The sequence below is a fragment of the Achromobacter sp. MYb9 genome, assembly GCF_002975275.1.
Lineage (GTDB): Bacteria > Pseudomonadota > Gammaproteobacteria > Burkholderiales > Burkholderiaceae_B > Achromobacter.
Window position 1 is genome coordinate 224,902 of record NZ_PCOQ01000003.1, and the last position, 56,336, is coordinate 281,237.

A 56,336-nucleotide genomic window follows, 5' to 3' on the forward strand; every position below is an offset into this window, starting at 1 on the left:
GAAGGCCAGGTCTTTGATGCCGTGGCATTGCTCAAGCGTGGGCGGCGAGGCCAACGCCGAAGCGGAGACAACAAGGGCGGCTGCGCAGAATAGCGCCCGGCAAACGGGGCGCATAAAGGCCATCAAAGCTGGCATAAATAGGCGTCGCTTAAAAGGCGCGGCGCGGCAATGTGTTTTTGGTTTGGCGAGTATAGCGGGCAGGTGTCGCGTGCCGTCTAGCGAACCGGAACAGAGTGTTGGATACGGTGTCAGACTGCAATTGGGGGACGTGGCGGGGTGGCGGCGGGGGGGGGTGGCCCATCGGTCCGTCACTTTTATTTTCGCCCTATGTGGCTAGTCCGCCGGCGCCCACTGCCCGGATGCCGGCTTCACCCGCGCCCGGGCGCCGTCTTGCCACACTTGCTCTTCCTTCAGATGCGCGGCCCCGTCCGGGTCCACATCGAACCCCACTCCCAGCGCCTGCGCCACGCATGGCGCCTCGATCGGCAATTCCCATGTCAGGAACAGTTGCCAGAGATCTTCGCTGGATGCGAAATCGGTGGCATCGAACCCGCTTGCGTCGCGGCGGATCACGGCATGTGGCTGGCAGGTGTCGAAGACGATGGCGGTGCCCCGCGTAAGCGGGATGCGGTGGCCGGAACCGGGGAAGTGCACATCCAGCCCTTTGTCTTCGCTCAGGAACAGGTTGCAGAAGGCCGCGCCGCCGTACTGTTCGCCGTCGTGGTGGTACCGGGCGCCGCGGCACGCCATCAGGGCGATGTCGCTGTTGGCCAGCACGTCGCCCAGTCCCCGTGCGCGCGTCCAGTCGGCCATGGCTTGCACGCAGCGCTTGTAGTCGGGCCAGCGCACTTGGGTCCGCGCCAGCGGCATCTGTTCGACGTCGCCGGGCTCCAGCAGCAATCGCGTGGTGATCTCGCGGTGCCAGTCGGCGATCAGGCGTGGCGACGGCGCAGGCACATCGACATTGCCCGACAGCACGTTGCCGCCCACGCTACGGCTGCGCAGGGTGTCGCCGCTCCAGAAATACGAGGTCAGAAACGTGTCGGTCATTTCGCGGCCCTGGCCGGATTCAGCGACGCGAACGCGGCTTGCACGCATTCCGTCATTTTCCTGGCCAGCGTGCCGATCGGAAAGTGGTCGGAGGTGACGGCATAGCTTGGGAACTCAATCTTCTCCGAGAAGGGAATCTCGCGCAATTCAGGCATCTTCAGCGCCCGCGACACGACCGGATTGACGATCGAGATGCCCAGCCCCTTGCTGACCATCGAGCAGATGGTCGTGGCGTAGGGCGTTTCAATGGACAGGATTCGGGTGTCGTCGGGAAAGTGCCGGTCCACCGCCGCGCGGTTGAAACTGCCCGCCGGCAGCGAGATGAAATTCTCGTCATTGAAGTCGGCGGGCTTCAGCATTTTCTTGCGGGCCAACTTGTGCCCCGCCGGCACGATTCCCACGCCGTGCGCCGCATTGATCCGTGCGAAATTCAAGCCGGGAATATCGGCTTGGATGGATGAGAATCCGATGTCGCAAAAGCCGGTGGCCATCCACTTCGCCACCACGTCCGACCCGCCCGTGCTGGCCACGACGGGGATGTCCGACACCGTTTCCCGGAACAGCCGGATGGCGTCGGGCAGCACGCATTGCATGATGGAGCCCACCGCGCCCACGCGCAGCAGGCCTGTGCCGCGACGGCGAATGGAGCTGGCGCTGTCGTTCAACGATTCCAGGCCGATGAACGCGCGTTCGACGTCGGCGTAGAACGCATCGGCTTCGGGCGTCGGGATCAGCCGGGTGCCGACGCGTTTGAACAGCACGAAGCCCAGCGTGCCTTCAAGCAGCGCGATCCAGCGGCTGATGTTCGGCTGCGACGTATGCAGCAGACCGGCCGCCGTGGTCATGGATCGCGTCATCATCACGGCGCGAAAGGCTTCGACTTGCTTGAAGTTCATCGGTCAATCCAAAAACGTCGCAGGAATAATCATATCAATTTTGTATTCGATGCCGTAAATATCTGATTTGACGCATAAGTTGGCGCGGACGGAGACTACCGTTTCCCTGTTCCCCACCCGGACTGAAATGGAATCCAAAGTCAGCAGCCGCCTGAAGCAACCGCTTGCCGCGGAAGTGCTTCAGCACATTTTCCTTCCGCGCCTGAATCGCGAGTTCTTCGCCAATTTCGAGATGCTGAATCAGATCAACCTTGCGCATCTGGTGATGCTGCACGAGCAGGGCATCCTGGATCGCGATGCGTCGATCCGGCTGGCCGAGGGCTTGCGCAAGATGCAGGCGGACGGGCCGGACACCGTGGAACTGGACCCGGCGCGCGAAGAGGCCTACTTCAACTACGAAGCGCATTTGATCAAGCTGGTTGGGCAAGAGCTGGGCGGGCGCCTGCATACCGCCCGCAGCCGCAATGACATCGGCGCCACCATCGACCGCATCCGCGCTCGGGATTTCATCGCCCGGATCGCGACGGCTCTGATGGACGTTGCCGATGCGGCGCTAACGCAGGCAGGCAGGTACGCCGACTGCGTGATGCCCGGCTACACGCACATGCAGGCCGCCCAGCCGATCACCTACGGCTATTACCTGTCGGCCCTGGTCGATGCCTGGTTGCGCGACGCCGATCGCCTGCTGCATGCTCTGGACACCACGGACGCATCTCCGCTGGGCGCCTGCGCGCTGGCGGGCACGTCGTTCCCCATCGACCGCGAGGCCACCAGCGCGATGCTGGGGTTCAGTGGGCCGTTGCCCAGTGCGCTGGACAGCGTCGCCTCGCGGGATTTTGCGCTGGAATTGAGCGCCGCGCTGTCGATCATGATGATCACCAGCAGCCGGATGGTGCAGGACTTCTATATCTGGTCGACGCCTGAATTCGGCTTGTTGTCTTTTCCGGACAGCATCGCCAGCACCTCCAGCATCATGCCGCAGAAGAAGAACCCGGCGGTGTTGGAATACTTGCGGGGCAAGACCGGCCACCTGATCGGGCTGACGTCGGCAGCCTTCGCAACCGTGAAGTCCACGCACTTCACGCACTCGGGCGACAGCAGCCGAGAAAGCACGCGCACGTGCTGGGAAGCCTGCGAAGAAGCGCTGAGATCGCTGGCGCTGATCCAGCTGCTGGTTGAACGCGTCGAGCCGAACCGCGCGCGCATGGCGGCGCGCGCGGCAGAGGATTTTTCAACGGTCACGGACCTGGCCGACCTGTTGGTGCGCAAGGCGGACGCGTCGTTCCGGGATGCGCACCACATCATTGGCGCCGTGGTCCGGCAGGCACTGGAAGCAGGCATCCCCGCCAAGGACATCACGCCAGAGATGGTCAACGCCGCAGCGGCCCAGCAGCTTGGCCGACAGGTCGCCCTGTGCGAAACCGATATCCGCGCTTGCCTGGATCCGGTTCGCAATGTGGCGGCGCGCCAATCTTTCGGCGGCCCCGCGCCCGACCTCGTGCTAGGCCGGATCGACCAGCAGAAAGCACAGCTGACCGGAAAGCGCAGCGTGATCGCCAGAACGGTGCAGCGCGTGGCCGATGCGCAGGATCTGCTGCGGCAACGCGTGCAAACGCTTGTGTCATCCGAGCCGGGGCCTGCCGTCCGGCAAGCCTGACCGGCCATATCCAACCAAGGGGAATTCAATCATGCTGAAATTTGCCGCGGCGGCTGCTGTCGCCATTGGAATAGGCGCCGGCGCGCCGGCCCGGGCACAGACCCCGGTGCAGCCTTATCCCTCCAAGCCGATCACGATGGTTGTACCGTTTGCCCCGGGCGGGACGGTGAACCTGATGGGACGCCTGCTGGCCAACCGAATGTCGGAAGTGCTGGGCCAGCCCGTCATCGTGGAAAACAAGCCGGGCGGCGGCGGAAGCATCGGTGCGAACTTCGTCGCCAAGGCGCCGGCCGACGGCTATACCCTGCTGCTGGCGACGATGGGGCAGCAGTCGATCCAGCCGTTGCTGACCCAGAACCTGCCGTACGACGCCATCAAGGACTTTGCGCCGGTCGCGCTGTTTTCCACGGTGCCGAACGTGCTGGCGGTATCGGCCGACCTGCCGGCGAAGACCGTGGCGGAATTGGTGGCCTACGCCAAACAGCATCCCGGGAAACTGAACATGGCATCGGCGGGCATGGGGTCCGTCAACCACCTGACGGGCGAATTGTTCATGTATCGCTCGGGCGCCAGGTTCGAGCATGTGCCGTACCGCGGTGCGGGTCCGGCCACGGCGGACCTGCTGTCAGGCCAGGTGCAGGTACTGTTCGCGAATCTGCCGAACGTGCTGGCGTACATCAAGCCGGGAAAAGTACGCGTCCTGGCCGTGGCCAGCGAGCAACGCAGCGCCGCGATTCCTGATGTGCCGACGTTGGCGGAGGCGGGCGTGAAGGATGCCGTTGTCGAATCCTGGTACGGCGTCATGGCGCCCGCCGGCACGCCTGCCGACGTGATCCGCAAGCTGCAGGACACGGTCGTCGATCTGGCCAGGGACCCGGTCATGATCGCCCATCTGGCCGAGCAGGGCGCGGTGCCGTTCCCCGGCACCAGCGCTGACTTGGCCAAGCTGTCCGGTGAAGAGACCGAACGCTGGAAGCGCATCATCGAAAGCGCCGACGTCCAGACGAACTGATCAGCCGCCGCGGTGGTCGTTCGCGGCTTTCTCGCCGTCGCCGTCGCCCATCGACGCGCGCATGCGTTCAATCAGATGCCGTTTCAGGGCGGCCAGGGCCTCGTCCGTCCAACCCTCTGCGCCCGTCACGGCCAGCCAGGCATCCGCGTAATGCTGCGGTGCGTACACATGGCCGTAGCCGATCGGCGTGTGGGTGCTGACGGACATGTCCAGCGCCAGTTGCAGCATGGTCACCACCGGCACCCAGCGCAGGTCGGGCGAGACGTCGGGGCCGTAAGGCGGGTCCATCCAGGCGGGGCGCCGGTACAGATCGCGATAGTCGAAGAACGTGACGGCATCGCTGGCGTATTGCAGGTAGACGATGCGCATCGGACCCCACGGCGCATCGGCGGGCACGGGCGATCCGTTCTGGTTCATGAAGCGCACGAAAGCCCCATCGCGTAGTTCGGGCAGCCAGGCAGGCGAGCCCGGATTGCGGGCATCGGTGACCGCGCGCCAGACCCGGCTTTCAAACGGCGGGCCACTCCAGAGCGCGCCGTGAATAGGGTCCCCGATCATTTCGAAGAGTTCGGCGGACCGGGCGGAGTTCATGGCGCCCAGGCTCAGGCCATGCAGATACAGCCTGGGCCGGTTGTGCCTGGGCAGGGCAGTCCAATAGTTGTAGATTTCGGCGAACAGCGCGCGTGCGGCTTCCGCGCCATACTCGGGCTGGGCCAGCAGAGACAGGGGGCTGGACAGGTAGGAATACTGAATGGCGACGCTGGCTACGTCGCCGTGCAACAGGTATTCGACGGTGTCCATGGCCGCGGGATCGATCCATCCGGTGCCCGTCGGCGTCACCACCACCAGCGCGGACCGCTGGAACGCACCCACGCGCTTCATCTCGTCCAACGCCAGCCTGGCCCGGGCCCGTGCCGTGTCGGCGCCAGGCAAGCCCACGTATACGCGGATGGGGTCTTGTGCGTCGCGCCCCGTCTGGGCGCGGATGTCGGCGGCGCTGGGGCCCGACGCGATGTACTCGCGGCCCGCGCGGCCCAACTGCTTCCACGCAATCAGCGAAGCCGGGCTGCCTGTCTTGGCGGCGTCGGCGGGTTGCGGGCGCTCTGGCTCCATCAGCGCGTCGTACTCGCGGAACGAGGCGTCCAGCACATGCAGCGCCGCGCGAAAGAACACGTTGTTGGCCAACGACCAGAAAAGCAGGATCGCGATTGCCGCGCCCGTCACATTGGCGACTCGCCGCGGCACCACGCGGCGCACTTGCGCCGACACGGCGCGCGCCACCCGCTTGAATAGCCGGCCCAGCGCCAGCAGTGCGAAAAATGTGACCAGCGCCGTCGCGCTGACCTTGAAGGGGTGCGCGCTGGTCACGGGCTCCATCTTCATCAGGGCCCGGATCGTGTTCTGCCAATCGGCGGCACGCCAAAGAAACAGGATCAGCACGGACAGGCACAGCACGGTGATCAGCGCGTTGGTGATGCGTGCCGCGCGGGCCCGGGGTTCCGGCAGTTCCAGGTAGGCCCATAGCCAGTGCCACAGCACGCCCAGCCCGTAACCGGTGGCCAGGCAGGCGCCAGCCAGTACGCCTTGAGTCACATACGTGCGGGGCACCAGGGTAGGCGTAAGCGACGCCGCGAAAAACAGTGTGCCCAGCAGCAGGCCGACGCCGGACAGCGATTCCAGGTGCGATCGGAAAAAATCGGGCAGGCGGCGCGCGGGGCCGTGTGGCGAAGGCATCGTCCGGTCAGTCCCGATCCGGCGCGCCAAGCGGGAACAGGGGGCGGAACGGCCGCGCTTCTTCAACCGCCCGGGCGAACGAGGGCCGGGCAAGCAGCCGGGCGCGGTAGGCGCGCAGGACCCCATGGGTTTCTGAAATGGGATGCGTCCAGTCCGCGTAAAACAGCGCCGGCGCGGCGGCACAGTCCGCCATCGAAAAATCCGGGCCGGCCGCCCAGGCCCGCCCGCCCAACTGCCCGTCCAGCCAGGCATAGGCCAGTTCCAGTTTTTCCGTGGCAAGCGCCAGGCCTTCCCGGCGCTTGGCATCGTCGCCCGTCAGCGCGCCGTTGACCGCGTGCTGTACCCAGTTCATGACGTGCAGGTCAAAGAACCGGTCCAGAAAGCGCACGTCGAGCGCCGCAACCGGATCGGTGGGCAGCAGGCGGACGGGGCCGGGATGGGCCAGTTGCAGGTATTCGATGATGATGCTGGTTTCGGCGACGTTGCGCGCGCCGTCCACCAGCAGCGGGAACTTGCGCAGCGGCCAGCGCTGCAGCCATTCGGCGGCGTGTTGCGGCGTGTCGGGCCCGATACTGCGGAATTCGAAGGGAGTGCCGTTCTCGTACAGCGCGATCAGCACTTTTTGCGTGTAAGAGGAAAACGGATGGCCGTAGAGCGCAAGCGACATGACGGGGTCTCTCCTGATTCGGTCGGCCTTTATTATGCAAGCGGAAGTCGGCTACCGGGCAAAGCAGGCGGCCGGATAATTGTTTCCACCAGACGGACGGCCGCCGTTTCCGCGGTGCCGGATCGGCGCAAAACTAATACAGTGTTCGATAAGCCGAAGGCAAGGTCGCCTTGGGACAACATGAAGTCTGGATACCAAGACGGGAGACGGGATGGATACGATAAGCAAGCAGGGCGCCAGCGTGCGCGAGCAAGTCAGCGCAACGGAATGGCAAGTCCGCACCGATTTGGCCGCCTTGTACCGGCTGGTGGCGCTGTTCGGGTGGGACGACCTGATTTTCACGCACATCACGGCCAAGGTGCCGGGCACCGAGCATTTCCTGATCAACCCCTACGGGATGATGTTTGACGAAATCACGGCGTCCAGCCTGGTGAAGATCGATCTGGACGGCAACAAAGTCATGGCGTCGGACTACGACATCAACCCGGCCGGCTTCACCATCCATAGCTGTATCCACGCCGCCCGCAAAGACGCGATGTGCGTGTTGCACACGCATTCCATCAACGGGGTGGCCGTATCGGCGCAGAAGGCGGGGTTGCTGCCGCTGTCGCAGTTCGCGTTCATCGCATTGCGTTCGCTCAGTTATCACGACTACGAAGGCCTGGCGTTGAATCCCGAAGAGCAGCCCCGTCTGGTGCATGACCTGGGCAGCAACAACTACCTGATCCTGCGCAACCACGGCTTGCTGACGGTGGGGCAGACGATGGCCGAAGCGTTCCAGGCCATGCATCGCCTGGAAGCCGCCTGCATGGCCCAGGTGCGCGCGCAGGCGGGCGGCGGTGAACTGATGTTCATCCCGCCGGAGGTCCTGGAGCGGGCGGCCGTGGAATCCCCGGCTGACCGGGCGCACAAGGCGGCGCTGGCCTGGCCGGGCTTGCTGCGCCGGCTGGACAGGAAGAACCCGGGCTACGCGGATTAAGCCGCGCAGACGGCGCCCGTGGGGCGCCGTCTGTCGTGGGCGGGCCTTGGCGCTGGCGTTATGGCTTCGCCTCGGGCGAGGCTTGCAGGAATTCGGCGCAATCGGGCAGCGGCGACGCCGGCGCATACACCGAGCCATCGGCATTCCATTTGTAGGTCACCGTATAGCTGCATTGTTTGTCGACGGCGGGCCTGGCCTGCGCCTTCGTCGGCGTCGGCTTCGCGCCGGAATCGGCGTAGCGGCTGGCGTTCGCGGGCGCGCGGGTGGCCTGCGTGGTTACCTGCAAGTCGGGATACTCGACCCCGGCGGCCGTCTTCGTGCCGGCCAGGGGCTTCAAGTCGGCCTTGAACTGGTAGGCATCGATGCAATGGCCATCGCGTTTTTTCTGGTCCGCTTCATTGAAGCAGGATCGGATGCTCGCTTCGGTGGAAAGCGGCATGATGAACACCAGATTGCTGGCGGTCTGTTCGCCAAGGCTCACTTCAAACAGGTAAAGATCCTTGCGGCTGAAGCTGCCGCCCGAAAATGACGTTTCCGGTTCGTATTCGGGTTCGGCGGGGCCCACCACGCCGACCAGCGCGCGGTCTTCGCTCATGCGGATCAACTGTGGCCAGACGGTGAACCCGGAAAAGTCCGGGACGTCGGGCAAGTCCCAGAACGCGCGGTCCGCGCGCAGCGTGCGGCTGGTGGCGAAGGGGCCGTTCGTCTCGAACGACCCGTCGGTCTTGATGCCGACGCACCAATCGGCCTGCGCATTGCAGAGAAGCTTGTTGTCCGAATTCAGCGTCAACGGCTCGACGTCGGGTTGCGCATTGGCCGCAACCGGCAACGCGATGGATATCAGCAAAGCCAATACGCTTTTCATTGTCATTCCTGTGATTGCGGAAAATGCCCGGCGCATTATTGCGTGAATAGGAATATTCCTATATTTAATGAGTGAGGAAGGCTGACAGGCTGTTTCAAGCAGATTGGAAAGACTGACGCGGAACTGAATGATATGGTCTGGGTTCCAACTTGTGCCAGTGCGCCCTGGGCGCGCGGGCATCTCCCCTGTCATAAGGAACTCTGATGAAGTCGATTCCGTCTTTGCTGGGCGCCGCCGCGCTGATGTTGACCCTGCCGGCCGCCGCCGCGCCGGTGACCTACGACCTGGATCCCGCGCACACCTATCCCAGTTTCGAGGCCGATCACATGGGCGGCCTGTCCACCTGGCGCGGCAAGTTCAACAAGTCCAAGGGCGTGGTGGTGTTGGACCGCGAAGCGCGCACTGGCACGGTGGAAGTCACGGTGGACATCAATTCCGTGGACTTCGGCCATGACGAAATGAACCAGCACGCCGTTGCGCCCGACATCTTCGACGCCGCCCGCTATCCCACCGCCACCTTCAAGGGCACATTCACCAAATTCGATGGCGACCGCCCTGAAGAGGCCACGGGCGACCTGACCCTGCGCGGCGTCACCCGGCCCGTCAAGATGGAGATCGACGACTTCAAGTGCATCCAGCACCCCATGGAAAAGCGCGAAGTGTGCGGCGCCGACGTGTCCACGAAGTTCAGCCGCAAGGACTTTGGGCTGAACTTCGGCCTGGACATGGGGTTCAAGCCGGAAGTGGAGTTGAATATCCAGGTGGAAGCGGGCCGGCGTCCTTGAGCCGATACGTACCATTCATCCCACATTTTTAGGCGCGGCGGCCGGTGATTGTTCAGGGGCCGCCCCGCGCATAGGCGCTTACCGTCGGGCGACGTCCAGCACCGCCTCGGCGAATGCCTGCGGCGCTTCTTGCGGCAGGTTGTGCCCGATGCCACCCGTGATCTCGCGGTGTTGGTATTTGCCGGTGAACTGCTTGGCGTAGCTGGCGGGGGGCGGATGTGGCGCGCCGTTGGCGTCGCCTTCCAGGGTGATCGTCGGCACCGTGATCTTCGGCGCCGTGGCCAGGCGCTTTTCCAGTTCGTCGTACTGCGGTTCGCCGTCAGCCAGCGCCAGGCGCCAGCGGTAGTTGTGCACCACGACGGCCACATGGTCCGGGTTGTCGAATGACTGCGCCGAACGCTGATACGTGGCGTCGTCGAACTTCCACTGAGGCGACGCCAGCTGCCAGATCAGCTTGTTGAAGCCGTCGCGGTTGGCGGCGTAGCCCGCCGCGCCGCGTTCGGTGGCGAAGTAGAACTGATACCACCATTGAAATTCCGCCTGTGGCGGCAACGGCTTGCGGTTGGCTTCCTGGCTGCCGACGAGATAGCCGCTGACCGACACCAGGGCTTGGCACCGCTCGGGCCACAGCGCGGCCATGATGTTGGCGGTGCGCGCGCCCCAATCGAAGCCGGCGATAACGGCGCGGTCGATCTTCAACGCGTCCATCAGCGCGATGATATCGACGGCCACAACCGCCTGTTGGCCGTTGCGGGGCGTGTCCGCCGACAGGAAGCGCGTCGTGCCATAGCCGCGCAGGTAGGGAATGATCACGCGGTAGCCGGTGGCCGTCAGCCGCGGCGCCACCTCGGCGAACGCGTGGATATCGTAGGGCCAGCCGTGCAGCAGGATGGCGACGGGGCCGGCGCTTGGGCCGCGGTCCACATAGCCCATGTCCAGGTTCCCGGCACGGATCTGGCGGATGTCGCCAAATGGTGCCGCGCCACTGCCGGCTGCGGGGGGCGAAGCGGAGGTCGAGGTGGCTTTGGCCAGTGCCGTGCCGCTTACGCCAAGGTTCAGCAGGCTGGCGGCCGCCAGCGCCGAAGTGCTGGCAAGCAGACGGCGGCGTTGCGGATCGATTGGGTGCTTCATCGTGGAGACTCCATGAAAGGTTCGCGGGTGGGGGCTTGCTGCGAACGATTTATAGAGGCTCCGCAAAGGCGTTGGGTGTCGGAATGTACGAGCCCCGGACGTGGATACAGTGCGATTCAAATCCCCCGGGCCGATCCGATCAGTCGGGAATGTCGGGTTCCACAAGCGGCGCCAACTGCGCCAGCGATTCCTGCCAGCCCAGGTAGCACATTTCGGGCGGAATGACGGCCGGGATGCCTTCTTGCTTGATGCTGATGTCGGTGCCGCACGCGACCTTGCGCAAGGTGATCGTGGTCTGCATCTGGCCCGGCAGGTTCGCGTCGTCGAACTGGTCCGTGTAGCGGATCTTTTCGGACGGGACCAGTTCCAGGTATTCGCCGCCGAAATTGATGACGGTGCCAGTGGAAAAGTTGCGGAACGACATCTTGTGGCGGCCGCCTACCTTGGCGTCCAACTGGTGGACCTGGCAGGTGAACCCGTAGGGGGGCAGCCATTTCGCGATGGCGTCGGCTTCAAGGAAGGCGCGGTAGACGCGTTCGGGGGAGGCGCGCAGGACGCGATGGAGGGTAACGGTTCCGGTAGTCATGGTGTGTCCGCCTTGGAATGAGAGGGTCGTACTCATACGACGTTCAGAGGACAACGAAATCGACATGGCCGGTGTTAGTGAAAACCCCTAATTCTGTAACCGACCGATGTACGCCGCCAACGCTGCGGCATGCCCCTGTTCGGCACGCAGGCCGACGTGGCCATCGGCTCGGACAACCACCAGCACAATGCCGCGCACGCCCAGTGCGTGGGCGATGTCGGGCGCCAGGTAGGCGTGCGCCCCGGGCACCCCGGTATTCGCGGTCAGGACGGTCACCTGTTCGATGATGGCTCCGTCGGCCAGTGCTTCCATGTCGCGGCGCACCTGTTCCAGGGCGTCCTCGGGCGTCGCGGCGCAGCCGATCAGCAGGGCGGTGTGACCGTGGCGGCCGGTGCAGGCATGCAGGTGGCCGATGCCGCCCGACGCGAACGCCAGGGGAATCTGATCAGGCAGGCGCTGGCCCGGCCAAAGGGCGTCGTGCGCATCGCCCATGACGATGGGGGATCCTGCGTAGTCGATATCAAGCTCGGCCTCCGCGACCGCTTCGTGGTGCCGCGAGGCAGGATCGGCAAAGATCGTCCGGATCGCCGCATCCCGTTCGCGGCGGGCGCGTTCCCCTTTGAGCATCTGTGCGCGTTCGGCGGCATCGCCCGAGGCCATTACCTGGTCGGCCACCGGGCGCCGTTCGGCGTGATAGCTGTCCAGCAGCGCGTCGGAACAATGCCCCTGGCAAACCAGCGCAAGCTTCCAGCCCAGGTTGTAGGCATCTTGCAGGCCGGTGTTCATGCCATGCCCTTGCGCCGGGCTACAAGTGTGCGCAGCGTCACCGGCCAGCAGCACGCGACCGGACCGGAAAGTCCGGGCAACCTTGGTGTGGCAATCGAAGCGCGTGGGATGCGAAATCTGGTCAAAGCGCGCCTCGGGCAGGTAGCGTTGCAAGGTGGCCAGCGCGTCGGCGACCAGATCGGATTGCGCCGAGCGGGGCCGAAGGTAGACGCGCCAGCGGCGGTCCGGCAGGGCCGTCAGGATGACCGGCGTGGGATCCAGATAGGCGTAGTTGGCTTCAAAGGACTCCGGCCATGCCGGGATGGCTGCATCGAACACGGCCCATGGCTGGTGGATGTCGTGGCCGTCTTGTTCGATACCCATCAACGTGCGGACGGTGCTGTGGTGCCCGTCGCATCCGACGACCCATTGCGCGTGGACCTCTGCCCGCGCGCCCCGCTGATCGATCGTGGCCGTCACGCCATCGGGTTGTGCCGCCAAGCCCACCAGCGTGGTGGCGCGCGTGACCGCGCCGCCGTGTGCGACGAGATAGTCGTGGAGGATGGATTCGGTGACTTCTTCCGAGATGCCGATATTGAAGGGATACCGGCTGCCGCACAGCGACAGGTCAATGTCGCCCAGCACGGCCCCATCGGCGTGAATACGGGCATGGCGCTGTTTGACGCCCAGGCGCAAGAGCGGGTCGGCGATGCCCAGTGCGTCCAGTATTTCGATTGATCGCGGATGCACGACGGTGGCGCGGTCCCAATCCATGGGCTGCTCGTGCGCGTCGATCAGCAAGCACTGGACGCCTCGCCGAACCAGCTCCACGGCGGTGAGCAGGCCGGCAGGGCCCGCGCCTACGACCAGAACGGTTGTCGCGATCATCATGGATCTCCCTGAGCGGGGTGGTCATCGGCGGGGGGGCGTGCGTTACGCGATTCGCGTCCGGCGAAATTAGAGCAAGCGCGATGCCGCCGTCAACGGTTCCGAACTGCGCCGAATGGCTGAGGGACCGGAAGACCGGTGCGGGCATACCAGACGCTGGCGCCATGAACAAGGCCGCGGGATCAACGCCGCGGCCTTGTTCAATGGTGCGGCGTCAGGCCCGCACGCACTTCGGTGACATCAATACGCGCCCATGTAGTCGCGCTTGCCGACTTCGATGCCGTTATGGCGCAGGATCGCGTAGGACGTCGTGACGTGGAAGAAGAACTGCGGCAGGCCGTAATGCAGCAGGTAGGCGCTGCCCGACAATTTCTTTTCTTTCGGGGTGCCCGGGCGCAGCACGATTTCCAGGGACGCGCTTTGCTCGAACTGTTCCGGCTTGAAGGAGCCGACATGCGCCAGGGTCTTGGCGATCAGGGCCTGCAGCTCGGCGAACGAGGGTTCGCCATCGGGCCACGACGGGACTTCCGCGCCGGCCAGGCGGGACGCGATGCCCTTGGCGAAGTCAGCGGCAATCTGCACCTGGCGCGACAGCGGAAACATGTCCGGGAACAGACGCGCGCCCAGGTAGGCGGACGGGTCGATGTTCTTTTCGGTGGCGTGGGCTTCGGCCTTCTTCAGCACGTCCGACAGGGCGGACAGCATTTGCTTGATGACGGGGACGGAAGCGTCGTACATAGGACTGGTCATGAGGGGGCTCGCAGAATGGGTGAAGCGGGCGCGGGGCAACCCGCGCGGCAGGCCCAAGACTACCAGCAATCGGCGACAGGATGGCGGCTTGCAGGATCCCTGCGGTCAGGGCCTTCAATGTGGCGGCGACGCGGGTCGAGCAATCCAGTTTGCGGAACACGCTTTCGACGTGGGCGCGCACTGTGCTGGTCGCGCGGCCTCGTGCAAGGGGGATTCCTGCGCTGCCGGGCCCATGCCCGGCAGCGCGCCGTGCCGGCGGTTTGCTGCTACCACTCAAATGTACTTTTTATGTTCCGTATTTCTTTGAAATAGCCGGGTTATCCCTAGTAATAGGGCTCCTTTCTGGCGCGTTATAACCATGTCTGTATTTTTTTTGTATTTATGAACATGAAAATAGCTCTGATTGGATGTGGGGAAGTGGGCGACTGCTATGCGCAGGCGTGGGTGGCCGGCGGGCATTCCATCGTCGGCATCTGCGAACTGCGGCAGGACGCCGCGATGCAGGCGCGCGCGGCCTCGCACGGCAGCGTGTTGCACGCCGAACCCGGCCCCTGGCTGGCGCAAGCCGACATCGTGGTGTCGGCGGTCTTCGGTCACGCGGCGCTGCACGTTGCCGCGCAGGCGCTGCCGCATCTGCGCGGCGACGCGTCGTATGCCGATTTCACGACCGCAAGCGCGGCCGACATGCGCGCTGCCGCCGACATCGCCGCGCAACGCGGCGTGCCCTTTACCGACGTGGCGATCATGGGCGCCATTGCGCTGCTGGGCGCGCGCACGCCGCTGTTGTGCGCCGGCACGGGCGCACCGGCCGTGGCCGCCTTCACGCTGGCTTGCGGCGCGCCCGCGCAGGCGATCGAGGGCCAGGCGGGCGATGCCGTCCGCCTCAAGCTGTTGCGCAGCATCCTGACCAAAGGCATGGAAAGCCTGGCCGTCGAATGTCTGGTCGCGGCCGAAAGCATGGGCCTGCGGGCGTCGCTGTACGAAGTGCTGTCCGATATGGATCGGACGCCCCTGACGACATTCGTCGACTCGTTCGTGCGTTCGCATGTGCTGCATGCGCCGCGCCGTCTGGCCGAGGTGCGCGAAGCGCGCGAGCAATTGGTCGAGGCCGGCCTGCAGCCGCTGGTGCTGGATGGCGTCGAACGGCTCTTCGCCCGAACAGCCAAGGGTATCGAAGCGGCGCGCGACGCAGGCTCGTTCAACGTGCCCGATTCCGTCGCGGACCGGCTGGCATGGCTGACGCCCCTGGCGCGCCAATCCTGAATCCCGCAGAGCGGCCCCGAAGAGGGCCGCGACATTCCCGAATACAAGTGAGGAAGACAATGACATCCGTAAAGACTTTGCTGGCGTCGGCGCTGCTGGCGGCTTGCGCCGTGGCCAGCGCGGCCGATATGGGCTCGGCCCCCATCACGCTGATCTCTCCGTTTCCGCCGGGCGGGGGCACCGACACCTTGACCCGCATGATCGGCTCGGCCATCGCGCAGGACACGGGCTGGAACATCGTGGTCGAAAACAAGCCGGGCGCGGGCGGCAACCTGGCGCTTGACGCCACGGCGCGCGCCAAGCCCGACGGCCACACGCTGGTCATGGCGCAGACGGACAACATCGTGCTGAACCCGTGGCTCTATAACAAGCTCAGCTACGACACCTTCAAGGATTTCAAGCCGGTGGGCCTGGTGGCCTCGTCCCCCAGCGTGTTCGTGGTGGTGCCGGAATCCCCCTACAAGACGCTGGACGACGTGGTCAAGGCAGCGAAGGCGCGGCCGGGCCAGGTGTCGCTGGGCATCCCCGGCATCGGCGGCAGCGGCGACCTGATCGGCCATCTGTGGCGCAAGGCCGCGGGCATGGAGCTGATGCACGTGCCGTACCGTGGCTGGTCGCAGGCGTTCCCGGATCTGGCCAGCGGCCGCATCGACCTCTACACCGGATCCGTGGCGTCGCTGCTGCCTCAGATCCGCGGTGGCAAGGTGCGCGCGCTGGCCGTGGTGGCGGACGCGCGTTCGCCCGCCTTGCCCGATGTGCCGACCTTCGCGGAAAGCGGTTTCAAGACCATCAATCAAACGATCTGGTGGGGGCTGATGGCGCCCGGCAAGACGCCGGATGACGTGGTCGCGACGCTGAATCAGGCGCTGAACAAATCTCAGGCGCAACCGGACGTCGTGAAGAAGCTGGAAGACTCGGGCTACAGCGTCATGACGGGCACGCCGGCGGACCTGGGCAAACGCCATCGCGCCGACCACGACATCTTCGGCAAGGTCGTGCAGGAAGCCGGCATCCCGAAACAATGATCTTGCGAACCCCCCAGTTCAAGCACCAGGAGACCCCTAATGACCGGTTTTGATATCCATCCGCGCAAGCGCGCGGTCGCCAGCGAGTTTGTCGAGAAGTTCCGCCGCATCCCCGTCGCCAACATCAGCGACTGCATGTCGCGCATGACGGCCGGCGGCGCGCGCCTGCGGCCCATGCATGACGGCCATCCGCTGGCCGGTCCCGCGCTGACGGTGCGCACGCGCCCGGGCGACAACCTGCTGGTGCACAAGGCGCTGGAACTGGCGCAGCCGGGCGATGTGGTGGTGGTGGACGCCGGCGGCGACCTTACCAACGCCATCATCGGCGAGATCATGACCACCTATGCGCAGACGCGCGGTCTGGCCGGTATCGTGATCAATGGCGCGATCCGCGATAGCGGCACCATCCGGCGCGGCTCGTTCCCGGTGTACGCCGCCGGCGTGACGCACCGCGGGCCGTACAAGGATGGTCCGGGCGAGATCAACGCCGTCATCGCGCTGGACGGCATGACGATCGAGCCGGGCGACCTGATCCTGGGCGACGAAGACGGCTTGCTGTCCTTGCCGTATGACCTGGTACCCGCCCTGTATGAAGCCGCATCGGCCAAGCATGCGGTCGAAGAGCAGATGCTGGCGCAGATCGCCGCCGGTACGCTGGATACCTCGTGGATCGACGCCCGGATGAAGGCGCAGGGCTGGAAGCCCTGAGCCGGCAGCGCCAAGGCCCGCCGTCAGGCCTTGGCGATTCCCAGGCGGCGCAGGAGCCGGTCTTTGATTGCGCCGCCATAGGCCCACGACAGCACCGCCAGCACCAGCATCGCCACCGTGAAATAGGCGCGCGCGGCCATCGGTACCGGATTCAGTTCCGCGATGGTCCGCATCGGCTCATAAGACGTGAAGTCACTGGCCGCCAGCACGCTGAACAGCAGGGCCAGCACGGGCCCCGTGAAATGCGGACGTTCGCCCCGTGTCGCCGGGTCGGCGTGGAACGACCAGCGCAACAGCTGCACCAGATGGACGGCGACCGTGACCAGTGGAATGGCTACCGCTAGCAGCAGGACGAAAAGGGCGACGAGGATTTGGGGCGAATACATGAAAGCGAATAGTGGGAAAGGCGGAAAACCGCGGCCGGGATCACGCGCCTGACGTGTCGGCTGGCGGCTTGCGCTGGCTGCGGAAAAGCAGGTGCGTCGTGGTCAGGTGAAAGCGCATGGCGATGTCCGCGCATCCCGGATCGCGTGCCCGCAGCGCGGCGATGATCTGGCGATGGTGTTCCACGCTGCGCAGCATGTCGTCGTGCGTGTAGAAGTAGAACGAGCCGATGATGATCGGCATGTCCAGCAGGTTTTCCACCATTGTTCGCACCCGCGCGGATTGCGCTGCATCCAGCAAGGCGTGGTGAAAGAGGTTGTTGCAGTGTTGGACGCGCGCCACGCGGTCGGTGTCATCGGAGACGATGGCGGCCAGCATGCGCTCGTTGATCTGCTCAAGGTGGTCGATCTGTTCGGGCGTGGCGCGCTCGGCAGCGGTACGCGCGGCATAAGGTTCAAGCAGCAGGCGCAGTTCGAACGCCTCGTTGATGTCGCGGTCCACCCAGCCCAGCACCACCGCGCCGCGCCGGCCCTCACGCTTGACTAGGCCATCGGTAATCAGCCGTTCGATCGCGCTGCGCACCGGCGTGCGGCTGACGGAAAGCTCGGCCGCGATGTGCTCTTCGCGCAGCCGCTCGCCAGGCAGGAACACACCGGACATCAGCCGTCGGCGGAGTTCCCCGTAGACAAGGTCGCGGGCGCTGGTCATGGTGGCGCGGAATTCCTGAGGGCGCGAAGAGATCCAGACTATACCCGAAGGGGGGCGCGATTTTGCGCGAAAACCGGCCCTTGCGCGACGGTGGCGCGGGCGCGTTTACCCATGCATCCGGACGTCGCGGGGCGACACGCCGAACAGACGCTTGAAGGCCGTGGCGAAATTGGCGGCGCTGGAATAGCCGGCCATGGCCGCGGCCTGGGCGACGCTGACGCCTTGATTCAACAATGCGCGCTGGGCCGCCCGTAGCCGTTGCTCTCGCAGATATTCAACGGCGGACGACCCCGTCAGCGCGTAAAAGCCCTGTTGCAGCGCCCGCACGCCCAAGCCGGTTTGCGCGGTCAGGTCGGCCAGACGGCCCGGGCCAGTGACTTTTCCGGCATCGATGCGGGCACGCAGGTCCAGCAGACGCGCGGCGTGACGCGGGTTGATGCGACTGGCCAGCGTACCGGCGCTTTGTCCGCCGGCGGCCGCAGCCAGGGCCACGTGCCGAAGCCCTTCTCCCAGCAAGGCCAGACACCGGGATTCCAGCATCAACCGGTCCACGCCGTCCTCGTGGGCGGGAGGTCGCGCGATGCGTTGCGCCAGCGTGACGCCGCGTGGCGTGAGCGTCCACGCATGCAGCGCCAGATGCGTCTGTAGAAAGGACTGGATGGCCCAGGTGTCGACGGCGCCCGGCGAGGACCCGCCGGGAATCAGCCCGCCGTCCTGTAGCCATTGCGGCGCCACTGTCAGCGTGATCGACCGTTCGCGGTGGTTGCGCGCCGCCCGGCGCATGAAGCTGGCGGGTCCGGTCAGCATCAGCAGGCGCGCTTGCAGGCCTTCGCCCGGCGCGGGACCCTTGAGGCGCAGGTGGTGATGGCCGAACTCCAGCTCGACGTCGCCTTGTTCCAGCACGATCAATTTCAAGCCCGGCGTGAGCGTGGAGCGTACGAGGTTGTCACCGCAATCGCGGACGTCGGCACGCCGCAGCATCAGGCCGGGCCGCATCGCCAATACCTCGAAGCTGCCTTCCAGCGGGGTCTTGGCGCCCGCGCCATGGCGGGATTCGATATCGTGCGATCCCCCCATGTGCGTCCCCGCCGCCCGCAATTGGTCGGATGAGATCCCGCCCGCCATTTCCGCCCGTTTTCGCGGCCCCGCCATGCTTGCTCCAAAAAAAGTGAATACCCCCACGCTTCGCGCGCTTGCCGTGCGCCGCCGCAAAGCATCTGGTGCTTTGCGCAAACATGCGGGCCTGATTTCCGTGGAATCATGGGCGGGCTTTCAAATGACCATGAGAATCAGTACCATTATGACCCAAAGTCCCGCCGTCTTGGTCCTCCGCCGGCCCCGGACGATAATGGCCCTGGCCTTCGCCGGGATGACCGGCGCCGCCCAGGCGCAGACGGTTCCGCCCTCGGGCGACGCCGCCGCAAGCCCCGTGCAGTCCCTGGCCCCCGTGGTGGTCACCGCCAGCGGCTATGACCAATCCATCGCCGACGCGCCCGCCAGCATCACGGTGCTGACGCACGAAGACCTGGCCAGGCAGCCTTTCAATACCCTGCAGGACGCGTTGCGCAATGTCGAAGGCGTCAGCGTCGTGGGTGCCAACGCCAACAAGCAGGACATCTCCATCCGCGGCATGCCGGGCAAATACACCCTGATCCTGGTGGACGGCAAGCGGCAGGGCACGCGTGAAATGCTGAACCGCGAAGAGCTGGGCATGGTGCAGGCCAGCCAGATTCCGCCGCTGGCCGCCATCGAGCGGATTGAAGTCGTGCGCGGGCCAATGTCGTCGTTGTACGGCTCCGATGCGATTGGCGGCGTGGTCAACATCATCACGCGCAAGGTGCCGCAGGCGTGGACCGGTTCGATCAACCTGGGCGCGATCTTGCAGCAGCACAGCGAACTGGGTAACAGCCGGCAGGCGGATTTCTACCTGGCGGGCCCGATCAAGGACGAGAAGCTGGGCCTGCAGCTGTTCGGAAAATCCAATCAGCGAACGGAAGCCGACGTGGTGGACGGCTCGTATGGCATCCGGGACCGCGGATTGACCGCCCGGCTGACGCTGACGCCCACGAAAGACCAGGACATCCAGCTGGAAGCGGGTCAGGACGAATACAACCGCTACGGCACCGTGGGCAAATCGCTGGCCGCGACCGAGACAGGCGACTACCGATTGAAGAACCGGCACACGCACTATTCGGTCTCGCACGAGGGCCGCTGGAATTTCGGCACGACCAATGTGTCGCTGCAGCGCGAAGAAGGCAAGGCCAGCAACACGATCGGGGACAAGGACGCCACGTCGTATCCGGACACGCGGCTGGTCAATACGACGCTGGACGCGACGTTGACGCTGCCGTTGCCGAGCAACATGCTGAAGGTGGGCGGGCAGTACATCGACACTCGCCTGTACGGCACCGACAAGGAAGCCGCCTCCACCACGGCGCGCAACACCGTGTCGGGCCTCAGCACGCGGTCCTGGGCGTTGTTCGGCGAAGACGAATGGGCCGTCACCGACAACCTGTCGTTGACGGGCGGCATGCGCCTGGACGACCACGAGCGCTATGGCCAGCATTGGAGTCCGCGCGGGTATGCCGTCTATCACCTGTCGGACGCCTGGACACTCAAGGGCGGTGTCGCGCGCGCATTCCGCGCGCCTGAACTGCGCCAGAGTTCGGCGGACTACATCCAGGCCACGGGCGGCGCCGTGGGCGCGCCGCGCGGCAGCATCGCCGGCAACCCCGACCTGAAACCCGAAACCAGCACCAGCACCGAAATCGGCCTGCACTACCAGGACGACGACGGGGTGGCGGCCGGCGTGACGCTGTTCAACAACGAATTCAAGAACAAGATCTACAGCCAATGCGTGACCGGATGCGCGGGCACCTCGGGCGCCACCTACGAATGGGGCAATATCGGGCGCGCGACCCTGCGAGGCGTTGAAACCAGTCTGACCTGGCCGCTGTCGCGCACGGTCACGCTGACGGGTAACTACACCTATACGCAATCCAAGCGTAAATCCAATGACGAAGTCGCCTATGACGGCACGTCGTTGCAAGGGCAGCCGTTGGACCGGACGCCGCGCCATGTGCTGAACCTGCGCGCGGATTGGCGGGCGACGGACGCCTTGTCGCTGTACGCGTCGGCGAATGTGCAAAGCGAACAGTACTGGGCGAACTATCGCAATGTGTCGACGACGACGCGCCGGCGGCCCGGCGCCACCACGTTCGATCTGGGCGGCAGCTACGAATTGAATTCGCACGTCACCTTCCGATTGGCGGTGATGAACTTGACCGACAAGCGCGTCCCGGTGGACTATCGCACCCGCACAACCGGTCTGGATGGAAACTGGCAAGTCGATGAGGGGCGCCGTCTATGGCTGAATACATCCGTTTCGTTCTGACGGGGGCCACCTTGGCCCTGGGCCTGGCGACGGCCGCGAACGCGCAACCCGGGCACGCCCGGCCCATGGCGGCGCAACCGCCCGCGTTGGCGATCGGCGTGCCGGCCCAGCAGGTGCAGCGCTATGTGCTGGCCGCGCCGGACGGCGGTCCCGAGTACCGGGTGTCGGTCTGGGCGCCGCCGGAAGGGCAGCCGCCGGCCGCCGGTTATCCCGTGGTCTACATGCTGGACGGCAACGCCGTATTTGAAAGCCTGACGCGGACCACGCCCGCCTTGCCGCAGGGCGCGTCACTGCAAGCCGTGGTGGTGGGCATCGGCTATGACGATGCCGAACGCTTCAATGTGACGGCGAGGTCTTATGACTACACGCCGCCTTCCCCTGGCGCGGACGCCCCGCGCGGTTCGCCGCGAGATCCCGATGCGCGGGGTTGGGCGAAGCCGGGCGGCGGCGCCGATCGCTTTCTGGCGGTCCTGCAACAACGCATCCAGCCGCTGGTGGAACGGCGCTATCGCATCGATGCCGACAACCGCACGCTATACGGCCATTCGTACGGCGGCCTGTTCGCGCTGCATGTGGCGCTGAGCCGGCCCCAGGCGTTCCAGCACTACGTTGCGGCCAGTCCGTCGATCTGGTGGAACGGCCGATTCATCCTGCAATCGTTGGCGCGTCCGGCGCCTGTGCCGGAACCCGGCGTGGACGTGACCGTGATGGCGGGCGAAGAAGCACAGGGCCACGAAGATCGCCCGGATAGCCCGGAAAGCGTGGTGCGAGCGCTGGGCAATATCCCTAATGTGCAGGCCCGTCTACGGGTGTTCCCAGGCCTTGGCCATGGCGAGATGCTGCCGGCGTCGCTGGCGGCGACGCTGCGCGATTACGTGCGCTAGCGCGGGGGGATGGGTCGTCGCAGGCCGGCCGTCAGGCGCCGCTTGCGGGGAACGCGATGGTGATGCCCACGCCGTGGCCGTCCAGGCCCGGCCCCCACTCGATCTTCGCGTGGTGCTTGGCGGCGATCTGCGCCACCAGCGACAGGCCGATGCCGCTGCCGCGCTCGATGGTGCCGGCCTTGCGGTAGAAGCGGTCGAACACACGTTCGCGCTCGGGCGGCGCGATGCCCGGCCCGTTGTCGGCGACGGACAACTGCGCGCCGCCGTCGGGCAGCGGGCCGCAGGATACGGCCACGCGGCCGCCTTCTGGCGTGTAGCGCAAGGCGTTGTCCAGCAGATTGCGCAGCAGCACGCCCAACGCGTCGACGTTACCGTTCACCATCGCCGCGTGGGTGTCGAGGCTGATGCGCTGGTTCTTGCGTTTGGCGAGCGCCTCGCTGTCGCGCACAATCATTTCCGATAGTCGATCAAGCGCAACGGGTTCGGCACGGCCCTCGCTTTGCGCCTCGGTACGCGCCTGGTCCAACAACTGTTCGGCCAGACGGGTGGTGCGGGTGGCGACGTCGCGCAGCTTGTCGACCGCCTCGCCGCGTGCTCGCGGGGTGTCGCTACGCACCGCCAATTCGGCGTAGGTGCTCATCGCCGCCAATGGCGTGCGCAACTCGTGCGCGGCGTCGGCCAGAAAGCGGCGTTCCCGGTCGAGCGAGGCCGACAGGCGTTCCAGCAAGCTATTGATGGATTGGATGAAGGGCTGTAGTTCGCCGGGCATTCCCGATGTGGGCAGTGGCGTCAGGTCCATGGCCGGGCGGCTCAGGATGGCGTCGCGTGCGCGGTCCACGGGGCGGAAGGCTCGGCGCATGACCAGCCACGTGAGCCCGGTCAGTATCAGAAAGAGCACGCTCAGGAACGCCAGGCCGTTTCGCATGCGCGCGGCGGTTTCCGTGCGTAGTTGCGCTTCCGACTTGGCGAACTGGACTTGTATGCGGCCATCGGCATCCGCCACGGAATAGGCGCGCCAGCGTTCGCCGCGCAGCGTGACGTCTTCGAATCCGTTGTGGAAATCCTGTATCAGGGGGTAGTCGGGCGCCCACGGCGACTGCACAAGCAGCCGCTTGTCGGCCAGCGCCCACACCTGGAAATTGAACGATTCGCCATCGAAGCGATTGGAGTAGGGAAGTTCAAAGCGGTCTTCGCTGGACGGCCTGGCCTGCAGCAGGCTGGTGGGCAGCGACAGCAGCGCTTTCTGGGCGGCATCCCGCAAATCCCGGTCCGACAGGCCGGTCTCGGCGCGGGTCTGTTCCAGGTAGATCAAGGAAAAGACGGTTACCCAGGTGGCGATCATGGCCAGGAACAGCGTGACCGCCACTTGTCTGCGCAGGGTCTTCATGGCGACACATCCGGCACGATGCGGTAGCCCAACCCGTGCTGGGTCTCGATCAGCCCGTCGCCCAGCTTGCGTCGCAACTGATGGATATAGACCGCCACGGTGTTGCTTTCGATGGTGCCGCTGCTGCCGTAGACGGCAACTTCCAATTGATCGCGGCTGACGGTGCTGCCCATGCGTTGCATCAGCGCCAACAGCGTGTGGTACTCATGCGCGCTCAGGCTGACGTCGCTGCCGCCTTGCGTCACCGTGCGGCGCGCGGGCTCCAGCACCACGTCGCGGCAGCGCAGCGCCGACACCACGCTGTTGCTGCTGCGGCGAAGGACTGCGCGCATCCGGGCCAGCAGTTCGTCCAGCTGGAAAGGCTTCACCAGGTAATCGTCGGCGCCGGCGTCCAGGCCCTGGATGCGGTCGCTAAGGCGGTCGCGAGCGGTGATGATCAGGACGGGGGTCGTGTCGAAGCGGGCGCGCAGCGCCTTCAGCACCGCCAGGCCGCTGCCGTCGGGCAACCCCAGGTCCAGCAGCACGGCTTGATAGCCGTGGTCCACCAGCGCCAGGTGCGCTTGCGGCATGTCGCGCGCCCAGTCCACGGCGGCGCCATCTTGAATCAGGCCCGCGCGCAGGGCGTCGCCCAGCATGGGGTCGTCTTCTACCAGCAGGATACGCAAGCAAGCTCCAGGGCCGTCCGTGGCGGGTTGCGCCGGGGCCTTAAAGAATTATTAAAAGTTGCTCAGGACAATGCAGGCCAAGCCCGGGGGCGGTCGCCCACGGTCACTGTAATAACACTGAAGGAAGCCCTGATGCGGATGGGTATATTAGCAAGAGGCGCGCTTGCGGGCGCGATGTTCACCGGGGCTGGCGCGGTCTACGCGCAAAGCGGGAACTTCATCGGATTGGGGGTCGGAGCGATTCCCGTTTATGAGGGTTCCAGCGAGTATCGGGCGCTTCCGGTGCCGCTGATCAACTACCAATCCGGCAATTTCTTCATCACGCCCCGCATGGGGCTCCCCGCGATGGGGCTGAAGACTTCGCTGGCATCCGATCTGGATGCGGGCGTATTCGTGGGGATGTCGCTGGGGCGCAAGGCCGATGACGCCGACCTCACGAAGGGGCTGGACGACATCAAATTCCACGGCGCCTACGGCGCCTACGTGGAATGGACCCCCGGCCGGTATTCGCTGGGCGCGGGCTACAAGCAGGCGGCCCGCAGCGGCTACGGCGGCACGCTGGAACTGCGGGCGTCGTATGCGGCGCTGATGACCGAGAAGCACACCGTGCAGGTGGGCGTTCGCACCGAATGGGCCAGCAGCGATTACATGCAGACCTGGTTCGGCGTCACGTCCTCGCAAGCGGCCCGCAGCCGCGAGGGCCTGTCGACGTACTCGCCTTCGTCGGGGTTCAAGAACGTGGGTCTCTACTCCACCTGGATGTACCAGATCAATCCCAGCTGGAGCACGGTGTCCACGATTGGCGTCAACACCTTGCTGGGCGACGCCCGAGACAGCCCGCTGACCGACCGCAAGACCAACGTATTCGGCTCGGTGGGCGTGGCGTACCGCTTCTGATCGGTGGGCAGGGCGGACGCAAAAACGGATGACGGTTCTGCTGGGGGAACAGATACAATTTCCGCCAGAATCTCCGCCACCCGTTTTGATGATCCCATCCCATGCCCGCCTTCCCGCCCGAGCCCCAAGCTGTCCATAGCCCCACCACGCGCCACGCGATATTCATCGTCGCCACGCTGAACCCGGGGGCTGCCGCCGCCGAAACCGTCCGCGGCTGGTGCGCCGACGTGGCCACATTGACGCGTACCGTCGGGACGCGCGCGCCGCAGCAGAATCTATCCTGTGTCTGTGCGTTCGGGTCGGACGCCTGGGATGTGCTGTTCGGGCAGCCTCGGCCAGCGTCCCTGCATCCGTTCCGCGTGTTCGGCGACGGCGCGCGCGTTGCGGTGTCCACGCCTGGCGATCTGCTGCTGCACATCCGCGCGGAATCCATGGACGTTTGCTTTGAGCTTGCGACGCTGCTGGTCAACGGGCTGGGCGATGCCGTGACCGTGGTCGACGAAGTCCATGGCTTTCGCTACTTCGACCGGCGCGCCATCATCGGTTTCGTCGACGGCACCGAAAACCCCGAAGGGCGCGAGGCCGTCGATTTCACCGTGATCGGCGACGAAGACTCGGAATTCGCGGGTGGCAGCTACGTGCTGGTGCAGAAGTATCTGCACGACATGGCGGGGTGGAACGCCCTGACGGTCGAGAACCAGGAAGGCATCATTGGCCGCCACAAGCTATCGAATGTGGAACTGGACGACGATATCAAGCCGGCGTCTTCGCACAGCGCGCTGACGACGCTGGAAGAGAACGGCCAGGAAGTGAAAATCCTGCGCGACAACATGCCGTTCGGCCGTCCCGGCGTGGGTGAATTCGGCACGTATTTCATCGGCTACGCGCGTTCGCCCGCGCCGATCGAGCAAATGCTCGAGAACATGTTCGTCGGCCGTCCGGCCGGCAATTACGACCGCCTGCTGGACTACAGCCGTGCCGTGACGGGCAGCCTGTTCTTCGTGCCGTCCGCCGAACTGCTGGAATCCTTGGAAACGCGTGCGGCCGTTGCGCAAGCACCGCAGTTGGCGGCGACGCCGTCTCCTTCGGCCGCCTGACGGTTGCTGCCCGGCTCCACGTCACCGGTATTTCTGCTTCTACGACTAAAGACCGATGCGTCCGCACCGGTCCGCTGCTACCGTCCGCCAGGAGCAGTCCCGCAGCTCAGGCTCCGACCGTCCGGCTGCATGGCAGCGCGGCGGGAGCCGGGCGCGGGGGCTGCCTGGCCGGCGCTGGCGCGGCTTCCTTTTGTCAGCAAGCAGGAGAACATCATGCAGAAAATCAACAAACCGGAACCGTCGGATACGGCAGCGGACCTTCAGGTTCAGCCTTTGACCTCGGAAGAAATCGGCCAGGTCAGCGGCGGCGTAGGCACGGCCCGGATGCTCACGGCCGTTACGCCAGGCAAAGGCAACGGCGCTCGGGGGAACATGCTGAATACCGGCAAAGGGCTTTTCACCGGAAAGTAAGTCAACCCGCGACGCCATCAACGGCGCGCCAACGGGAGTCATCCATGGAAAAGACCGTGCCTATGGTGTCGATGGACGACACCTCGGAAAAGCAGGTCCAACCGCTCAGCGAGCGCGAAGTCCTGGAAGTGAGCGGGGGGGCGAATAGCCGGCAAATCTTCATCAAAAGCCCGACGGCCCCCACGGGCCCTGCCGCCAGGCCAAGCCGCCAGAGCAACTTCCGGTAAGCCCGGTTCCAGGCCGCAGTCATGACACGCGGCGGCTTGGCCGTCGCGTGCTTTTTTCCCTCTGCTTGTTTCAGGCCTTGCCCGATGTCGCTTTATCGCAAACAAGCGCTAGCCGCGCAACGTTCCGTCGGACTGGGCGATATCGTCCTGATCCGGCCGGTGTCGTTTGCCCTGGTCACGGCGGTGTTGGGCGGCTTCGTGCTGGCCGTGTGCCTGTTCCTGGCGTTCGGCACCTATACCAAGCGCGCGACGGTCAGCGGCCAGCTTGCCCCGGACGCCGGCTTGCTCAAACTCTATGTGCCACAGGCGGGCGTGGTGCTGGAACGTCCCGCCCGCGAGGGCCAGCATGTCCGGGCAGGCGACGTGCTGTACGTCGTGTCGGGCGACCAGCAAAGCGCGCTTGGCGACACCCAGCAGGCCATCAGCGGGCAGATACGGCAGCGCGAAGACAGCCTGCGCCAGGCCCGCCAGAAAACTCTGTTGCTGCAACGAAGCGAACACGACACGCTGGCCGCGGGCATCAACGGATTGACGTCGCAGCTTGCGGCGATCGACAGCCAGATCGACGGCCAACGCGGCCGGATCAAGCTGGCGGAGGATAGCGCGCAGCGCTATCGAAACCTGATGGAAAAGGGCTACCTGTCGCCCGAAGAATCCGACCAGAAGCGCGCCGATCTGCTAGAGCAGCGCAACCAGCTGCAGGCCTTGCTGCGCGACCGCATCGGTATCGCCATGGACCTTGCCAATCGGAAATCTTCGCTGGCCGACCTGACGCTGCGCCAGCAGAACCAGCTGGCGCAGCTGGACCGCGACCTGGCGGGCGTGGCGGTGGACCTGACCCAAAGCGAAGCCAAGCGTCGCGTCGTCGTGACGGCGCCGCAGGCGGGCGTGCTGACCGCGATGACGGCCGAGGTGGGCCAGGCGGTGGACCCCCGGCGCCCGCTGGCCGCAATCGTGCCTGACGGCGCCAAGTTGCTGGCCGAGCTGTACGCGCCCAGCCGCGCGGTGGGTTTCGTGGCGCCGGGCGATGCCGTGCTGATGCGCCTTGAAGCCTACCCATACCAGACCTTCGGCCAGCAGCGCGGCGTGGTCCAGACCGTGACGCGCAGCGCGTTGCCGGAATGGCAAATGACCGATGGCGCTGCGGGACCGGGCGATAAAGAACCGATGTATCGGATAACGGTATCGCTGGACACGCCGGCGCACGGCCCCCAGGGGCAGGTGCTGGCGTTGCGGCCCGGCATGCGGCTGGACGCGGACCTGCTTCAGCAGACGCGCCGCCTGTACCAATGGGCGTTCGATCCCGCCTATCGACTGTCGGGGAAACTGTGACCATGCTTGAACGCCTGACGCTCGGCGTCAAACGGCGGGTGCCCAGGCTCCTGCAAACCGAGGCCGCCGAGTGCGGACTGGCTTGCGTGGGCATGGTTGCGGGGTTCCATGGCCACCACCAAAGCCTGGCCAGCCTGCGCGGCCGCTTTCCCGTGTCGCTCAAAGGCGCCACGCTTGCAACGCTGATTCATGTGGCCGGCCAGCTGGGGCTGGCGTCCCGGCCCGTGAAGGCGGGCCTGGGCGCGCTTGGCAAGCTGAAACTTCCCTGCATCCTGCATTGGGAGTTCAACCACTTCGTGGTGCTGACCGACATCAATGCGCGGTCGGCCACGCTGATCGACCCCGCCTCTGGCGTCCGGAAATGCACCATTAGCGAGCTGTCCGCGTCGTACACCGGCGTGGCGCTGGAACTGTGGCCGACGCCGGATTTCCAGACGGCCAACGAGAACAAACCGGTCCGGCTACGTGAACTGACGGGGCGAGTTACCGGCCTGGGCGCGGCGTTTTCGCAGGTAATGCTGCTGGCGTTGGCGCTGGAAGTGCTGACGGTGGTTCAGCCCTTTTTTCTGCAATGGGTCGTGGACCACGTGTTGAACACCGGTGACCGCGACCTTCTGACCACGCTGGCGCTGGCCTTTGGCCTGCTGATGGTGATGCTGCAGCTGACGTCGGTGGCGCGCAGCTGGATGCTGATGTTCATGGGCACGACGCTGAACCTGCAATGGCGCAGCAACGTCTTCACGCATCTGCTGCGGCTGCCTGTCGGGTACTTCGAAAAGCGGCACCTGGGTGACATCGTGTCGCGCTTCGGGGCCATCGACACCATCCAGCGCACCGTCACCACGTCGTTCCTGGAGGCGCTGCTGGACGGCATCGTCATGGTGATCACGCTGGTGTTGATGTTCTTGTACAGCCCGCCGCTGGCGTGGATCGCGGTGGGCGCGATGGCGTTGTACGGGCTGGCGCGGTGGTCTGGCTATGCGTCGCTGCGCTATGCCACCGAAGAACACATCATTCACGCCGCGAAAGAACAATCGCACTTTCTGGAAACCGTGCGCGGGGTCAAGGCGATCAAGCTATTCCAGCATCAGAACGACCGGCGTTCGCGTTGGCTGGCGCTGCTGGTCAATGAAATCAATGCCGATCTGCGTGTGCAGAAGTGGGCGCTGTTTTTCCGCACGTTCAACGGTCTGCTCTTTGGCCTGTCGTCGATTGCGATCCTGTGGCTGGGCGCGCGGCTGGTCCTGGATGGCCAGTTCACGGTCGGCGCCTTGCTGGCCTTCATCGTCTACAAGACCCTGTTCGACAAGCGGGTGGCGGCGCTGCTGGACAAGTTCGTGGAAGTGAAAATGTTGCGGCTGCAGGGCGAACGCCTGGCGGATATCGTCCGCGAGACGCCGGAAGCCGCCGACGAGATGCCGCGCGCGGATGGCGCCGTGACGCAGTCACCCGCCATCGAAGTGCGCAATCTGCGTTTTCGCTATAGCCCGCAAGAGCCTTACGTCCTGGACGATGTCAGCTTTCGCATTGAACCGGGCGAATCCGTCGCCATCACGGGCCCCTCCGGCGGCGGCAAGACGACGCTGATCAATATCCTGCTGGGCATCCTGACGCCTACTGAAGGCGAAGTGCTGGTCGACGGCGTGCCGGTGCGCGGAATGGGCGCGGCCGCCCTGCGCAGGATGGCGGGAACGGTGCTGCAGGACGATGTGCTGTTTGCCGGATCCATCGGCGAGAACATCAGCTTCTTCGACCCGCAGTACGACCCGGACCGAGCCGCCGAATGCGCGGCAATCGCCGCCATTCACGACGACATCTGCGCGATGCCCATGGGCTACAACACGCTGGTTGGCGACATGGGGACGGTATTGTCCGGCGGGCAGAAACAACGCGTGTTGCTGGCGCGCGCGCTCTACAAGCAGCCGGCGCTGCTGTTCCTGGACGAGGCGACAAGCCATTTGGACATCACGCGCGAGCGGGTGGTCAACGTGGCCATCGCCAAACTGAACATGACGCGGGTGATCGTGGCGCATCGGCCCGACACCATCGCCGCGGCCGGGCGCGAGATTGCGCTCGCGGGCGGCAAGGTCGCCGCCGACAGCGGCGCGCCTAAACTGGCTTCCCGAACACGCCGCCGCGCCGAGCCACAAGCGTCGCCTGTGTACGATTAAGCACGCCAAGCGCGCCCAGAATCGCCGACACATGTGTCTTGACGGTTTTTTCCGTCATGTTGAGGCGTTCCGAGATTTCCTTGTTGCGCAGGCCGTCGCACATCAGCCGCAGCACTTCGCCCTGGCGCGGCGTCAAGGTGCGCAGCAGGGCGGCATCGTCCTGTGCGCCGGCTGGCGCGCCGGCAGCGAATTTGCCGGGCAGGGTGTCGGCCGCGTTAAGCGTTTCCAGTGCCGCGGCCAGCTCCTGGCAACTGGCGGATTTGTTCAGATAGCCGCGCGCGCCGGCCTCCATCGCGCGGCGCTCGTCTTCGGGGTCCTGCGAGGCGGACAGCACCAGCACGCGTAGTTGCGAGCGCCGTTGGCGCAAGCGCTTGAGAAGGTCCGCGCCGGCCATGTCGGGCAGGTAGTAGTCCATGATGACGTTGCCGATGCCGGTGTGGCGCTCCAGCACATCCAGCGCTTCCTGGCCGCTGGCGGCGGGATGCACCGTCAGCGCCGGCAGGGCATGCGCCAGCGCCATGACCAGGGCTTCGCGGAACATGGCGTGATCATCGACAAGCAATACGGCCTTCATTCGGCGTCTCCGGAGTGGGGGCTGGCGGCGGATGCCCGCAGCATGGCCGTCACGCGTTCGCGCAACGCCTGCACTTGAACCGGCTTATGCAATAGGGGGATGCCGCGCGCGGCGGCTTCGGCCAGCCGCGCTGGATCGGTGTCGCCGCTGACCAGCAGCGCGGGCAGGTCCGGATCGTTGTATTCCTCGCGCAGGCGCTCGATCACGTGGATGCCGGTTTCGTGTTCGCGCAGGCGATAGTCGCTGATGATCAGGGCAGGGCGTTCGGCCAGCGGCAGCACGCGTTCGAACAGGGCATTGCCGCTGGTCGCCGCGATGACGCGGCATCCCCAGCTTTCAAACAGCATGGTCAGGCCGGCCAGGTTCTGGGCATCGTCGTCCACCAATAGCGCCAATTGCCCCGGTAGCCCGGCGTGCCGTGCAGTCGGCCGTGACGCGTCCGGACTGGCCTCGACGGGGCCGGTGTCAACGGCGTAAGACAGCGGCACGGCCACGCTGAATACGGTGCCGCGACCTTCTTCGGAACGCAATTCCAGCGGGTGGCCCAGCAGCCGCGCCGTGCGACGGACGATCGCCAGGCCCAGCCCCAGACCCTTGCTGCGGTCTCGTTCCGGATTGCCCAGTTGGTGGAATTCCCAGAAGATCCGTTCCTGTTCGGGTTTGGGAATGCCCGCGCCGTTATCCCAGACTTCAATACGCAATTGGCCGTCGGCGCGGCGGCAGCCGACCAGCACGCGGCCACCGGCCGTATGCGTGATGGCGTTGCTGATCAGGTTGCGCAGAATGCGTTCCAGCAGCACCGGGTCCGAAAACACGCTGGCCGAGCAGGCGCGCACGCGCAGCGACATGCCTTTTTCCCTGGCCTGCGGCGCGTATTCGGCGCGCAGCTGGTCCAGCAACGGATTCACGGGAAACCCCTGCCAGCGAGGGTCGATGACCCCGGCGTCCAGCCGCGACAGATTCAGCAAGGCATCGAAAAGGTGGCCCATGGCCGCCATCGCGCTGGCGATGTTGTCGACCAGGTAGTGGCCATGGCGGGACAGGGGCTCGTTGGTCAGCAAGCCCAGGAAGAGATTCACTGCGTGCACCGGTTGGCGCAGGTCATGGCTGGCGGCGGCGAGAAACCGGGACTTTTCCAGGTCGCTGCGTTCGGCCGCGATTTTCTCCTGGCGCACCTGTTCCAGCAGCGCGAGGTTCTCGTATCCCAGCCGCAACGCATCCAGATGCGTGCGATTCATGCGATGGATGAAGGCCAGGGTAGCGACCAGGTACGCCAGCCCGCCCGACACCAGCGCCAGATGGATGGCGGACGGCTGCGCGGCCAGCGCGATGAACATGGGCGCGAAGGCCGGTACCTCGAACGCGTACATGACGGGCAGCACCATGTAGTTCGAGTAGATGGCGCCCGTGCCCAGGCCAAAGAGGATGACGATGAAAAAGAGCTGATATTCCAGCGGAACGAAGAACGTCCAGTAGGCAAACGGCAGGCCCCACAGGATGCCGGAGCAAAGGTTCCCCACCAGCATGCGCCGCAGCCAGCGTTGCGCGGCGGCCGGATCCGCGCGACGGCGGTCGTAGGCAAACATGGCGGCCAGGCGCAGCGCGCCCACGGCAAGCGTCGCCCCGATCCACCACAGGACTTCGTTCAGGGGAAGCACGCCGTGCAACGCAAAGGCCGAAAAGCAGGCGCTGATCAGCGACCCCGCCAGCGCAAATGGGAAGCTGCGGCGCAAGGCCTCTACCTGCACCTGATGGATGCGGGCGGCATGCGATGAAGCATGCGATGCGGCGGGCGCGGAAGGGGAAGGAGACGGGCCGATGGCGGGCTGCACGGGTCTGGGGGAAGGCTACGCGCGGGAAGGGCCTGGACCGGGAAGACCCGGTGCGGAATGTAGGCGGATTTTAGACCGATTGCGGCGCGACAGGGCGTATTTGCAGCACGGCGGTCAAGACGGTCTGGCCTGGCGCGGACGAGACCTCAAGCATCCCGTTCACGCGGGCAATGCGGGCATGCATGCTGCGCATGCCGACGCTGACGCCCGCTTGCCGCACGGCCGCCACGTCGAAGCCGGCGCCGTTGTCTTCGATCCGAAGCCGCAGCTCGCCAGGCGCGGGTTGCAGCAGCTGTAGTTGCACGCGGCGCGCGCGGCTGTGCTTGACCACGTTGGTCAGGGCCTCTTCCACCAACCGGGTCAGCGCCAGGCATTGCAGGGGCGTGGGCGGCGTGACCCATTGCGGCGGGAACTGCCAGCTGGACGCCAGGTCCAGTTCGTCGAAGAGTTGCACGAAGCGGTGGCGAAGCGGGGCGGCCCATTCCAGCGGCGTCGCCGGCACTTTGACGTCGGCGCTTGAACCGCTGTCGATCGTCTGGCGCAGGTCGTCGCGCAGCAGTTTCAGCATGGACAGAAATTGCTGGCCCTGTAGTGGCGCCTTGGCCTGTTCCACCATGGCCATCATGCGTACCAGCGATCCGCCCAGCCCATCATGCAGGTCATGCGCGATCTGCAACCGTTCCTGCAGACGGGTGTTGCTCATGGCCAGCGCGTGCTCGCGCTCCAAGGTGTCGGCCAGTTCCGTGCGAGCCTGCGCGATGCCGTCCGCCAGTTCGTGGTTGAAGCGTTCGATGCGCCGCACGTTGCGCGCATGGCGCATTCCCAGGATGGCGGACATGAAGAGGGTGACGACGATGCTGGAAACCGAGGTGTAGGTCGGCCCGGGGCCGATCAGTTTCATCATCAGCAGCAAGTCGTGGATGCTGACGGCGAAGATGATCAGCAGGCACGCCGCCAGCATCCCGTGTTCCGGTTGCCGCGTCCGCCATGCATGCCAGGAGAACTGCAGGCAGTTTCCCAGGAAAATGGCGGCGCTTCCCAGCACGCCCGCGCTCAACGCATGGGGCAGCGCGGCATCAGGCGTGAACGCCAGCATGGCCAGCATCGCGGCCGAGACGATCCACAGTGCGCGCTCGGTGCGAGGCAGCGATTGTTCGCCGAAGCGCCAGATGAAGAGGCAGAAGCAGGCCGCATACAGCACCAGGGCCATGGCGTTGGCGCGCGCCGCCATCAGGGTGCTGGCGAACGGCCAGGGGTCCGTCGCCAGCACGTTGGCGACGAACAGCACCCAGAACAGCGCCATCAGCGCGTACCAGCCGTAGGTGGTCTGTTCGCGGCGGACGATCCAGATGCAGAAGAACAGCGCGCCCAGAACGCCGGAGACGATCAGGTTCAGCACGTACAGGGTGCGGTTCGTCCACCACAGGTCTTCCTGCAGGGCCTGCATGGCCCGCGATCCGCCCAGGTGGACCGGGCCCATGCCCGGCGTCTGCTGCCATAGGCCGACCACGCGCACCCACAGCGTGTTCACGCCGTCGTGCAGCAAGGCTTCGGGCAGGCGCCAGTAGCGCGGCATGTTCCAGCTGCGCGACAGCGGCTCCGTCAGGTGCGGATCGCGCCAGATCAGTTCATCGTTGATGAAGATCTCGCCGGCCATGACCACGGATTCGAGCGTCAGGCCGACCGATCCGGCTTGCGCGCCGGGGCATTGGCGTTGCCAGTCGATGCGGTACCAGACCGTGCCGCTGTAGTCCGGCCACCGCTTCGCCCAGTCGTCGGGCAGCGTGACCGGCAGCCAGGGCGAGGCGTCAGGCCGGCTGCCGTCGGCCGCGCCCTGGGCGGCGGCGATGGACAGCACCTGGACTGTGCAGGCCGCAGGCGACGCGGGCGCGGCTTCGGCCAGGGCCGGGACCAGAAGCGCGCACAGCGCCAGCCAGCATGCGAACCACCCCCTCAGTCCAGCAAGCCCCGCGCGCGCGCGGTATGCACCGCCCGCGTGCGCGAGGAGACTGCCAGTTTGCGGTAGATGTGCTTGATGTGACATTCGACGGTGTAGCGCGACAGGAACAGCTGCTCGGCGATTTCTCGATTGGCAAGCCCTTCGGCCACCAGGCGAAGGATCTGGCTTTCGCGGGGGCTAAGTATCTCACCGCTTGGCGTACCGGGCTGTTCCGCGGGCCGGGGGCGCAGTTCTTCGATGATGCGCCGCGCGACGAAGGGATCGATCGGCGCGCCGCCTCGCAGCACGCTGCGCAAGGACAGCGCAACTTCGATGTCGTCGCGTTCCTTCAGCACATAGCCCGTCGCGCCGGCGCGCAACGCCGCCAGGATCGCGTCTTCCGTGCACCAGGCGGAAATGACCAGGATGGCCAGGCCGGGGTCGGCCGCGTGCATCTCGGCGATCAGGTCGATGCCGCTGCCGTCCGGCAGGCCCAGATCCACCAGCGCCAGCGCGACCGGCTGGTTGGCCAGGCAGGCCCGCGCCTCGACCAGCGACCCGGCGTAGACCAGGGCGTCGGGCTGATACCCAAGTTGCAGCAGCAGTCCTTCCAGCCGGCGGCAGACCAGGGGTTCGTCTTCCACCAGCAGCACCGGCGCCGGCAGGGTGAGTTCGGGGGCTTGCAGGGTGTCGGACATAAGGGGGAGGGCTGGAAAGGCGGGATCGCCCGATTCTAATTGTGAGGGGGGCGTGGACAGGGCGGCTATCCCTGGAAACAGGTAAAAGCCGAAAATTCAAGGGTTTACCCCTAAAGTCCGGGCCGGGAATGCCGTAAGCCCATCGTGGCCGTCGGTTTTCGACCGTGGGCCGTGGACCCGTGTCCTCCGATATGGGCAGTGGCTGAAATAAGGCAAGCATGAAAATTACCTCGTTGCGCAACCGGATCCTGTTGATTACTTGCTTTACCGTTGTCGGCGCCCTGGTGCTGTCCGGGATCACGACCTACCAGATCGTCCGCAGCAACATGATGGCGACGATCTCCGGCAACCTGGACGCCATTGCCGCCGGCAATGCCAGCGCCATCGAACGCTGGTCCGAGGACAAGGCCCAGGCCGTCGTTGCGACCGCCGCCGTGGTTGAAAAAGGCGACCCTCGCGGCCTGACCAAATTGATGGGCGAAACCAACGGCTTTCCCATTTCCACCATTGGGTGGTCCGACAAGACCTTTTTCTCGACCACGCAGGTGGCGGCCGACTACGATCCCACGGCGCGCCCCTGGTACAAAAGCGCGGTCGCGGCGGGCAAGCTGACGGTCACCAAGCCGTATGGCGATTCGGGCACGGGCAAGCTCTATGTGGCGTTCACCACGCCGATGATCCGCGGCGGCCAGACGACGGGCGTGTTGAGCGGCGCCGTCCCGCTGGACGGCATCCAGAACATCATCCGCGCGATCCGTCCCACGCCGTCCAGCCTGGCTTTCGTGGTGGCGACCGACGGACAGGTCATTGCGCACGTGAACGACAAGCTGGCGCTCAAGCCCTCCACGGACGTGGCGCCTGAACTGACGCCTGCCGCGCTGTCGGCAATGTTGCGCGACGGCGCCGAACCGTTGACCGTCAACCTGGATGGGGTGCCAAAGCTGCTCAAGGCCCGCCGCATTCCCGGCACGGACTGGTCGCTGGTGATCGCGCTGGACAGCGCCGAAGCCACCGCTGGCCTGGCGCAGGTGCTGAACGCTACATTGATCTCGCTGGTGGTGCTGACGCTGCTGGCCGTGGCCATCGCAAGCGTGGTGACCTCCCGCGCGTTCAAGCGTCTGTCGGCCGTGCGCGACGCGATGGACACCATCGGCTCCGGCGACGGCGACATGACGCATCGCCTGGAAGTCGTGGGCCATGACGAAGTGGCGCAGATCTCGTCGTCGTTCAACGCGTTTGTCGACAAAATCAGCACGGTGATGCTGGACGTGCGCACGGGCGTGCATTCGATGTCCGCCGCCACCAGCGAAATCGACATGGGCAACCGCGACCTGTCGCAGCGCACTGAAACGTCGGCGGGGTCCCTGCAGGAAACGTCGTCGGCGCTGACGCAGCTGACCTCCAGCGTCCGCCAGACGGAAGAGGCGGCGCAGCACGCCACGCGCCTGGCCACGGAAGCCAGCTCCGCTGCGGAACGTGGCGGTCAGGTCGTCACGGACGCGGTGACGACGATGAGCGCCATTTCGCAATCGTCGCAACGCATCACCGAGATCATCAGCGTGATCGACGGCATTGCCTTCCAGACCAACATCCTGGCGCTGAACGCGGCCGTCGAAGCCGCGCGCGCTGGCGAGCAAGGCCGCGGCTTTGCCGTCGTGGCGGGCGAAGTCCGCACCTTGGCGCAGCGCAGCGCGGCATCGGCGCAAGAGATCCGGACGCTGATCCAGGCGTCGGTCGAAAACGTCAAGAGCGGCACCGAACGCGTGCAAGCCGCCGGTTCCACCATGAGCGAGATTGTCGAAGGCATTTCGCGCGTGCAGCGGCTGGTGGCCGAAATCCACGGCGCGGTGACCGAGCAAAGCGTCGGCATCAGCCAGATCGACCGCAGCGTGGCGGACATGGACCAGGCAACGCAGCAGAACGCGGCACTGGTGGAAGAGTCGGCGGCAGCGTCGGCCATGCTCAGCGATCAGGCTCGCTTGCTGGCCGATACCGTGGCGCGCTTCAAATTGCGTGACCAGGCCCCTGATTCGGCGCCCCGCATGCTGGCTTTGCCGCAGTCGGCACCGGCCTATTGAGGCCTTCGCGGGTCCCATCGCCTCCCGCCTGGCAAGCAGGCGGGAGTTGCCTGTCAGCCTGGTTGGCCGCAGAATCTGCGAAGCCCAAGAACTGAACAGAGGATGAATGATGGTTGACCACGCAGCGCCCGTCCCAGCAAGTTGCTTGATTCCAACCGCACTGGGAAGAATCCACGCCCGGATCTGGCCAGCCGGAGACGCCCAGGCAGCCGGCGCGCCGATCGTTCTGCTGCATGACTCGCTAGGGTGCGTGGACCTGTGGCGCGACTTTCCCGCCAAGCTGGCGCAGTCCACGGGGCGTGCCGTGATCGCTTATGACCGGCTGGGCTTCGGCCAGTCGGATCCGCATCCTGGCCATCTTTTGCCGGACTTCGTGGCCAATGAAGCGGAGGACGCCTTCGCCGCCCTGGCGAACCATTTCGAGCTCCCCCGCTTTCTCGTTTTCGGCCATAGCGTCGGCGGCGGGATGGCGGTGTCGGTCGCCGCCGCGTTCGGGCAACGCTGCATTGGCGTCATGACCGAATCCGCCCAGGAATTCGTGGAAGACCGTACCCTGGAGGGCATCCGCGTGGCGGGCGAGCAATTCAAGGACCCGGCCCAGTTGGACCGTCTGAAGCGCTATCACGGCGAGAAGGCACAGTGGGTGCTGGATGCCTGGGTCAAGACCTGGCAGTCGGCCGAGTTCGCCGATTGGAATCTGGACGCGGTCCTGCCGCGCGTCACGGCGCCGCTCTTGGCCATCCATGGCGAAAACGACGAGTACGGCTCCATGCGCCATCCCGAAAAGCTGGTGGCCCTGGCAGGCGGACCGGCGTCGATGCTGCCGATGCCGGGTTGCGGCCATGTGCCCCATCGCGAGCGAGAAGACGCCGTGCTGGAAGCGGTGCGCGAATTCCTGTCCCCCAACGGCATCTGAGGCGTCCGGGCGGCGGCCGGGGCGGCGTTACGGCTTAATTTTCCGGGCATCCTGCCGTTAGGACTACGAGAACGCCGGATAAATCTGGGCAGGCCTTGCCCACGCGCTGGGACGACACCGCCACCATGACCGCCATCAGTTCGCCGGGAGGGCTGCAAAGCACCATCCCGTTCAGTACCGCCCACGTCGTCGCGCGCGCGCCGGCCACCACGCTGACGGGCGCCGCGTCCGCCTCGACCCGGGTCGCGTTGGGCCAGCCGGCATCGGCCACCCATTCCACGCTCTATACGCAGACCGGCGCGATCACGGATTCCCTGTCGGCGCTGATGTCCCGCAACATGCGCGCGGGCAACCCGTTCCAGGACGTGGGCGCGGCGTTGCTGGGCCGCTTTCGAGCCGATGGCGGCAACTATGCCCAATCGGTGTCGGCGCCCGGCGTGCCGGCGCAGACATCGTCGGACAGCGCGCTGTCTTCCCGGTTGAGCCTGCAGGGCGACAACACCGTGTCGTTGCGCATCGCCACCGCCAGCGGCGCCAAGGTCGAGATTTCCCTGGCGCGCGGCCAGGACGGCATGGCGGTGCAGATCGACGTGACCGACGGCACGTTGACCGAGGACGAGCGCAATGCGATCGCGGCCCTGTCCGGCGCCTTCGAAGATGCGCTGGAGGGGCTGTCCCACGTGCCGCCGCGGCTGGATGTCGCCGGCCTGGCGGATGTCGACCCCGCCATCCTGTCGTCGGTGAATCTGCGCGCCGTGACGCGGGCCAATGGCGTTGCGGTGCAGGCCATCGAATTCCAGGCCGACAGCGGGCAGCGGTCAATCACGTACACGGGCCCCGCCGGCGAAGTCAGCGTCAACGCCGACCTGAGCAAGCCCGCCACCTTCGGCACCGCCGAGCAGCAGGCGGCGGCCATCGACAAGGCGTTGCTGCAGTTTGATGGCGCGCGGCGTCGCGGCGACGGCGACGAAGCGCTGATGGCCATGTTCAAGAGTGCCTTCTCCGCCGTGCACAGCAGTTATGGCGCCGCGCAAACCGAACGGTCGCAGCCGGCCGGAACGGTTGTTCGCGTACCCGCGTCTGCGTCCCATCGCGCCTTGCTGTCCGGTCTGGCGGATTACTCCGCGTCGATCACGCAGGAATCGAAGCGCGTGAATCCGGGGCGCCCGGAGGAGATCGACGGCTTTTCGTTGCGGGTGTCGCAGAGCAGCAAGGTCGCGGGGCGGGCCGGATCGAACCTGGCCGTGACGCAGGAACAGCGGTCCGCGCTGGACGCCAGCTTCCACAAGCCGTTGTCGGCGCACCAGCCGCTGGCGCTGACCTCGGACAAGTCGTCGCAGAGTTATCTCTACTACCAGGTCAAAGATTCGGTCAGCACCCGCACCGAGCTGGCAGAGGAGCGTGGCGGCCTGACCCTGGCATCGATGACGCAGTCTCGCAACCTGTCCATGCAGGTGTCCAGGTTCGTGGGCGGAGAGCGCGTGGAACTCACCGTCATTCCTACGGTAGATACGGTCACGCATGACCTGCTGCCGATGCTGCGCGCCGCGCAACTGGACGGGCAGGAAGAAGACAGCAGGCAGCCGCGCGACCAGACCGAGACGATCCTGCGCCGCAGGTACCACGATCTGGCGCGATCGGTCGCGGCATTGCAACAGGGGTGAGCCGCCGCGGTTCGCGGCGTCCATTATTATTCCTGGCATGAGCCAGCGAAAGAAATCCGCCAAGCCGCGCGCCGACGCCTGCATCCGCGTTCGTGGGGCGCGCGAACACAATCTGAAGAACGTGGATGTGGACATCCCGCGGGATGCGCTGGTGGTGTTTTCCGGCGTATCGGGATCGGGCAAGTCGTCTCTGGCCTTCGGCACGTTGTACGCCGAAGCGCAGCGGCGGTACCTGGAGTCCCTGTCGCCTTATGCCCGGCGCCTGATCGACCAGGTCGGCGTGCCCGACGTGGACGCCATTGATGGCCTGCCGCCGGCGGTTGCGCTGCAGCAGCAACGCGGCACCCCGAACGTGCGTTCCACGGTCGGCAGCGTCACCACCTTGTCCAGCATGTTGCGCATGCTGTATTCGCGGGCCGGCACCTACCCCGCGCGCCAGCCGATGCTGTATGCCGAAGACTTTTCGCCCAACACGCCGCAGGGCGCCTGCCCGAATTGCCACGGCCTGGGCTACGTCTACGACGTGACCGAGCAATCCATGGTGCCTGATCCGTCGCTGACCATCCGGGAGCGCGCCATCGCGTCGTGGCCGCCCGCCTGGCACGGGCAGAACCTGCGCGACATCCTGGTCACGCTGGGCTACGACGTCGATACGCCCTGGCGCGACCTGCCCAAGAAGGCTCGCGACTGGATCCTGTACACCGACGAGCAGCCGACGGCGCCCGTCTATGCGGGGTTCACGCCTGCTGAAACCCGGGCCGCGCTGCGCCGCAAGCAAGAGCCTAGCTACATGGGCACCTACACGGGCGCGCGGCGCTACGTGATGCACACGTTCGCCACCACGCAAAGCGCCATGATGAAAAAGCGCGTGGCCCGCTTCATGACCGGGGCGCCGTGCCCCGTTTGCGACGGCCGGCGGCTCAAGCGTGAAGCGCTATCGGTCAAGTTCGCGGGGCTGGACATCGGCACGTTGTCGCGCTTGCCGCTTGCCCGCATCGCGCAGATCCTGGCCCCCGCGGCCAGCGGCCATGCCGACGGGGCGGCGGCCGACGGCGCACGCCACGTCGCGGCCCAACGCATCGCCCATGACCTGGTCGAGCGTATCGGGACCTTGCAGGCGCTGGGTCTGGGCTATCTGGCGATGGACCGGTCCACGCCCACCCTGTCGCCCGGCGAGCTCCAGCGGCTGCGGCTGGCCACCCAGATCCGGTCGAACCTGTTCGGTGTCGTGTATGTGCTGGACGAACCGTCCGCCGGCCTGCATCCGGCGGACGGGCAGGCGCTGCACCGCGCGCTGGACCAATTGAAGGCGGCCGGCAACACGCTGTTCGTCGTGGAGCACGACCTGGCCACGCTGCGGCGCGCGGACTGGCTGGTGGACGTCGGGCCCGGCGCCGGCCAGCATGGCGGGCAGGTGCTGTATAGCGGGCCGCCCGAGGGCCTGCGCAACGTCGACGCGTCACTGACCGCGCGGTATCTGTTCGACCGGGCGGCCCCGCGCAGCCGGCCGGCCCGCGAACCTTCGGGATGGCTGTCGTTGCGGGGCATCCGGCGCAACAACCTGCATGGCCTGGATGCCCGCTTTCCCTTGGGGGCGTTCACGGCGGTAACGGGCGTGTCAGGGTCGGGGAAAAGCAGCCTGGTCAGCCAGGCATTGGTGGAATTGATCGGCGAGCATCTGGGCCACGAGCCCGCCGTCGAAGAACCCGAAGGCGATCTTCCGCCGCCCGGCGGCCTGCCGCGCACGACGGGCCGCATCGAGGCCGGCGCCGACGCCATCAAGCGGCTGGTCAACGTGGACCAGAAACCCATCGGCCGCACGCCCCGCTCCAATCTGGCGACCTACACCGGGTTGTTCGACCACGTTCGCAAACTGTTCGCCGGAACCCGTGCGGCCAAGTCGCGCCGGTACGGCGCCGGCCGCTTCTCGTTCAATGTCGCCCAGGGGCGATGCGAGACATGCGAAGGCGAGGGCTTTGTCAGTATCGAACTGCTGTTCATGCCCAGCGTCTATGCGCCTTGCCCCGCCTGCCACGGCAGCCGCTACAACGCCAAGACGCTGGAAATCGAATGGAACGGCCGCAACATCGCGCAAGTCCTGGCGATGACGGTCGACGAGGCGCGGGACTTTTTCCAGGACGAACCCGTGGTGCAACGTCCCTTGGCGCTGCTGCACGAGATCGGCCTGGGCTATCTTCGCCTGGGGCAACCCGCCACCGAACTGTCCGGTGGCGAAGCGCAGCGCATCAAGCTGGCCACCGAGCTGCAGCGCAACCAGCGCGGCAACACGCTCTACGTGCTGGACGAACCCACGACCGGCCTGCACGCGGCGGATGTGGATAAGCTGATGGCGCAGCTGCACGGCCTGGTGGATGCCGGCAACACCGTCGTTGTCGTCGAGCACGACTTGCGCGTGGTCGCGGGTAGCGACTGGATGATCGACGTCGGGCCGGGTGCCGGCGACGAGGGTGGCCGTATCGTCGCCGAAGGCACGCCGCACGCCGTCAGCCAGGCCGGCGCCGGGGCGACGGCCCCTTTCCTGAAGACACTGTTTCAAGCATCCCGATGAGCCTTACCTACCGACTTGCCCGCCCTGAAGACGCCGCCGCCTGCATCGTGTTGCGCGGCCTGACCCGCGAAAACGCCGTGACCGCGGCAGAGCTGGCTGACGCCGGGATCACGCCAGAGACCTGGAGCGCGGGGATCGAATCCGGCTTGTATCCGGGCGTGGTCGCCGTCGACGGCGGCAAGCTGGCCGGCTATTGCTTCGGACACCGCGACACGGGAGAAATCGTCGTGCTTGCGCTGCTGCCGGCATTCGAAGGCCGGGGCGTGGGCAAGACGGTGTTGAGCATGACGGCCGAGCTTTTGCGCCAGCGGGGCTTTGCACGCTTGTTCCTGGGCTGCGCCGCCGATCCCGCAGTGCGGTCATACGGGTTTTATCGCCATCTGGGATGGCGGTCGACGGGCACGTTCAACGCGGCGGGCGACGAGGTGCTGGAGTTCCTGTTTTGAACGTCGTCCTTTAAGCCCCGCCCCGGCAGGGCAGGGCCGAGCCGCCGCGCTACAGCTCTTGCTCCAGCAAGCCCTGCATCCGCTCCATGCTTTCCTGGTTGACCTGGATCACGCCGGTGCCGGGCTGGTCGATGTCGACGATGAACGTCAACACCAGCGCGATCAGCGCCGCGAAGAGGCCCGTCGACGTCAGCCGTCTGCGCCCGTACAGGCCGGTGCCGTAGGCAATGTAGGCCACGGCGCCCGCGCTGACGATGAATAGCAGGTAGAAAACCGGCTCGGGCACATGGTTCTCAAGCGCCACGCGGCGCTTTTCGTTGACTTGTGCCATTTCATTGATGGCCTGGATGAACATGATCGTCGAGATGGCCGGTGGGTTGTCGGCGGTGTCGGCGGCCAAGGTGCGGATCTGGCGTTCGATGCGGCGCGACGTGGCGCTGGCCGCGTCGAAACGGGGAATGTCGTTTTCCGCGTCATGCAGTTCCAGCGCGGCTTTGGTGTATTCCAGCAGCAAGCGGGGCACCTGCGTCCGCGCCGATGGCGCGATCAATTGCGAACGCCAATACGCGTTGCCGATGGCATTGGCCTCTTCCAGCACCAGGTTCTTGCGCGCTTCGAATCGCGTGACCGACATGGCGAAGGTAAAGCCCAGCAGCAGGGCCAGCAGGCCGAGCAGGGCGGTCTGCAGCGCGGTGATGTGCGTGCGGTGCGACTCGTCGGCCGGTTTGCGTTGCCGCCGGCCCAGCCGGAAGCAGAGCTCGATGATGCCCAGGAAGACGATGACGCCGATGAAGAAAAGATAGGATTCGTCGAAGTTCCTGAGCATGGCGCCTCCCTCGCGGACACGCCAGCGTATGCGGATTGCGGCAGGGTGGCAAGCTGCCGGATCCCCGGGGGGGTTGTCAGCGAAACGCCAACATCTTGGAGTAAGGTGTCGATTCCCGATTAAGACCCCGCACGGAGCAGAACTTGAAAACCCGCAAACTCGGCCGTACCGACCTGGATGTCAGCCTGATTGGATTGGGCACCATGACCTGGGGCGAACAGAACACCGAGGCCGAAGCGCATCAGCAACTGGACTACGCGCTGTCGCGCGGCGTCAACCTGGTCGACGTGGCCGAAATGTATCCGGTGCCGCCCAAGCCCGAGACCCAGGGCCTGACCGAAACCTATATCGGCACCTGGCTGGCGCGCAGCAAGCGCCGCCATGACATCGTGTTGGCCAGCAAGGTGGCCGGCCCGGTGCGCGACCCCAAGCGCCCCGGCCATATCCGCGACGGCAAGACCTTCCTGGACCGGAAGAACCTGACGGCGGCGCTGGACGCCAGCCTCAAGCGGCTGCAGACGGATTACCTGGACCTGTATCAGTTGCACTGGCCCGACCGCACTACCGCCACGTTTGGGCAACTGAATTACCCCTGGGTGGAAGACGACCACACCGTGCCGATCGAGGAAACATTGTCGGTGCTGCAAGACTTCGTCCGCGCCGGCAAGGTGCGCCACGTGGGCGTCTCCAACGAAACGCCGTGGGGTGTGGGCCAGTTCCTGCGCCACGCCGATACGCACGCGCTGCCGCGCATCGTGTCGATCCAGAACGCGTACAGCCTCTTGAACCGGGTGTTCGAAATCGGTTTGTCCGAATTCACCCACCATGAAGGCGTGGGCCTGCTGGCCTATTCGCCGCTGGCGATGGGCATGCTCTGCGGCAAGTACCTGAACGGCGCGCGTCCCGATGGCGCGCGGTTGACCCGTTACACCCGTTTCACCCGCTACAGCAACCCGCAGGCCGAGGCCGCCACCGCCGAATACGTGGCGTTGGCGCGCGAGCACGGCATGTCGCCCACCCACCTGGCGCTGGCCTGGGTGAACCAGCGCCCGTTCGTCACCAGCAACCTGGTGGGCGCCACGACGCTTGAGCAACTGAAGGAGAACATCGACAGCGTCGACGTGACGTTGTCGCCTGAATTGTTGAAGGCGATCGACGGGATTCACACGCGCCATCCGAATCCCGCGCCCTGATCCCGCGGCCAGCCAGAAGCCACTCCAAGAGCTTGCCAAGCGCCATGCGACGCCTCGTGACGACGTTGCTGCTATCGGCGCTTGCGCTCATGGTGGCGGGTTGCGCATCGACCAAGGTCTATACCGAAGACGTCTCCACGCTGATGGTGTCGTCGGACGGCAAGACCTTCGCCGTGCTGGGGCCGCGGTATCACTATCTGTTCGACATGCCGCCCGCGATGGCGCAGTCGATGGCGTCCGGGTTCCGGACGCGGCTGACTGCCGTGGTCCTGCGCGATTTTCACGTGGGGGCCGATGGCCTCACCTGGGGCCTGGTGCGCCTGCAATTGATGGACAACGCCTCGCCGAGCGACCGGAAAGAGGCGCTGGCCATGCACTTCAACACCACGAAGGATGGGTTGGTGTATTACACCCATCACCTTAAAGGCAAGCGCTACCTTGCCCGGCCGGATACGCCCACCGCGGCGCAGGCGGCGGGGGTGGCAGCGACGTCGCTGGACCAGTCGTATCGCGTCACGGTGCAGGACTCGCAAGGCAGCGCCGACATGATGAAGCTGCTGTCTCCGGTCACCTTCCTGGCCGGGACGGGGTTTGTGATCGCCAATCCAGGCGTAGTGCTTTTCGCGTTGCCGGTGGCGGGACTGGAGCCTTAGGCCATTCCGTCAGCGGTCGGGGTTGTCTTGATTCGTAAATCTTATTGCGAATCAGTTTTATTAATAATAAAAAACACCCTTTACATCCCCGCTCTCTGGAGAATTCAACGTGGTCCGTCCGTCTTCCACCCGGAAGGGCCGTGCGCGCAAGCTCGCACGGCCCGCTGTTACGCCTTCCGTTCTTGCCCTGGCGTTGGGCATGGTTTTTCCGGTTGGGGCGCAAGCACAATCCACTACCGACCCACACGGCGTGGCGCAATTGCCTGCCGTCACGGTCAAGGCCGCGCCGCTCGACGAGACGTTGGAGCATCTGTCCGCCCCGGTGAATACGGGCGCGCTGGGCAATCGCAGCCAGTTGGAAACGCCGTTCTCGACCACCGTGGTGACCGCGGCCGATATCGAGGAACGGCAAGTCAGCAAGCTGGGCGATGTGTTCGCCCTGGATGCCTCCGTCAGCGACAACAGCGCCTCGTATGGCGCCTGGGCCAGTTATCTGACGGTGCGTGGCCTGCCGCTGGACTGGCAGAATTCCTATCGCATCGACGGTAAGCCGTTCCTGAGCTATGTGACGACGCTGCCGTTCGAACAGTTCGAGCAGATTGATCTGTTGAAGGGGGCGTCGGGCTTCATGTACGGCTTTGGCTCGCCGGGCGGCCTGGTCAACTACGTGACCAAGAAGCCCACCGACGAGCCGGTGCGCCGGATCGAGCTGGGCTATGTGTCGAAAGGCCTGCTGCGCGAGCAGGTGGACCTGGGCGGCCGGGCGGGCCAAAGCGGCACGTTCGGCTACCGCCTGAATGCGACGCACGAAGAAGGCAACACGTATAACGGCGGCTCGCTGTATCGCGATTCCGTGTCATTGGCGCTGGACGCGCGCTTGACGGACAAGCTGACCTGGGACTTTCAGTCCATTTATCAAGACCGCAAGGCGATCGGCCAGGAACCCACCATTTATGCCGGGCAACTGGCGGGCAGCGAACTGCCGTTGGCGGTGCGCAATGACAACGGCAAGCTGGTGGGCCAGGGCCCGTACGCCGACAACGATTTCCGCTATTACTCGACAGGCTTGAAGTACCAGCTATCGTCCGACTGGAGCGTGCGCACCGATTACAGCTACAGCACCACGCGCACGCGCCGCAACGAGTCCGTGCTGTTCCTGCAAAATCAGGCGGGCGATTACGACGACTACCGCTCCGACTACGGCGAGGCCTACGCCTACAACCAGTGGCAAGGCATGATCGAAGGCAAGTTCGCGACCGGTCCGCTGAAGCACCACGTGGTGGCTGGCGCATCGTGGCAAAAGCAGAAGAACGACTACAGCGTCAATGGCGTGTATCAGCTGCAGGGCACGGGCAACCTGCGTTCGCAAAACACGAACACCTACTACAGCGAGGGCAGCCTGGACCTGTACCGCGCAGCAGAGATCACGCAGAAGGCGATGTTCGCCAGCGACACGATCGACCTTACGGGGGGCTGGTCGCTGCTGGGCGGTTTGCGCTACACCAACTACGAGCAGACGGCATTTGACGCCACGGGCGCGCAATCGTCGAGCTACGACAAGAACGGCGTGCTGACGCCGACCATCGCACTGATGTACAAGATCACGCCGCAGACGATGGCCTACGCCAGCTATATCGAGTCGCTGGAACCGGGCTCGTCGGTGGGCAACATCTACACCAACTACGGCGCCTTGCTGGATCCCTTGAAGAGCAAGCAGTATGAACTAGGCGTGAAAACGGACCAGGACGACTGGGCCGCGACGGCGGCGCTCTTTCGCATCGAGAAGAAGGCCGAATACGCCAACGCGGCCAACGAACTGACGCAGGACGGAAAATCGATCTATCAGGGGCTGGAGCTGGGCGCATCGGCGCGCGTGGCGACGAACTGGAACGTGGGTGGCAGCCTGATGTTCCTGGATTCCGAATACAAGAAGGGCAACAACTACACGGGCAACCGCGTGGCGGGCGCGCCGAAGCTGGTGGCGGCGGCGCAGGTGGCGTATTCGGTGCCGCAATTGCCGGGCCTGAAGCTGCGCGCGGATGTGAAGTACACCGGCAACACCATGTTGGGCGCATCGAACAACGTGAAGGTCAGCGACTACGCCATCGTCAACATCGGCGCCACCTACGACACGCAGATCTACGGCTACGAGACGACGTTCCGCGCCGGCATCAACAACCTGACGGACAAGCGCTATTGGCTGTTCCAGTCGTCCGACTACGTGAAGGCAGGCGACCCGCGCACCTACGGCCTGAGCGCCAGCGTCAAGTTCTAGGCGTTCACTTCCCACAGGCGATCAGGCGCGAAGTCCGCCTGTTCGCCCTTTCTGGCATAGCCCAACGGGTTGGCCACGATGCGGCAGCCGTCTTTCACGTAGTCGTGCGCGCAGTGCAGGTGCCCGTGCATCCATGTGTGGGCCAGCGGCAACAGAGCGTCCAGCGCATTGCAGAAGCCCGCGGTGCCGGGCGTGACGCCATAGCGCGGATCGGCGCTGGCCAGCGTGGGCGCGAAATGGGTGATGGCCAACGTCGGGCCGTCGAACGGCTCGCGCAGCGCTGCATCCAGCCATTGCTGGCACACCAGGCCCTGCTCGCGCATCTGCTCGGCCATGAAGGGCGCGCCGTGGCGGCGCATCTGGGCCTTTTCCAGATAGAAGTCGGCCGCGCGGAAGGCCTTGGCGCGTTTGGTCAGCGCGGCGCCGAGGGTGTCGCTGTCGGTGGCCAACGCGTCGAAGTCCGTCCAGAGCGTGGTGCCGACCAGCCGCACGCCGTCGATGACGCAGGTTTCGCGCTCCAGCCACTGGATGCCCAGCGCATGGCATAGCTCGCGCAGGCGGTCGTGCGTGTCGTCGAAATCCAGATTGTCGTATTCGTGATTGCCGGGCACGAACACCACGGGCGTGGGCCAGCCGTTGCGCGGCGCGTAGCTGCCCAGGCCGAAGTCCGTGCCATTCAGCTTCGAACCCCGCTGATACGAGCCGATGTCCCCGGCCAGCACCAGCAGGTCGGCGCCCGGCGTGGGCCGCGCCAGGAAGGTCGGATCGGATTCTAGATGCAGGTCGGAAAGCAATTGGATCTTCATGCCCGATATCTTATGCGACACTTTCCCCTCGGAACTACCCACTCATCCGACAACCAGGAGAAACGCCCATGCGTATCGCGATCGCCACGGCCGCCGCGCTGATGCTGGCGGCCAGCGCGCAGGCGCAGCCGCTGAATTGCGCCAATGCTGCCACGCAGACGGACATGAACCTGTGCGCTGACCAAGCCTACAGGAAGTCGGATGCCGCGCTGAACAAGGCCTACAAAACCGTCATCGGGCGCCTGAAGGACGACCGGACCAAGACGACGCAACTGCAAGCCGCCCAGAAGGCCTGGCTGTTTTTCCGCGATGCGGAATGCGCGTTTTCGGCCAGCGGCACGACGGGCGGCAGCGCATACCCGATGGTGCTGAGCCAGTGCCTGGATTCGCTGACGCAGACCCGCACCAAAGAACTCGACGCCTACCTGAAATGCCAGGAAGGCGACATGAGCTGCCCGGTGCCAGGCAGGTAATGACGTTGCTCGACGTCACGGCTGTCGCCAACAGCCCGAACCCCGCGGACAAGGCGGGATTGGTGTGGGACGCGCACGGCGTGCCGCGCTGCTTCTGGCAACCGTCCATGGCCGACTATCACGACCACGAATGGGGCCGTCCCGTTGGCGACGACCGCCGCCTGTATGAAAAGATCTGCCTGGAAGGCTTCCAGGCGGGCATGGCGTGGATCACCATCCTGCGCAAGCGCGAGGCCTTCCGCGAAGCCTTCGACGACTTTGACTTTGAACGCGTGGCGCGCTATACGGAGCAAGACGTCGACCGGCTGATGGGCAACCCCGCCATTGTGCGCAACCGCGCCAAGATCGTGTCCACCATCAACAACGCGCGCCGGGCGCTGGCGCTGGCCGAGGAAACGGGATCGCTGTCCCGCTGGTTGTGGCGCCACGAGCCGCCCGCGGCTGAACGGCCGGGCACGGTCGACCTGGACTACTGGAACCAGAACCCGACGTCGGCGGCATCGACGGCGCTGTCGCGCGCCTTGAAAAAGCGCGGCTGGACCTTCGTGGGGCCGACCACGATGTATGCCTTCATGCAGGCGGTCGGCATGGTCAACGACCATATGAACGGCTGCGTCTGCCGGCCCGTCGTCGACGCCGCCCGGGCGGCGTTCAAACGACCCAGCCCGGCATGACGCGGCGAGCGCAGCGTGCATAATGCTTGGCGCTTGATTTGGTTGCGGCTCGCAAGTATATTGGTTGCGTACCGCAACTTATCGGGGCCGCCATGGATCTCATCGACTTTCCCTCCCAGTCCCGCGAGCAGACCATTCGGGACCTGCGGGAGTTTTCCCGCAAGCTGGTGCGCGAACTGGGCTTCATGCGAACGTCCCTGGCGGGAAGCGACCTGGCCCCCTCGGCCGTGCACGCCATTATCGAGATCGGCTTGCAACCGGGCATTCAGGCCCGCGACCTGGCGGCCATCCTCAGGCTGGACAAGTCCAACACCAGCCGTCAGTTGGCCAAGTTGGAATCCGCCGGGCTGGTCTCGCGCGAAACCGACACCGATGACGCGCGGTCTTCCCGTCTGGCGCTTACTGACGCAGGGCTCGCGTTGCGCGCCCGGATCGACCAGTTCGCCACCGATCAAGTGTCGCGGGCGTTGCGCCAGCTGGCACCGGATGACCAGCAATCGCTGATCCGCTTCATGTCCCTGTACGCCAATGCGCTGTCGCGCGAAAACCCCAACGTGTCGCCGGGGGCGGTGGCGGGCATCGACGATCAGATCCGCGAAGGCTATGTGCCGGGCTGCATCGGCGACGTCGCCAGTCTGCATGCCCGCTACTACGCGCAGGCCTCGGGTTTTGGCGTGTACTTCGAACGCAAGGTGGCCAGCGAATTGGGCGACTTCGCCGAAGGGCTCCCGGCCGCGGGCAAAAACATGTGGCTGTACGTGGACGGGGGCAGGGTGCTGGCCTCCATCGTGATCGATGGCGATCTGGCCAGCGGTCAGGCGCACCTGCGTTGGTTCATCGTGGACGAATCGCTACGCGGCATGGGCGTGGGCCGGGCGCTGCTTGAACGCGCGCTGGCGTTCGCCGACGCGCATTACAACCAGACCTACCTGTGGACATTCAAAGGGCTGGACGCCGCCCGTCACCTGTACGAGGCGGCGGGGTTTGTCCTGACGGACGAATCGGAAGGCCGCCAATGGGGCAGCGTGGTGGTCGAGCAGCGCTTCTTGCGCCGCAGCCGCTAGCCAGCGCGGCGCGCCGCTTACACGCGTAGCGGAAATACGTCGATACATCCACGCAGCCGGGCACGCCGGCCGTTTCACGTGGATGTCACGTCGCGTTCCTAGACTCCCCGAGGTCATGCCGGCTGACAACGGCGTGAGAGTCTGCTTCCGCCATTTACTCCGACCTTCCCATGCCCTCCAAACCCCTAGCAAGAATGCTTGCGGCCACGCTGCTTGCGGCCGCCGCCTTGTCCGCCTGTGGCGGCGATGACAGCGACGAATCGTCGCCGGCCAATCCCGAGCCTCCCGTTACGGAGCAGCCCAATCCGCCGGCGCCGGCGCCAGTGCTGCGCTGCGCGCCCTGAGCCGCGCCTGGCTCGATCCGCTTCGTCCCGTCCCTAACGACACCGAATCCCGACAATGACTTCTCGCCGTAACTTTCTCCAGACCACCACGGGCGCAGGGTTTGCCGCGGCCGCGCTGGCCGCGTTCCCGCCCAGCATTCGCCGCGCCCTGGCCATCCCGGCCAACAATGCCACCGGCACCATCAACGATGTCGAGCACGTGATCATCCTCATGCAGGAGAACCGCTCGTTCGATCACTACTTCGGCACGCTCAAGGGCGTGCGCGGCTTTGGCGACCGCTTCACGATCCCGCTGGCCAACGGCCGCAACGTCTGGCAGCAGCAGCGTGCCAACGGCGCCGTGCTCACGCCCTATCACCTGGACGGCAGCGCCAACAATGCGCAGCGCGCGGACGGCGCGCACCATACCTGGGCAGACAGCCAGGCTGCCTGGGACCATGGCCGCATGCAGCGTTGGCCCGCCGAGAAAACCGATATCTCGATGGGCTATTTCAAAGAGCGTGAAATCCCGTTCCAGTTCGCGTTGGCCAACGCCTTCACGCTATGCGACGCCTATCACTGCTCGATGCATACTGGCACCGACGCCAACCGGTCCTTCCATTTGACCGGCACGAACGGCGCGACGGCAGGCGGCGCATCGTTCGTCAACAATGAATGGGATTGGATCGACGGGCAGGCCGCCACGCAAAACCGGGGCTACACCTGGAAGACCTACGCCGAACGGCTGGAAGAGGCGGGCATCAGCTGGATTTCATACCAGAACATGCCGGACGAATGGGGCGACAACATGCTCGGCGCATTCCAGACGTTCCGCCGCGCCAACATGGCTTCAGGCTTTCCCGTATCCAGCGGCGGCGAGCCGGGCGTGCCGTATGCCAACACGGGCCAGGCGCTGCCATACCACGCCTACGACGCAGCAACCGACAACGCCCACAACCCGCTGTACAAGGGCATCGCCAATACCCTGCCCGGCACGGCGCCCGAAAATTACCTGGACGCTTTCAAGCGCGACATCCGCGAAGGCAAGCTGCCGCAGGTCAGCTGGATGAATGCGCCGTCGATCTACTGCGAGCATCCCGGCCCGTCCAGCCCGGTGCAGGGCGCGTGGTTCTTGCAGGAAGTGCTGGACGCCCTGACCGCGGTGCCCGAGGTCTGGAGCAAGACGGTGGTGCTGGTGAACTTCGACGAGAACGACGGCTACTTCGATCACGTGCCGTCCCCATCGGCGCCTTCGCCCGATTCCGGCCTGGCCAAGGCAGGAAAGTCGACGCTGCACGACGCCGACATGGCGTTCGAGTATTTCTCGCATCCCGCGCCGGCGGGCAGCGGCAGCCAACCCGCGCCGGACGGCCGCGTCTATGGCCCCGGCCCCCGCGTGCCCTTGTTTGTGATTTCACCGTGGAGCCGTGGCGGCTGGGTCAATTCGCAGGTGTTCGATCACACCTCGGTGCTGCGTTTCCTGGAGACGCGTTTCGGGGTCAGGGAACCCAACATCAGCCCGTTCCGCCGGGCCGTCTGCGGCGATTTGACCAGCGCGTTCAACTTCCAGACGCCGAACACGGAAGCACTGCCCACGCTGGCCGGGCGCACGACCCGAAGCGCCGCCGACCAGTTGCGCCGCGCGCAGGAAGCGCTGCCCGCCATGCCCTTGCCGACCGACATGCAACTGCCCCTTCAGGCCAGCGGCACGCGCCCGTCGCGCGCGCTGCCCTACGAACTGCACGTCAGCGCGCGGTGCAGCGCCGAAGGCATGGTCGAGCTGCTGTTCTCCAACACGGGTAAACAGGCAGCAGTCTTCCACGTCTATGACCGGCTGAATCTGGCGCGCATCCCGCGTCGCTATGTCGTGGAAGCGGAGAAGTCGCTGTCGGATACCTGGAATGCGTTCCGCGACAATCTGGGCCGCTACGACCTATGGGTGCTGGGGCCCAATGGCTTGCACCGTCACTTCAAGGGCGACACCCAGCGCATTGCGGATACGGACGTCGCGCCCGAGATCCGCGTCTGCTACGACATCGCCAACGGCGACGTCTACGCCGAACTCATGAACGCCGGCGCCACGGCCGCCGATTTCACAGTGACGGCGATGGCCTATCGTCAGGATGGCCCGTGGCGCCAGACGGTGGCGGGCAAGGCCACGGCGTCGTTGCATTGGTCGCTGGAAGGCAGCGCGCAGTGGTACGACTTTGCCGTCACCTGCGCAAGCGACCCGACCTACTACCGCCGCTTCGCGGGCCGGGTCGAGACGGGCAAGCACACGGTCAGCGATCCGGCGATGGGGCTTGCGTAAGCCGGGGGCGCATCAGATTACGCTGATGCGCAACTCGGCCAGCAGCACGGCGGCCTGCGCTTTGGAAATCGTGGCGCCGGCCAGGCGGGCGGCAACCGTCAGGTCGATGCCGCTCAGGTCCACTTCGCGCAGGTCGGCGCCTTCGAAGCGAACGTTCTTCAGATTCGCGTTGCGCAGGCTGCCGCCATGGAAGACCGTGTCGCGGAAGTCGCTGCCCGCCAGATCGGCGTCCGAGAAGTCCAGTTGCATGATGGTCGACTTGCGAAACGATACGCCGCGCAGCAGCGCGCCCACCAGCAGGCATTCCTCGACGGTCCAGCCCAGGCAGGCCACGCCGTCGAAATCGGAACCGGTCAGTTTGCAGCCCTGGAACGTGGCCGCCGCCAGGCGGGCGCGGCGCCAGTTGGCGTTGTTCAGGTCGCAGTTCTGAAACACGGCATCGCTCGCGTCGGCCGAAGCGAAGTTGGCCTGGCCGCCACGGCAGCGCACCCACGACGTGTCGGCAAGCGTGGCGCCCTGAAACGAGGCGCCCGCGATGGCGCACGCGGTGAATTGCGCGCCATGCAGGTCCAGCCGGGAAAAGTCGGCCTCCTGGAAATCGCAGTCCTGGAACGACAGCGGCCGGCCCGCCGCGCGTTCAATCAAGGCCTCCATCGCCTTGCGGTCTACCTCAAGGTCCGTCACGGTTTCAATTGCGTCTTGCGTCATGCTTGTGGTCTCGTTTCTTTACTGGAAAATCCCGCTTTCTACGCAGAATGCTACCAATTCCTGGTCCGTCCGAACGTTCAGCTTGCGCATGGCGGAAATCTTTTGTCCGCTGACGGTCTTGACGCTGCGCTGGAGCGTTTCGGCGACCTGCATCATGGACCCGCCCTGGATGAAGTGGCGCAGCACTTCATATTCCTTGGGCGACAGGCTGTTGATGCGTTCGCCGATGAACTTGGTGCGCGAATCCGTGGTGCCTTCGCCTTGGAAACCTGGTGGATAGTACGTGCGGCCAGCGCGTAGCGTCTGCAATGCCGTCAAGATTTCGGCCAGGTTGTCGCGCTTGAGCACCACGGCAGCGACGCCCGTGTCATACAGGGCCGAAATGATCATGGGGTTGGACACCATCGTCAGCACGACGATCCGTGCGCGGGAAAAGTGCCGCGTCAGGTACCTGACCAGGCGGATGCCGTCGCCATAGGTTTCATCGCCTGGCATCGAATAGTCGGTGATGATCACATCAGGCAGGTCAAGGCGTAGATGGTCGATCAGCGCTGTCGGGCTGGCCAGTGTCGCGGCGATCTCGAAACTGAGTTCCTTTTCGAGCAAATCGCGCATGGCCATCAGCACCAGCGGATGGTCGTCGGCAAGGACTATTCTGAGTCGTTCCATTCGGGGGCGCGGAGAAATGAGCGGGTGGAGCATCGGGATCATTCTGCACCAGGGCTCACTCTTGAACTAGGAATTTCCGAAGTTCAAGGAACGAATGTCCGCCCGGTTTCGGCGCGTTGTAAGCAAAAGACATGGTCAGCTGGAAGGGGCCTTGATCGATTGCAGGGTTTGGCGCAATGCGGCCAATGCCAAGGGTTTGACAAGCAGGCAGGTCATGCCGGCGTCCATGCCGCGTCGCTGCTCGTCGGGAAAGGCGTTCGCGGTGATGCCCAGTATGGGCCCGCCGTAGCCACGCTGACGCAGTTGCCGCGTGAAGGCGTAGCCGTCCAGCCGGGGCATGTTCAGGTCGGTCAGCACGGCATCGAAGCTCATCAGCTCGGGCAGGTTCAGCGCTTCTTCGCCATTTTCCGCCAGCACGACGGCGCAGCCCAGGTGTTCCAGTTGTTCGCGCAGGATCAACTGGCTGATGGGGTTGTCTTCGGCGACGAGCAGCCTCAGGTTCAGCGAGTCGGACGGTGTTTCGGCTTCAAGCGCCGGGCTGCGTGCCAAACCGCTTTGCGCCAAGTGGACCGCATGGCGGATGCTGGCCAGGCTGTACGCGTTGGCGAACCAGGTGCTGGGGCTGTCGTCGACCGGTGCCGGCAGGCCTGGAGGGTGGATGACGACCTGCGGTTTGCTCCAGTGGCCACGGCGTTTCGCGTGCGGCCAGGCTTGCACCAGCACGGCAGAGCCAGCCGCTGCGGCGCTGCCTGCGGAATAGGGCAACGCCACCGCGCCCCAACGGCGCAGCCACTCGCAAAGGTTGTTGACGATCTCGGGCACCGCGCCTTGCACGTAGACCGCCGTGCTCTCAAGACAGGGAACGGGTGCGTCGGGCGTGTCCGTCGCATGAGGCAACCGGATTTCAAAAGTGATGCTCGTGCCAAGGCCGGATTCGCTGACGGCATTGAGCTGGCCATTCATCGTGTCCGCCAGGCGGCGGCAAATCGACAGCCCCAAGCCGGTGCCCGGCAGATCCACCGGGCTGTCCGCGTCAACCTGATAGTAGGGGTCGAACAATCGGCTCTGGTGGGCGGGCGCGATGCCGGGCCCCGTGTCCGCCACCTGGAAGCTCAGGTCGGCGCCTTCGTGATCGCTGCCGTCAAGCTTCAGGCGCAATACGATCTGGCCGGAGTCCGTGAACTTGATGGCGTTGCTGACAAGGTTGTCGAGTATCTGGCGAATGCGCGTCGCGTCGCCCATCACCGAGGCGGGCGATTCCGGGTCGGCGACGGCATAAGCGCGCAAGCCTTTGGCGTGCGCGCGCGCGGCAAAGCTGGCGACGACG

At 65.5% G+C, this 56,336-nt stretch carries 52 protein-coding genes (2 of these 52 only partly in view); 28 read left to right on the forward strand and 24 right to left on the reverse strand.

Features of this window, described 5'->3' with window-relative positions; all coding sequences use genetic code 11:
- The 3 genes from CQ050_RS07450 to CQ050_RS07460 all read right to left on the reverse strand — a co-directional run.
- Positions 1–114 carry the 5' portion of a PIG-L family deacetylase gene (locus CQ050_RS07450; RefSeq protein WP_369868260.1) on the reverse strand. 1,947 nt of this gene lie to the left of the window's left edge, so 114 of the gene's 2,061 nt are visible here — the first part of the coding sequence; the start codon lies at positions 112–114; the stop codon falls past the left edge of the window.
- A gap of 219 nt (positions 115–333) precedes the next feature.
- On the reverse strand, positions 334–1,050 hold the full coding sequence (locus tag CQ050_RS07455) for a hypothetical protein (RefSeq protein WP_105556307.1): 717 nt from the start codon (positions 1,048–1,050) through the stop codon (positions 334–336).
- Positions 1,047–1,946: a LysR substrate-binding domain-containing protein gene (locus tag CQ050_RS07460; RefSeq protein WP_105556169.1), complete on the reverse strand. Its 900-nt coding sequence runs from the start codon at positions 1,944–1,946 to the stop codon at positions 1,047–1,049. The genes CQ050_RS07455 and CQ050_RS07460 overlap by 4 nt, the downstream gene beginning before the upstream one ends.
- A gap of 127 nt (positions 1,947–2,073) precedes the next feature.
- On the opposite strand from CQ050_RS07460, the gene argH reads away from it, so the two are divergent.
- Positions 2,074–3,603 carry an argininosuccinate lyase gene (argH, locus tag CQ050_RS07465; protein WP_105556170.1) on the forward strand — a complete coding sequence of 510 codons (1,530 nt, stop codon included), beginning with the start codon at positions 2,074–2,076 and terminating at the stop codon, positions 3,601–3,603.
- A gap of 31 nt (positions 3,604–3,634) precedes the next feature.
- The gene (locus tag CQ050_RS07470; RefSeq protein ID WP_105556171.1) at positions 3,635–4,615 is read left to right on the forward strand and encodes a tripartite tricarboxylate transporter substrate binding protein; all 981 of its coding nucleotides are present in this window, start codon (positions 3,635–3,637) and stop codon (positions 4,613–4,615) included.
- On the opposite strand, the gene CQ050_RS07475 is transcribed toward CQ050_RS07470, so the two are convergent.
- Both CQ050_RS07475 and CQ050_RS07480 read right to left on the reverse strand, forming a co-directional pair.
- Positions 4,616–6,349: an alpha/beta-hydrolase family protein gene (locus CQ050_RS07475; protein ID WP_105556172.1), complete on the reverse strand. Its 1,734-nt coding sequence runs from the start codon at positions 6,347–6,349 to the stop codon at positions 4,616–4,618.
- 7 nt (positions 6,350–6,356) lie between these two features.
- A complete protein-coding gene (locus tag CQ050_RS07480) occupies positions 6,357–7,016 on the reverse strand; it encodes a glutathione S-transferase family protein (protein ID WP_105556173.1) in 660 nt (219 codons plus the stop codon).
- Between the two features lie 211 nt (positions 7,017–7,227).
- Between CQ050_RS07480 and CQ050_RS07485 the strand changes: the two genes are divergently transcribed.
- A complete protein-coding gene (locus CQ050_RS07485) occupies positions 7,228–7,995 on the forward strand; it encodes a class II aldolase/adducin family protein (RefSeq protein ID WP_105556174.1) in 768 nt (255 codons plus the stop codon).
- Positions 7,996–8,053: 58 nt separating this feature from the next.
- On the opposite strand, the gene CQ050_RS07490 is transcribed toward CQ050_RS07485, so the two are convergent.
- Positions 8,054–8,860, reverse strand: a complete 807-nt coding sequence (locus CQ050_RS07490; protein ID WP_105556175.1) for a hypothetical protein — start codon at positions 8,858–8,860, stop codon at positions 8,054–8,056.
- A 203-nt stretch (positions 8,861–9,063) separates the two neighbouring features.
- Here CQ050_RS07490 and CQ050_RS07495 point away from each other — a divergent pair, with 203 nt between their 5' ends.
- Positions 9,064–9,645: a YceI family protein gene (locus tag CQ050_RS07495; protein WP_105556176.1), complete on the forward strand. Its 582-nt coding sequence runs from the start codon at positions 9,064–9,066 to the stop codon at positions 9,643–9,645.
- Between the two features lie 78 nt (positions 9,646–9,723).
- On the opposite strand, the gene CQ050_RS07500 is transcribed toward CQ050_RS07495, so the two are convergent.
- The 4 genes from CQ050_RS07500 to CQ050_RS07515 form a co-directional block, all read right to left on the reverse strand.
- Complete coding sequence (locus tag CQ050_RS07500) at positions 9,724–10,776, reverse strand: alpha/beta fold hydrolase (RefSeq protein ID WP_105556177.1); 1,053 nt, start codon at positions 10,774–10,776, stop codon at positions 9,724–9,726.
- Between the two features lie 139 nt (positions 10,777–10,915).
- The gene (locus tag CQ050_RS07505; RefSeq protein WP_105556178.1) at positions 10,916–11,362 is read right to left on the reverse strand and encodes an SRPBCC family protein; all 447 of its coding nucleotides are present in this window, start codon (positions 11,360–11,362) and stop codon (positions 10,916–10,918) included.
- A gap of 87 nt (positions 11,363–11,449) precedes the next feature.
- Positions 11,450–13,018 (reverse strand): FAD-dependent monooxygenase, encoded by a 1,569-nt coding sequence (locus CQ050_RS07510; protein WP_105556179.1) that lies wholly within the window; start codon positions 13,016–13,018, stop codon positions 11,450–11,452.
- A 237-nt stretch (positions 13,019–13,255) separates the two neighbouring features.
- Positions 13,256–13,765, reverse strand: coding sequence for a DUF1993 family protein (locus CQ050_RS07515; RefSeq protein WP_105556180.1), 510 nt, complete (start codon positions 13,763–13,765; stop codon positions 13,256–13,258).
- Positions 13,766–14,152: 387 nt separating this feature from the next.
- On the opposite strand from CQ050_RS07515, the gene CQ050_RS07520 reads away from it, so the two are divergent.
- From CQ050_RS07520 to CQ050_RS07530, 3 genes are read left to right on the forward strand one after another with little or no spacing between them, the layout of a single operon-like run.
- Positions 14,153–15,028 (forward strand): NAD(P)-dependent oxidoreductase, encoded by an 876-nt coding sequence (locus CQ050_RS07520; RefSeq protein WP_105556308.1) that lies wholly within the window; start codon positions 14,153–14,155, stop codon positions 15,026–15,028.
- Positions 15,029–15,087: 59 nt separating this feature from the next.
- Positions 15,088–16,053, forward strand: a complete 966-nt coding sequence (locus tag CQ050_RS07525) for a tripartite tricarboxylate transporter substrate binding protein (protein WP_105556181.1) — start codon at positions 15,088–15,090, stop codon at positions 16,051–16,053.
- A gap of 39 nt (positions 16,054–16,092) precedes the next feature.
- Complete coding sequence (locus CQ050_RS07530; protein ID WP_105556182.1) at positions 16,093–16,761, forward strand: RraA family protein; 669 nt, start codon at positions 16,093–16,095, stop codon at positions 16,759–16,761.
- 23 nt (positions 16,762–16,784) lie between these two features.
- Here CQ050_RS07530 and CQ050_RS07535 read toward each other — a convergent pair whose 3' ends face one another.
- The 3 genes from CQ050_RS07535 to CQ050_RS07545 form a co-directional block, all read right to left on the reverse strand.
- A complete protein-coding gene (locus tag CQ050_RS07535) occupies positions 16,785–17,147 on the reverse strand; it encodes a hypothetical protein (protein WP_105556183.1) in 363 nt (120 codons plus the stop codon).
- Between the two features lie 40 nt (positions 17,148–17,187).
- Positions 17,188–17,853, reverse strand: a complete 666-nt coding sequence (locus CQ050_RS07540) for a GntR family transcriptional regulator (protein ID WP_105556184.1) — start codon at positions 17,851–17,853, stop codon at positions 17,188–17,190.
- Positions 17,854–17,958: 105 nt separating this feature from the next.
- The gene (locus tag CQ050_RS07545) at positions 17,959–18,930 is read right to left on the reverse strand and encodes an AraC family transcriptional regulator (protein ID WP_158266038.1); all 972 of its coding nucleotides are present in this window, start codon (positions 18,928–18,930) and stop codon (positions 17,959–17,961) included.
- 271 nt (positions 18,931–19,201) lie between these two features.
- On the opposite strand from CQ050_RS07545, the gene CQ050_RS07550 reads away from it, so the two are divergent.
- Both CQ050_RS07550 and CQ050_RS07555 read left to right on the forward strand, forming a co-directional pair.
- Entirely contained in the window at positions 19,202–21,247 is a 2,046-nt protein-coding gene (locus CQ050_RS07550; protein WP_105556186.1) for a TonB-dependent receptor domain-containing protein, read from the forward strand.
- Positions 21,220–22,131 carry an alpha/beta hydrolase gene (locus tag CQ050_RS07555; protein WP_105556187.1) on the forward strand — a complete coding sequence of 304 codons (912 nt, stop codon included), beginning with the start codon at positions 21,220–21,222 and terminating at the stop codon, positions 22,129–22,131. Before CQ050_RS07550 ends, CQ050_RS07555 begins: the two co-directional genes overlap by 28 nt.
- Before the next feature lie 31 nt (positions 22,132–22,162).
- Here the strand turns inward: CQ050_RS07555 and CQ050_RS07560 are convergent, their stop codons facing one another.
- Both CQ050_RS07560 and CQ050_RS07565 read right to left on the reverse strand, forming a co-directional pair.
- Entirely contained in the window at positions 22,163–23,518 is a 1,356-nt protein-coding gene (locus CQ050_RS07560; RefSeq protein ID WP_105556188.1) for an ATP-binding protein, read from the reverse strand.
- Complete coding sequence (locus tag CQ050_RS07565) at positions 23,515–24,183, reverse strand: response regulator transcription factor (protein WP_105556189.1); 669 nt, start codon at positions 24,181–24,183, stop codon at positions 23,515–23,517. Before CQ050_RS07565 ends, CQ050_RS07560 begins: the two co-directional genes overlap by 4 nt.
- Before the next feature lie 132 nt (positions 24,184–24,315).
- Here CQ050_RS07565 and CQ050_RS07570 point away from each other — a divergent pair, with 132 nt between their 5' ends.
- From CQ050_RS07570 to CQ050_RS07595, 6 genes are all read left to right on the forward strand, one after another.
- The gene (locus CQ050_RS07570; RefSeq protein WP_105556190.1) at positions 24,316–25,080 is read left to right on the forward strand and encodes a MipA/OmpV family protein; all 765 of its coding nucleotides are present in this window, start codon (positions 24,316–24,318) and stop codon (positions 25,078–25,080) included.
- Positions 25,081–25,181: 101 nt separating this feature from the next.
- Complete coding sequence (locus CQ050_RS07575) at positions 25,182–26,177, forward strand: Dyp-type peroxidase (protein WP_105556191.1); 996 nt, start codon at positions 25,182–25,184, stop codon at positions 26,175–26,177.
- Positions 26,178–26,390: 213 nt separating this feature from the next.
- The gene (locus CQ050_RS07580) at positions 26,391–26,588 is read left to right on the forward strand and encodes a hypothetical protein (protein ID WP_146121008.1); all 198 of its coding nucleotides are present in this window, start codon (positions 26,391–26,393) and stop codon (positions 26,586–26,588) included.
- A 44-nt stretch (positions 26,589–26,632) separates the two neighbouring features.
- Positions 26,633–26,815 carry a hypothetical protein gene (locus CQ050_RS07585; protein ID WP_105556193.1) on the forward strand — a complete coding sequence of 61 codons (183 nt, stop codon included), beginning with the start codon at positions 26,633–26,635 and terminating at the stop codon, positions 26,813–26,815.
- Between the two features lie 84 nt (positions 26,816–26,899).
- On the forward strand, positions 26,900–28,147 hold the full coding sequence (locus CQ050_RS07590; protein WP_105556194.1) for an HlyD family secretion protein: 1,248 nt from the start codon (positions 26,900–26,902) through the stop codon (positions 28,145–28,147).
- On the forward strand, positions 28,144–30,318 hold the full coding sequence (locus tag CQ050_RS07595; protein ID WP_233213858.1) for a peptidase domain-containing ABC transporter: 2,175 nt from the start codon (positions 28,144–28,146) through the stop codon (positions 30,316–30,318). Before CQ050_RS07590 ends, CQ050_RS07595 begins: the two co-directional genes overlap by 4 nt.
- Here the strand turns inward: CQ050_RS07595 and CQ050_RS07600 are convergent.
- The 4 genes from CQ050_RS07600 to CQ050_RS07615 form a co-directional block, all read right to left on the reverse strand.
- Positions 30,257–30,892, reverse strand: a complete 636-nt coding sequence (locus CQ050_RS07600; protein WP_105556196.1) for a response regulator transcription factor — start codon at positions 30,890–30,892, stop codon at positions 30,257–30,259. The genes CQ050_RS07595 and CQ050_RS07600 overlap by 62 nt on opposite strands.
- Positions 30,889–32,724 carry a hybrid sensor histidine kinase/response regulator gene (locus CQ050_RS07605; RefSeq protein WP_105556197.1) on the reverse strand — a complete coding sequence of 612 codons (1,836 nt, stop codon included), beginning with the start codon at positions 32,722–32,724 and terminating at the stop codon, positions 30,889–30,891. Before CQ050_RS07605 ends, CQ050_RS07600 begins: the two co-directional genes overlap by 4 nt.
- A gap of 70 nt (positions 32,725–32,794) precedes the next feature.
- Positions 32,795–34,582 (reverse strand): 7TM diverse intracellular signaling domain-containing protein, encoded by a 1,788-nt coding sequence (locus tag CQ050_RS07610; RefSeq protein ID WP_105556198.1) that lies wholly within the window; start codon positions 34,580–34,582, stop codon positions 32,795–32,797.
- A 95-nt stretch (positions 34,583–34,677) separates the two neighbouring features.
- Positions 34,678–35,361 (reverse strand): response regulator transcription factor, encoded by a 684-nt coding sequence (locus CQ050_RS07615; protein ID WP_105556199.1) that lies wholly within the window; start codon positions 35,359–35,361, stop codon positions 34,678–34,680.
- Positions 35,362–35,579: 218 nt separating this feature from the next.
- Here CQ050_RS07615 and CQ050_RS07620 point away from each other — a divergent pair, with 218 nt between their 5' ends.
- From CQ050_RS07620 to CQ050_RS07640, 5 genes are all read left to right on the forward strand, one after another.
- Complete coding sequence (locus CQ050_RS07620; protein WP_105556200.1) at positions 35,580–37,439, forward strand: methyl-accepting chemotaxis protein; 1,860 nt, start codon at positions 35,580–35,582, stop codon at positions 37,437–37,439.
- Positions 37,440–37,545: 106 nt separating this feature from the next.
- Positions 37,546–38,355 carry an alpha/beta fold hydrolase gene (locus CQ050_RS07625; RefSeq protein ID WP_105556201.1) on the forward strand — a complete coding sequence of 270 codons (810 nt, stop codon included), beginning with the start codon at positions 37,546–37,548 and terminating at the stop codon, positions 38,353–38,355.
- Between the two features lie 95 nt (positions 38,356–38,450).
- Entirely contained in the window at positions 38,451–40,019 is a 1,569-nt protein-coding gene (locus CQ050_RS07630; RefSeq protein ID WP_105556202.1) for a hypothetical protein, read from the forward strand.
- Between the two features lie 37 nt (positions 40,020–40,056).
- Positions 40,057–42,588 (forward strand): excinuclease ABC subunit UvrA, encoded by a 2,532-nt coding sequence (gene uvrA / locus CQ050_RS07635; protein WP_105556203.1) that lies wholly within the window; start codon positions 40,057–40,059, stop codon positions 42,586–42,588.
- Positions 42,585–43,034 (forward strand): GNAT family N-acetyltransferase, encoded by a 450-nt coding sequence (locus CQ050_RS07640; protein ID WP_105556204.1) that lies wholly within the window; start codon positions 42,585–42,587, stop codon positions 43,032–43,034. The genes uvrA and CQ050_RS07640 overlap by 4 nt, the downstream gene beginning before the upstream one ends.
- Positions 43,035–43,083: 49 nt before the next feature.
- Here CQ050_RS07640 and CQ050_RS07645 read toward each other — a convergent pair whose 3' ends face one another.
- Positions 43,084–43,860, reverse strand: coding sequence for a hypothetical protein (locus tag CQ050_RS07645; RefSeq protein WP_105556205.1), 777 nt, complete (start codon positions 43,858–43,860; stop codon positions 43,084–43,086).
- Between the two features lie 143 nt (positions 43,861–44,003).
- Here CQ050_RS07645 and CQ050_RS07650 point away from each other — a divergent pair, with 143 nt between their 5' ends.
- The 3 genes from CQ050_RS07650 (at position 44,004) to CQ050_RS07660 (ending at position 47,981) form a co-directional block, all read left to right on the forward strand.
- On the forward strand, positions 44,004–45,053 hold the full coding sequence (locus CQ050_RS07650; RefSeq protein WP_105556206.1) for an NADP(H)-dependent aldo-keto reductase: 1,050 nt from the start codon (positions 44,004–44,006) through the stop codon (positions 45,051–45,053).
- A gap of 44 nt (positions 45,054–45,097) precedes the next feature.
- On the forward strand, positions 45,098–45,706 hold the full coding sequence (locus CQ050_RS07655; RefSeq protein WP_105556207.1) for a hypothetical protein: 609 nt from the start codon (positions 45,098–45,100) through the stop codon (positions 45,704–45,706).
- Between the two features lie 109 nt (positions 45,707–45,815).
- Positions 45,816–47,981 carry a TonB-dependent siderophore receptor gene (locus tag CQ050_RS07660; RefSeq protein ID WP_105556208.1) on the forward strand — a complete coding sequence of 722 codons (2,166 nt, stop codon included), beginning with the start codon at positions 45,816–45,818 and terminating at the stop codon, positions 47,979–47,981.
- On the opposite strand, the gene CQ050_RS07665 is transcribed toward CQ050_RS07660, so the two are convergent.
- Positions 47,978–48,787 carry a metallophosphoesterase gene (locus CQ050_RS07665; protein WP_105556209.1) on the reverse strand — a complete coding sequence of 270 codons (810 nt, stop codon included), beginning with the start codon at positions 48,785–48,787 and terminating at the stop codon, positions 47,978–47,980. The two genes, CQ050_RS07660 and CQ050_RS07665, sit on opposite strands and share 4 nt — an antisense overlap.
- 68 nt (positions 48,788–48,855) lie before the next feature.
- Here CQ050_RS07665 and CQ050_RS07670 point away from each other — a divergent pair, with 68 nt between their 5' ends.
- The 5 genes from CQ050_RS07670 to CQ050_RS07685 all read left to right on the forward strand — a co-directional run bounded on the left by CQ050_RS07670 (position 48,856) and on the right by CQ050_RS07685 (position 53,632).
- Positions 48,856–49,260 (forward strand): lysozyme inhibitor LprI family protein, encoded by a 405-nt coding sequence (locus CQ050_RS07670; protein ID WP_105556210.1) that lies wholly within the window; start codon positions 48,856–48,858, stop codon positions 49,258–49,260.
- The gene (locus CQ050_RS07675) at positions 49,260–49,934 is read left to right on the forward strand and encodes a DNA-3-methyladenine glycosylase I (RefSeq protein WP_105556211.1); all 675 of its coding nucleotides are present in this window, start codon (positions 49,260–49,262) and stop codon (positions 49,932–49,934) included. Before CQ050_RS07670 ends, CQ050_RS07675 begins: the two co-directional genes overlap by 1 nt.
- 92 nt (positions 49,935–50,026) lie before the next feature.
- Positions 50,027–50,998, forward strand: coding sequence for a helix-turn-helix domain-containing GNAT family N-acetyltransferase (locus CQ050_RS07680; protein WP_105556212.1), 972 nt, complete (start codon positions 50,027–50,029; stop codon positions 50,996–50,998).
- Between the two features lie 170 nt (positions 50,999–51,168).
- Positions 51,169–51,342, forward strand: coding sequence for a hypothetical protein (locus tag CQ050_RS30930; RefSeq protein WP_199196749.1), 174 nt, complete (start codon positions 51,169–51,171; stop codon positions 51,340–51,342).
- A 55-nt stretch (positions 51,343–51,397) separates the two neighbouring features.
- Positions 51,398–53,632 (forward strand): phosphocholine-specific phospholipase C, encoded by a 2,235-nt coding sequence (locus tag CQ050_RS07685; RefSeq protein ID WP_105556213.1) that lies wholly within the window; start codon positions 51,398–51,400, stop codon positions 53,630–53,632.
- Positions 53,633–53,644: 12 nt separating this feature from the next.
- Here CQ050_RS07685 and CQ050_RS07690 read toward each other — a convergent pair whose 3' ends face one another.
- From CQ050_RS07690 to CQ050_RS07700, 3 genes are all read right to left on the reverse strand, one after another.
- Positions 53,645–54,340, reverse strand: coding sequence for a pentapeptide repeat-containing protein (locus tag CQ050_RS07690; RefSeq protein WP_105556214.1), 696 nt, complete (start codon positions 54,338–54,340; stop codon positions 53,645–53,647).
- Positions 54,341–54,358: 18 nt separating this feature from the next.
- Entirely contained in the window at positions 54,359–55,009 is a 651-nt protein-coding gene (locus tag CQ050_RS07695) for a response regulator (RefSeq protein WP_105556215.1), read from the reverse strand.
- A 135-nt stretch (positions 55,010–55,144) separates the two neighbouring features.
- Positions 55,145–56,336 carry the 3' portion of an ATP-binding protein gene (locus tag CQ050_RS07700; protein WP_105556216.1) on the reverse strand. Its footprint extends 1,634 nt past the window's final position, so 1,192 of the gene's 2,826 nt are visible here — the last part of the coding sequence; its start codon lies off the right edge, out of view; its stop codon occupies positions 55,145–55,147.

Excerpts from the sequence above, each read along its gene's own strand:
- CQ050_RS07455 (WP_105556307.1), bottom strand. The coding sequence starts at position 1,050 with ATGACCGACACGTTTCTGACCTCGTATTTCTGGAGCGGCGACACCCTG.
- CQ050_RS07460 (WP_105556169.1), bottom strand. The coding sequence starts at position 1,946 with ATGAACTTCAAGCAAGTCGAAGCCTTTCGCGCCGTGATGATGACGCGA.
- argH (WP_105556170.1), top strand. The coding sequence starts at position 2,074 with ATGGAATCCAAAGTCAGCAGCCGCCTGAAGCAACCGCTTGCCGCGGAA.
- CQ050_RS07470 (WP_105556171.1), top strand. The coding sequence starts at position 3,635 with ATGCTGAAATTTGCCGCGGCGGCTGCTGTCGCCATTGGAATAGGCGCC.
- CQ050_RS07475 (WP_105556172.1), bottom strand. The coding sequence starts at position 6,349 with ATGCCTTCGCCACACGGCCCCGCGCGCCGCCTGCCCGATTTTTTCCGA.
- CQ050_RS07480 (WP_105556173.1), bottom strand. The coding sequence starts at position 7,016 with ATGTCGCTTGCGCTCTACGGCCATCCGTTTTCCTCTTACACGCAAAAA.
- CQ050_RS07485 (WP_105556174.1), top strand. The coding sequence starts at position 7,228 with ATGGATACGATAAGCAAGCAGGGCGCCAGCGTGCGCGAGCAAGTCAGC.
- CQ050_RS07490 (WP_105556175.1), bottom strand. The coding sequence starts at position 8,860 with ATGAAAAGCGTATTGGCTTTGCTGATATCCATCGCGTTGCCGGTTGCG.
- CQ050_RS07495 (WP_105556176.1), top strand. The coding sequence starts at position 9,064 with ATGAAGTCGATTCCGTCTTTGCTGGGCGCCGCCGCGCTGATGTTGACC.
- CQ050_RS07500 (WP_105556177.1), bottom strand. The coding sequence starts at position 10,776 with ATGAAGCACCCAATCGATCCGCAACGCCGCCGTCTGCTTGCCAGCACT.
- CQ050_RS07505 (WP_105556178.1), bottom strand. The coding sequence starts at position 11,362 with ATGACTACCGGAACCGTTACCCTCCATCGCGTCCTGCGCGCCTCCCCC.
- CQ050_RS07510 (WP_105556179.1), bottom strand. The coding sequence starts at position 13,018 with ATGATGATCGCGACAACCGTTCTGGTCGTAGGCGCGGGCCCTGCCGGC.
- CQ050_RS07515 (WP_105556180.1), bottom strand. The coding sequence starts at position 13,765 with ATGACCAGTCCTATGTACGACGCTTCCGTCCCCGTCATCAAGCAAATG.
- CQ050_RS07520 (WP_105556308.1), top strand. The coding sequence starts at position 14,153 with ATGAAAATAGCTCTGATTGGATGTGGGGAAGTGGGCGACTGCTATGCG.
- CQ050_RS07525 (WP_105556181.1), top strand. The coding sequence starts at position 15,088 with ATGACATCCGTAAAGACTTTGCTGGCGTCGGCGCTGCTGGCGGCTTGC.
- CQ050_RS07530 (WP_105556182.1), top strand. The coding sequence starts at position 16,093 with ATGACCGGTTTTGATATCCATCCGCGCAAGCGCGCGGTCGCCAGCGAG.
- CQ050_RS07535 (WP_105556183.1), bottom strand. The coding sequence starts at position 17,147 with ATGTATTCGCCCCAAATCCTCGTCGCCCTTTTCGTCCTGCTGCTAGCG.
- CQ050_RS07540 (WP_105556184.1), bottom strand. The coding sequence starts at position 17,853 with ATGACCAGCGCCCGCGACCTTGTCTACGGGGAACTCCGCCGACGGCTG.
- CQ050_RS07545 (WP_158266038.1), bottom strand. The coding sequence starts at position 18,930 with ATGGGGGGATCGCACGATATCGAATCCCGCCATGGCGCGGGCGCCAAG.
- CQ050_RS07550 (WP_105556186.1), top strand. The coding sequence starts at position 19,202 with ATGGCCCTGGCCTTCGCCGGGATGACCGGCGCCGCCCAGGCGCAGACG.
- CQ050_RS07555 (WP_105556187.1), top strand. The coding sequence starts at position 21,220 with ATGGCTGAATACATCCGTTTCGTTCTGACGGGGGCCACCTTGGCCCTG.
- CQ050_RS07560 (WP_105556188.1), bottom strand. The coding sequence starts at position 23,518 with ATGAAGACCCTGCGCAGACAAGTGGCGGTCACGCTGTTCCTGGCCATG.
- CQ050_RS07570 (WP_105556190.1), top strand. The coding sequence starts at position 24,316 with ATGCGGATGGGTATATTAGCAAGAGGCGCGCTTGCGGGCGCGATGTTC.
- CQ050_RS07575 (WP_105556191.1), top strand. The coding sequence starts at position 25,182 with ATGCCCGCCTTCCCGCCCGAGCCCCAAGCTGTCCATAGCCCCACCACG.
- CQ050_RS07580 (WP_146121008.1), top strand. The coding sequence starts at position 26,391 with ATGCAGAAAATCAACAAACCGGAACCGTCGGATACGGCAGCGGACCTT.
- CQ050_RS07585 (WP_105556193.1), top strand. The coding sequence starts at position 26,633 with ATGGAAAAGACCGTGCCTATGGTGTCGATGGACGACACCTCGGAAAAG.
- CQ050_RS07590 (WP_105556194.1), top strand. The coding sequence starts at position 26,900 with ATGTCGCTTTATCGCAAACAAGCGCTAGCCGCGCAACGTTCCGTCGGA.
- CQ050_RS07600 (WP_105556196.1), bottom strand. The coding sequence starts at position 30,892 with ATGAAGGCCGTATTGCTTGTCGATGATCACGCCATGTTCCGCGAAGCC.
- CQ050_RS07615 (WP_105556199.1), bottom strand. The coding sequence starts at position 35,361 with ATGTCCGACACCCTGCAAGCCCCCGAACTCACCCTGCCGGCGCCGGTG.
- CQ050_RS07620 (WP_105556200.1), top strand. The coding sequence starts at position 35,580 with ATGAAAATTACCTCGTTGCGCAACCGGATCCTGTTGATTACTTGCTTT.
- CQ050_RS07625 (WP_105556201.1), top strand. The coding sequence starts at position 37,546 with ATGATGGTTGACCACGCAGCGCCCGTCCCAGCAAGTTGCTTGATTCCA.
- uvrA (WP_105556203.1), top strand. The coding sequence starts at position 40,057 with ATGAGCCAGCGAAAGAAATCCGCCAAGCCGCGCGCCGACGCCTGCATC.
- CQ050_RS07640 (WP_105556204.1), top strand. The coding sequence starts at position 42,585 with ATGAGCCTTACCTACCGACTTGCCCGCCCTGAAGACGCCGCCGCCTGC.
- CQ050_RS07645 (WP_105556205.1), bottom strand. The coding sequence starts at position 43,860 with ATGCTCAGGAACTTCGACGAATCCTATCTTTTCTTCATCGGCGTCATC.
- CQ050_RS07655 (WP_105556207.1), top strand. The coding sequence starts at position 45,098 with ATGCGACGCCTCGTGACGACGTTGCTGCTATCGGCGCTTGCGCTCATG.
- CQ050_RS07665 (WP_105556209.1), bottom strand. The coding sequence starts at position 48,787 with ATGAAGATCCAATTGCTTTCCGACCTGCATCTAGAATCCGATCCGACC.
- CQ050_RS07670 (WP_105556210.1), top strand. The coding sequence starts at position 48,856 with ATGCGTATCGCGATCGCCACGGCCGCCGCGCTGATGCTGGCGGCCAGC.
- CQ050_RS07675 (WP_105556211.1), top strand. The coding sequence starts at position 49,260 with ATGACGTTGCTCGACGTCACGGCTGTCGCCAACAGCCCGAACCCCGCG.
- CQ050_RS07680 (WP_105556212.1), top strand. The coding sequence starts at position 50,027 with ATGGATCTCATCGACTTTCCCTCCCAGTCCCGCGAGCAGACCATTCGG.
- CQ050_RS30930 (WP_199196749.1), top strand. The coding sequence starts at position 51,169 with ATGCCCTCCAAACCCCTAGCAAGAATGCTTGCGGCCACGCTGCTTGCG.
- CQ050_RS07685 (WP_105556213.1), top strand. The coding sequence starts at position 51,398 with ATGACTTCTCGCCGTAACTTTCTCCAGACCACCACGGGCGCAGGGTTT.
- CQ050_RS07690 (WP_105556214.1), bottom strand. The coding sequence starts at position 54,340 with ATGACGCAAGACGCAATTGAAACCGTGACGGACCTTGAGGTAGACCGC.
- CQ050_RS07695 (WP_105556215.1), bottom strand. The coding sequence starts at position 55,009 with ATGGAACGACTCAGAATAGTCCTTGCCGACGACCATCCGCTGGTGCTG.